Annotated in this window: 53 protein-coding genes and 2 pseudogenes (2 of these 55 running past the window's edge); 22 read left to right on the forward strand and 33 right to left on the reverse strand. The window is 33.7% G+C overall.

Annotated features, from left to right (window positions below; all coding sequences use genetic code 11):
* The 3 genes from GN157_RS13215 to GN157_RS13225 form a co-directional block, all read right to left on the reverse strand.
* A protein-coding gene (locus GN157_RS13215) for a phosphatidylinositol-specific phospholipase C domain-containing protein (RefSeq protein ID WP_157483992.1) crosses the window boundary here: on the reverse strand, nucleotides 1-95 show its 5' portion. Its footprint begins 1,270 nt before the window's first position; the window shows 95 of its 1,365 coding nt (coding positions 1-95); the start codon lies at nucleotides 93-95; the stop codon falls past the left edge of the window.
* Nucleotides 96-194: 99 nt separating this feature from the next.
* Nucleotides 195-845 carry a response regulator transcription factor gene (locus GN157_RS13220; RefSeq protein WP_129749652.1) on the reverse strand — a complete coding sequence of 217 codons (651 nt, stop codon included), beginning with the start codon at nucleotides 843-845 and terminating at the stop codon, nucleotides 195-197.
* Nucleotides 832-2,469, reverse strand: a complete 1,638-nt coding sequence (locus GN157_RS13225) for a sensor histidine kinase (protein WP_197429458.1) — start codon at nucleotides 2,467-2,469, stop codon at nucleotides 832-834. Before GN157_RS13225 ends, GN157_RS13220 begins: the two co-directional genes overlap by 14 nt.
* A gap of 551 nt (nucleotides 2,470-3,020) precedes the next feature.
* Here GN157_RS13225 and GN157_RS13230 point away from each other — a divergent pair.
* Both GN157_RS13230 and GN157_RS13235 read left to right on the forward strand, forming a co-directional pair.
* Nucleotides 3,021-3,308, forward strand: coding sequence for a helix-turn-helix domain-containing protein (locus tag GN157_RS13230; protein WP_129749650.1), 288 nt, complete (start codon nucleotides 3,021-3,023; stop codon nucleotides 3,306-3,308).
* A 3-nt stretch (nucleotides 3,309-3,311) separates the two neighbouring features.
* Nucleotides 3,312-4,541: a type II toxin-antitoxin system HipA family toxin gene (locus GN157_RS13235; RefSeq protein ID WP_157483994.1), complete on the forward strand. Its 1,230-nt coding sequence runs from the start codon at nucleotides 3,312-3,314 to the stop codon at nucleotides 4,539-4,541.
* Nucleotides 4,542-5,086: 545 nt separating this feature from the next.
* Here GN157_RS13235 and GN157_RS13240 read toward each other — a convergent pair.
* Nucleotides 5,087-7,345 (reverse strand): nitric-oxide reductase large subunit, encoded by a 2,259-nt coding sequence (locus tag GN157_RS13240; protein ID WP_157483995.1) that lies wholly within the window; start codon nucleotides 7,343-7,345, stop codon nucleotides 5,087-5,089.
* A 583-nt stretch (nucleotides 7,346-7,928) separates the two neighbouring features.
* Here GN157_RS13240 and GN157_RS13245 point away from each other — a divergent pair.
* The 4 genes from GN157_RS13245 (at nucleotide 7,929) to GN157_RS13260 (ending at nucleotide 11,365) form a co-directional block, all read left to right on the forward strand.
* Nucleotides 7,929-8,237, forward strand: a complete 309-nt coding sequence (locus tag GN157_RS13245; protein ID WP_157483996.1) for a cupin domain-containing protein — start codon at nucleotides 7,929-7,931, stop codon at nucleotides 8,235-8,237.
* 17 nt (nucleotides 8,238-8,254) lie between these two features.
* A complete protein-coding gene (locus tag GN157_RS13250) occupies nucleotides 8,255-8,692 on the forward strand; it encodes an RrF2 family transcriptional regulator (protein ID WP_157483997.1) in 438 nt (145 codons plus the stop codon).
* Nucleotides 8,693-8,749: 57 nt separating this feature from the next.
* Entirely contained in the window at nucleotides 8,750-9,958 is a 1,209-nt protein-coding gene (hmpA, locus tag GN157_RS13255; protein ID WP_157483998.1) for an NO-inducible flavohemoprotein, read from the forward strand.
* Between the two features lie 123 nt (nucleotides 9,959-10,081).
* Complete coding sequence (locus tag GN157_RS13260; RefSeq protein WP_157483999.1) at nucleotides 10,082-11,365, forward strand: chloride channel protein; 1,284 nt, start codon at nucleotides 10,082-10,084, stop codon at nucleotides 11,363-11,365.
* Nucleotides 11,366-11,507: 142 nt separating this feature from the next.
* Here the strand turns inward: GN157_RS13260 and GN157_RS13265 are convergent, their stop codons facing one another.
* Nucleotides 11,508-11,966 (reverse strand): hemerythrin domain-containing protein, encoded by a 459-nt coding sequence (locus GN157_RS13265; RefSeq protein WP_157484000.1) that lies wholly within the window; start codon nucleotides 11,964-11,966, stop codon nucleotides 11,508-11,510.
* Between the two features lie 28 nt (nucleotides 11,967-11,994).
* Complete coding sequence (locus GN157_RS13270) at nucleotides 11,995-12,735, reverse strand: helix-turn-helix transcriptional regulator (protein ID WP_231749139.1); 741 nt, start codon at nucleotides 12,733-12,735, stop codon at nucleotides 11,995-11,997.
* Nucleotides 12,736-13,018: 283 nt separating this feature from the next.
* Between GN157_RS13270 and GN157_RS13275 the strand changes: the two genes are divergently transcribed.
* The 6 genes and pseudogenes from GN157_RS13275 to GN157_RS13300 all read left to right on the forward strand — a co-directional run.
* Complete coding sequence (locus GN157_RS13275; protein WP_157484002.1) at nucleotides 13,019-14,353, forward strand: TolC family protein; 1,335 nt, start codon at nucleotides 13,019-13,021, stop codon at nucleotides 14,351-14,353.
* 2 nt (nucleotides 14,354-14,355) lie between these two features.
* Entirely contained in the window at nucleotides 14,356-15,417 is a 1,062-nt protein-coding gene (locus tag GN157_RS13280; RefSeq protein ID WP_157484003.1) for an HlyD family secretion protein, read from the forward strand.
* An 86-nt stretch (nucleotides 15,418-15,503) separates the two neighbouring features.
* Nucleotides 15,504-17,006 carry an efflux MFS transporter permease gene (locus tag GN157_RS13285; protein WP_157484004.1) on the forward strand — a complete coding sequence of 501 codons (1,503 nt, stop codon included), beginning with the start codon at nucleotides 15,504-15,506 and terminating at the stop codon, nucleotides 17,004-17,006.
* A 26-nt stretch (nucleotides 17,007-17,032) separates the two neighbouring features.
* A complete protein-coding gene (locus tag GN157_RS13290) occupies nucleotides 17,033-17,914 on the forward strand; it encodes a hypothetical protein (protein ID WP_157484005.1) in 882 nt (293 codons plus the stop codon).
* 44 nt (nucleotides 17,915-17,958) lie between these two features.
* On the forward strand, nucleotides 17,959-18,660 hold the full coding sequence (locus GN157_RS13295; RefSeq protein ID WP_157484006.1) for a hypothetical protein: 702 nt from the start codon (nucleotides 17,959-17,961) through the stop codon (nucleotides 18,658-18,660).
* A gap of 72 nt (nucleotides 18,661-18,732) precedes the next feature.
* Nucleotides 18,733-18,936 (forward strand): annotated as a pseudogene (locus tag GN157_RS13300) (IS3 family transposase); the annotation flags it as partial.
* A gap of 766 nt (nucleotides 18,937-19,702) precedes the next feature.
* Here GN157_RS13300 and GN157_RS13305 read toward each other — a convergent pair.
* A complete protein-coding gene (locus tag GN157_RS13305) occupies nucleotides 19,703-20,875 on the reverse strand; it encodes an FAD-dependent monooxygenase (protein WP_157484008.1) in 1,173 nt (390 codons plus the stop codon).
* 87 nt (nucleotides 20,876-20,962) lie between these two features.
* On the opposite strand from GN157_RS13305, the gene GN157_RS13310 reads away from it, so the two are divergent.
* Nucleotides 20,963-21,922 carry an AraC family transcriptional regulator gene (locus GN157_RS13310; protein ID WP_157484009.1) on the forward strand — a complete coding sequence of 320 codons (960 nt, stop codon included), beginning with the start codon at nucleotides 20,963-20,965 and terminating at the stop codon, nucleotides 21,920-21,922.
* Between the two features lie 698 nt (nucleotides 21,923-22,620).
* Here GN157_RS13310 and GN157_RS13315 read toward each other — a convergent pair.
* From GN157_RS13315 to GN157_RS13335, 5 genes are read right to left on the reverse strand one after another with little or no spacing between them, the layout of a single operon-like run.
* Nucleotides 22,621-23,559, reverse strand: a complete 939-nt coding sequence (locus tag GN157_RS13315; RefSeq protein WP_157484010.1) for a WD40 repeat domain-containing protein — start codon at nucleotides 23,557-23,559, stop codon at nucleotides 22,621-22,623.
* A 29-nt stretch (nucleotides 23,560-23,588) separates the two neighbouring features.
* Nucleotides 23,589-24,089, reverse strand: coding sequence for a hypothetical protein (locus GN157_RS13320; protein ID WP_157484011.1), 501 nt, complete (start codon nucleotides 24,087-24,089; stop codon nucleotides 23,589-23,591).
* Nucleotides 24,086-24,640 (reverse strand): hypothetical protein, encoded by a 555-nt coding sequence (locus tag GN157_RS13325; protein ID WP_157484012.1) that lies wholly within the window; start codon nucleotides 24,638-24,640, stop codon nucleotides 24,086-24,088. Before GN157_RS13325 ends, GN157_RS13320 begins: the two co-directional genes overlap by 4 nt.
* The gene (locus GN157_RS13330; protein WP_157484013.1) at nucleotides 24,633-25,112 is read right to left on the reverse strand and encodes an RNA polymerase sigma factor; all 480 of its coding nucleotides are present in this window, start codon (nucleotides 25,110-25,112) and stop codon (nucleotides 24,633-24,635) included. The genes GN157_RS13325 and GN157_RS13330 overlap by 8 nt, the downstream gene beginning before the upstream one ends.
* Nucleotides 25,105-25,944 carry an alpha/beta fold hydrolase gene (locus GN157_RS13335; protein ID WP_157484014.1) on the reverse strand — a complete coding sequence of 280 codons (840 nt, stop codon included), beginning with the start codon at nucleotides 25,942-25,944 and terminating at the stop codon, nucleotides 25,105-25,107. The genes GN157_RS13330 and GN157_RS13335 overlap by 8 nt, the downstream gene beginning before the upstream one ends.
* 387 nt (nucleotides 25,945-26,331) lie before the next feature.
* Between GN157_RS13335 and GN157_RS13340 the strand changes: the two genes are divergently transcribed.
* Nucleotides 26,332-26,748 carry a PAS domain-containing protein gene (locus GN157_RS13340; protein WP_157484015.1) on the forward strand — a complete coding sequence of 139 codons (417 nt, stop codon included), beginning with the start codon at nucleotides 26,332-26,334 and terminating at the stop codon, nucleotides 26,746-26,748.
* Nucleotides 26,749-26,805: 57 nt separating this feature from the next.
* Nucleotides 26,806-26,994, forward strand: coding sequence for a response regulator transcription factor (locus tag GN157_RS18085; RefSeq protein ID WP_394350077.1), 189 nt, complete (start codon nucleotides 26,806-26,808; stop codon nucleotides 26,992-26,994).
* A gap of 444 nt (nucleotides 26,995-27,438) precedes the next feature.
* Here GN157_RS18085 and GN157_RS18045 read toward each other — a convergent pair whose 3' ends face one another.
* From GN157_RS18045 to GN157_RS13380, 7 genes are all read right to left on the reverse strand, one after another.
* Nucleotides 27,439-28,233, reverse strand: a complete 795-nt coding sequence (locus tag GN157_RS18045; protein ID WP_317163544.1) for a helix-turn-helix domain-containing protein — start codon at nucleotides 28,231-28,233, stop codon at nucleotides 27,439-27,441.
* Between the two features lie 35 nt (nucleotides 28,234-28,268).
* Nucleotides 28,269-29,222, reverse strand: a complete 954-nt coding sequence (locus GN157_RS13355; RefSeq protein WP_157484016.1) for an SDR family oxidoreductase — start codon at nucleotides 29,220-29,222, stop codon at nucleotides 28,269-28,271.
* 12 nt (nucleotides 29,223-29,234) lie between these two features.
* Nucleotides 29,235-30,143, reverse strand: coding sequence for an oxidoreductase (locus tag GN157_RS13360; protein ID WP_157484017.1), 909 nt, complete (start codon nucleotides 30,141-30,143; stop codon nucleotides 29,235-29,237).
* 544 nt (nucleotides 30,144-30,687) lie between these two features.
* Nucleotides 30,688-31,131 carry a carboxymuconolactone decarboxylase family protein gene (locus tag GN157_RS13365; protein WP_157484018.1) on the reverse strand — a complete coding sequence of 148 codons (444 nt, stop codon included), beginning with the start codon at nucleotides 31,129-31,131 and terminating at the stop codon, nucleotides 30,688-30,690.
* Between the two features lie 66 nt (nucleotides 31,132-31,197).
* Nucleotides 31,198-31,773, reverse strand: coding sequence for a Crp/Fnr family transcriptional regulator (locus tag GN157_RS13370; RefSeq protein ID WP_157484019.1), 576 nt, complete (start codon nucleotides 31,771-31,773; stop codon nucleotides 31,198-31,200).
* Nucleotides 31,774-32,103: 330 nt separating this feature from the next.
* Nucleotides 32,104-32,697 (reverse strand): HPP family protein, encoded by a 594-nt coding sequence (locus tag GN157_RS13375; protein WP_157484020.1) that lies wholly within the window; start codon nucleotides 32,695-32,697, stop codon nucleotides 32,104-32,106.
* Nucleotides 32,687-33,961: a chloride channel protein gene (locus GN157_RS13380; protein ID WP_157484021.1), complete on the reverse strand. Its 1,275-nt coding sequence runs from the start codon at nucleotides 33,959-33,961 to the stop codon at nucleotides 32,687-32,689. The genes GN157_RS13375 and GN157_RS13380 overlap by 11 nt, the downstream gene beginning before the upstream one ends.
* A gap of 1,200 nt (nucleotides 33,962-35,161) precedes the next feature.
* Between GN157_RS13380 and GN157_RS13385 the strand changes: the two genes are divergently transcribed.
* Together GN157_RS13385 and GN157_RS13390 are read left to right on the forward strand one after the other, a co-directional pair.
* The gene (locus tag GN157_RS13385) at nucleotides 35,162-35,791 is read left to right on the forward strand and encodes a hypothetical protein (RefSeq protein WP_157484022.1); all 630 of its coding nucleotides are present in this window, start codon (nucleotides 35,162-35,164) and stop codon (nucleotides 35,789-35,791) included.
* A 376-nt stretch (nucleotides 35,792-36,167) separates the two neighbouring features.
* Nucleotides 36,168-36,848, forward strand: a complete 681-nt coding sequence (locus GN157_RS13390) for a hypothetical protein (RefSeq protein ID WP_157484023.1) — start codon at nucleotides 36,168-36,170, stop codon at nucleotides 36,846-36,848.
* Between the two features lie 83 nt (nucleotides 36,849-36,931).
* Here the strand turns inward: GN157_RS13390 and GN157_RS13395 are convergent, their stop codons facing one another.
* Both GN157_RS13395 and GN157_RS13400 read right to left on the reverse strand, forming a co-directional pair.
* Nucleotides 36,932-38,572 carry an FKBP-type peptidyl-prolyl cis-trans isomerase gene (locus tag GN157_RS13395; RefSeq protein WP_157484024.1) on the reverse strand — a complete coding sequence of 547 codons (1,641 nt, stop codon included), beginning with the start codon at nucleotides 38,570-38,572 and terminating at the stop codon, nucleotides 36,932-36,934.
* A 10-nt stretch (nucleotides 38,573-38,582) separates the two neighbouring features.
* The gene (locus tag GN157_RS13400; protein WP_157484025.1) at nucleotides 38,583-40,406 is read right to left on the reverse strand and encodes a hypothetical protein; all 1,824 of its coding nucleotides are present in this window, start codon (nucleotides 40,404-40,406) and stop codon (nucleotides 38,583-38,585) included.
* 164 nt (nucleotides 40,407-40,570) lie between these two features.
* On the opposite strand from GN157_RS13400, the gene GN157_RS13405 reads away from it, so the two are divergent.
* On the forward strand, nucleotides 40,571-42,454 hold the full coding sequence (locus tag GN157_RS13405) for a sensor histidine kinase (RefSeq protein WP_157484026.1): 1,884 nt from the start codon (nucleotides 40,571-40,573) through the stop codon (nucleotides 42,452-42,454).
* An 11-nt stretch (nucleotides 42,455-42,465) separates the two neighbouring features.
* Entirely contained in the window at nucleotides 42,466-43,092 is a 627-nt protein-coding gene (locus GN157_RS13410) for a response regulator transcription factor (RefSeq protein ID WP_157484027.1), read from the forward strand.
* Nucleotides 43,093-43,124: 32 nt separating this feature from the next.
* On the opposite strand, the gene GN157_RS13415 is transcribed toward GN157_RS13410, so the two are convergent.
* The 8 genes from GN157_RS13415 to GN157_RS13445 form a co-directional block, all read right to left on the reverse strand.
* Entirely contained in the window at nucleotides 43,125-44,807 is a 1,683-nt protein-coding gene (locus tag GN157_RS13415; RefSeq protein WP_231749141.1) for a CocE/NonD family hydrolase, read from the reverse strand.
* Between the two features lie 37 nt (nucleotides 44,808-44,844).
* Complete coding sequence (locus GN157_RS13420) at nucleotides 44,845-45,876, reverse strand: WD40 repeat domain-containing protein (protein ID WP_157484028.1); 1,032 nt, start codon at nucleotides 45,874-45,876, stop codon at nucleotides 44,845-44,847.
* Nucleotides 45,863-46,045 (reverse strand): hypothetical protein, encoded by a 183-nt coding sequence (locus tag GN157_RS17965; RefSeq protein WP_231749142.1) that lies wholly within the window; start codon nucleotides 46,043-46,045, stop codon nucleotides 45,863-45,865. The genes GN157_RS13420 and GN157_RS17965 overlap by 14 nt, the downstream gene beginning before the upstream one ends.
* 33 nt (nucleotides 46,046-46,078) lie before the next feature.
* Nucleotides 46,079-46,354 carry a hypothetical protein gene (locus GN157_RS17970; RefSeq protein ID WP_231749143.1) on the reverse strand — a complete coding sequence of 92 codons (276 nt, stop codon included), beginning with the start codon at nucleotides 46,352-46,354 and terminating at the stop codon, nucleotides 46,079-46,081.
* 19 nt (nucleotides 46,355-46,373) lie between these two features.
* Nucleotides 46,374-47,297, reverse strand: coding sequence for a hypothetical protein (locus tag GN157_RS13430; protein WP_157484029.1), 924 nt, complete (start codon nucleotides 47,295-47,297; stop codon nucleotides 46,374-46,376).
* 22 nt (nucleotides 47,298-47,319) lie between these two features.
* Nucleotides 47,320-48,339 carry an OmpA family protein gene (locus GN157_RS13435; protein ID WP_157484030.1) on the reverse strand — a complete coding sequence of 340 codons (1,020 nt, stop codon included), beginning with the start codon at nucleotides 48,337-48,339 and terminating at the stop codon, nucleotides 47,320-47,322.
* A 120-nt stretch (nucleotides 48,340-48,459) separates the two neighbouring features.
* Nucleotides 48,460-48,909 (reverse strand): MmpS family transport accessory protein, encoded by a 450-nt coding sequence (locus GN157_RS13440; protein WP_197429459.1) that lies wholly within the window; start codon nucleotides 48,907-48,909, stop codon nucleotides 48,460-48,462.
* 46 nt (nucleotides 48,910-48,955) lie between these two features.
* On the reverse strand, nucleotides 48,956-49,627 hold the full coding sequence (locus GN157_RS13445; protein WP_157484032.1) for a carboxypeptidase-like regulatory domain-containing protein: 672 nt from the start codon (nucleotides 49,625-49,627) through the stop codon (nucleotides 48,956-48,958).
* Between the two features lie 158 nt (nucleotides 49,628-49,785).
* Between GN157_RS13445 and GN157_RS13450 the strand changes: the two genes are divergently transcribed.
* Together GN157_RS13450 and GN157_RS13455 are read left to right on the forward strand one after the other, a co-directional pair.
* Nucleotides 49,786-51,777, forward strand: coding sequence for a tetratricopeptide repeat-containing sensor histidine kinase (locus tag GN157_RS13450; protein WP_157484033.1), 1,992 nt, complete (start codon nucleotides 49,786-49,788; stop codon nucleotides 51,775-51,777).
* The gene (locus GN157_RS13455; RefSeq protein ID WP_157484034.1) at nucleotides 51,767-52,402 is read left to right on the forward strand and encodes a response regulator; all 636 of its coding nucleotides are present in this window, start codon (nucleotides 51,767-51,769) and stop codon (nucleotides 52,400-52,402) included. Before GN157_RS13450 ends, GN157_RS13455 begins: the two co-directional genes overlap by 11 nt.
* Before the next feature lie 153 nt (nucleotides 52,403-52,555).
* On the opposite strand, the gene GN157_RS13460 is transcribed toward GN157_RS13455, so the two are convergent.
* Nucleotides 52,556-53,008, reverse strand: coding sequence for a DUF1569 domain-containing protein (locus GN157_RS13460; protein WP_157484035.1), 453 nt, complete (start codon nucleotides 53,006-53,008; stop codon nucleotides 52,556-52,558).
* Nucleotides 52,992-53,396 (reverse strand): nuclear transport factor 2-like protein, encoded by a 405-nt coding sequence (locus GN157_RS13465; protein WP_157484036.1) that lies wholly within the window; start codon nucleotides 53,394-53,396, stop codon nucleotides 52,992-52,994. Before GN157_RS13465 ends, GN157_RS13460 begins: the two co-directional genes overlap by 17 nt.
* A gap of 138 nt (nucleotides 53,397-53,534) precedes the next feature.
* On the opposite strand from GN157_RS13465, the pseudogene GN157_RS18090 reads away from it, so the two are divergent.
* Nucleotides 53,535-53,693: pseudogene (locus GN157_RS18090) on the forward strand (helix-turn-helix domain-containing protein); the annotation flags it as partial.
* A gap of 635 nt (nucleotides 53,694-54,328) precedes the next feature.
* Here GN157_RS18090 and GN157_RS13470 read toward each other — a convergent pair.
* Complete coding sequence (locus GN157_RS13470; RefSeq protein ID WP_157484037.1) at nucleotides 54,329-56,992, reverse strand: TonB-dependent receptor; 2,664 nt, start codon at nucleotides 56,990-56,992, stop codon at nucleotides 54,329-54,331.
* A protein-coding gene (locus GN157_RS13475; protein ID WP_157484038.1) for a GLPGLI family protein crosses the window boundary here: on the reverse strand, nucleotides 56,980-57,671 show its 3' portion. It continues 88 nt past the right edge of the window; 692 of the gene's 780 nt are visible here — the last part of the coding sequence; its start codon lies off the right edge, out of view; its stop codon occupies nucleotides 56,980-56,982. The genes GN157_RS13470 and GN157_RS13475 overlap by 13 nt, the downstream gene beginning before the upstream one ends.

The following is a 57,671-nucleotide window of genomic DNA, read 5'->3' on the forward strand; positions in this document are numbered from 1 at the left end:
TAAGTTCCACTATCATGCGTTCCTGGAATAGTAAATTCTGTAAGTTTTTTTCTACCTTCAAGATAGCTCATCCATTTTTTTGAAAAGTCATTCATATTGTAAGGCTAGTTTTATTTGTAGGTTTAAAACTATAACTTTACAATCCAAACTTTAAAAAAATGTTCTGAAACACTAATTTTTTGTTCTAAACAGGATCAAATTTTTTTTGAGATTTTAAAAACCTTATCTTCCAGGTATAACTTATCGTTAACAATTTTTGATATATGATAAGGGTTTATTGCCACACTACGGTTAATCCTCTTGAAATATTTGGATGGAAACACTTCTTGTAAATAGGTCATTGTTGTTCTCAGAATCTGATTTTTGCCCGACTTTAGATGTATTTCCACATAAACATGATCAGCTTCAGCAAAGAGAAAATCTTTTGCCTGAAAATAATAAATCTGCTTACCAATTTCAATTTTAAAAATGGCATCCTCATTAGCCAAAGCAAGTTTTATTGCGGTAATCAGGTTTACGCTGTCTACAGGTTTGGAGAGATAAGCAGATGGTCTCAAATTTGTAATTTTTTCAAGAGTAGCTTTATCAGTAAGTGCAGTTGTAAAAATAAATGGGATAGAGATATTAGTATTGATAAAATTTGCTAAATCTAGGCCTGTTTTATCTCCGGAGAGGGAAATATCGATAAGAACAAGATCGAATGACTTATGAGACAAAAGAAGTTTTGCTTCTTCATAATCATGGGCAATCTCGGATAGGAAAACGGTATCCAGCATTTTTTTTAATGAAAATGCAATTAAAACTTCATCCTCTACAATTAATATCCTGCTATTATGCTCTAACATTTGGAAATACTATTTTATAGTTTGATTTTTCTCTTGTACGCTCCCCTTTTAATTGTTTAACCATTCCCTCAATTATTAAAAGGCCCAGAGAGTTATTCTTCTTCTCAATATTGAAAACCGTTCCATTATCACGATAATTTAATTCAATTTTACTGTTGTCCGTTTTTCTGAGTTCTATTTGTAAAACAAGTAAATTATTACATGGTTTGGCATGTTTTATAGAATTTGTGACCAGCTCATTAATAAGTAATCCAAGAGATAGTATTTTGTCAACATTTAAATAAATCAGTTCACTATCATTTATATATTCAAATGTCCTTAAAGAACTCTTTTGATGAGATTCTATGATTTTATTGATATAATTCTGAACATCTATCAAATCATTGTCGTTATGATTCACACTATACGAATAAAACTCATGGGCTATAGTTATTGTCTTAATACGTTGATGCAGATCATCAAATACAGTTTTGTAATTTTTATTTTTTGCCTGATATTTTTGAAAATCGATCAGGCTTAAAATCACTGCCAGATTATTTTTAACGCGGTGATTCAATTCCTGGACCAAAAACTGTTTCTCTTCCACGTTAGCTTTTAGGGTAATATTATTTTGTAAAATTTTTTTCTTTTGACGCTCAATTTTTTTTTTATTTTTCTTAATCTGCCAGGTAAAAAAACCTAAAACAAGAATCAAAATAAAAAGTGTTGTATTCAGTATTTTTGTAGTTCTGATATCTTTCTCAAGCAACTGTTTTTCAGATTTCTCTTTTTCAAAGTCATATTCTATCTCAATCTCCCTGACTTTAAGGTCCCGTTGTTCGCTATTGTATTTTTTATACAAATCTGATGCAATTTTATAGTAGAACAATGCTGAATCCGGCTTGTTTTGTTTTTCTAAAATCTTGCTTTTCATCTTAAAAACATCAGCTTTATAATTCAATATATTTGATTTTGATGAAATTACGATAGCAGAATCAATATAAACATCAGCAATTTTATACTCATCTCTTGAAAAATAATAATAACTCAAATTGTTATACATTGAACTAATTGCCTCATAGTGATTTAATTTTTTGTATAAATAAAGTGCTCGATTATAGTGTCTTAGTTCTGAATCTGAATCTCTTTTTCGATTACCTAGCCCTAAGATAAGCTCAACAACCGGCATATTTACTTTATCGTTTACAGAGTCGGCATATTTTTTTGCCTGAAGTGCTACTGCATATGCTTTTTTTGAAAAACCATTCACTCTGTAATACGACGATTTCCTGATAAGAAAATTGGTGTAGTTTTTAAACTTGAATTCGGGATGCTTAAAAAATATCGTTTCAGCTTTGCCTAACTCCAGTAAACAGGATTCACTATTGTCATTAATTTCAAAAATAAGGGCTCTTTCTACGTGTATTTTTAGTTTTTGTTCCTCTGTAATTTTAGGATTAGTAATGAGATTCTGAGAAAGTTTAAAAGCTTCATCATAAAGACCAAATTCTGTTAGAATCTTTGTTTTCATGATGTCTAAATCGTTTCTTTCTACGCCAAAATAATTTTCCCTGTTTTCATTAATGATAGTCAAAGCTTTTTTGAAATCAGAATATATTATCTTCTGTTCAAGGTCTTCCTTCAAAAGTTTAAAAGAGCTTTGACCAGAACAAAAAAAAGTCAGAAGAATTAAAAAAAAACTGAAATAAACTCTTACCATTTAACAAAAATAAAATAAAAACCCATATTATGATTTAGCTAAGTTAATATGGTTTCTTAGATTCAAATATAGGACCTCTACCGAGTCTCTGAATTAAAAATGTTCTGAATCAGTATTTATTTGTTCTGAATGGGATGTCCGAAATAAATAATTCTTTTAATACTTGGTGAATATTGAAATTTTGAATTTTGGAAGAAAAGAAAGGAATTAGCGACAGTGGCCTCAGGGAAGCCTCTCGAATCCGGTTATAAACTTCTTTACTATATCATCGCCAGTAAGCAACAGGTGACACCGGCTGGTTAAGTGATAGTACACGTATCTGAAGTCCGAAACTTCCGGTCTTTTTCGCTTATCGCTACGGTCGTGTTAAATTCAAACTGATTGTTATTATAATCCTATCACAAAACTTGATTATATATAATATATTATCTATTATTACATATTTTCACTATATTTGTATAATATTTTATCCATTTATGTCAAAATACAGCGTTACAAAAACACCTGCGACCGTAATGAAGGAACTTGCTGCAAAGGCACAACAATTACGTAAAAAAAACGGTATTTCACAACTTGAACTATCGAAACGTTCGGGCGTGTCTTTCGGTAGCCTGAAACGTTTTGAAACATCAGGGCAAATCTCGCTGGAGTCGCTTTTGAAATTAGCTTATTTTTTTAATCGCCTTGAGGATTTTACCCCGGTATTTCAGATTGACGAAAGCCTGGAAAGAGTGGAAAAATTATTCAGCAATAAGACACGATAAAAAATGGTACCGATCCAAAAGATTACCGTTTCCATCGATTTTGGGAATGAAGAGCTTCAGGTAGGTGAACTGATACAACAAGGAAGGAGCATTTTCTTTAAATACTATACCGGTTTTATACAGTCCGGTATTGAAATATCGCCTTTCCACCTGCCATTGGGTGATAAAATTTTCGAAGCTCCCGCACAGCCCTTTGAAGGCCTATTCGGCGTTTTTTATGACTCCCTGCCTGATGGCTGGGGGCGTTTGCTTTTGGACAGGACCCTGACAGCGAAAGGCATGCTCCTACAGGATGTAACCGCATTACAACGCCTGGCTTACGTGGGCTTGAAAGGCATGGGCGCATTGACCTACCGCCCCCAGATCGAAACTTCAGCACAGGAAATAATGCAGGTCGAACTGGATGCCATATCCAAAGAGATGAATGCTGTATTGCAGGGATCAAGCTCATCGATTATTGACGAACTGTACGAAATGGGAGGATCATCGGGAGGTGCACGTCCTAAAATACTTGTCGGATACAATCCCAAAACAGACCATTTGATCCACGGCGTGGACACTTTGCCAGAATCCTACGAGCATTGGCTCATAAAGTTTCCTTCCTCGAATGACCGGCAGGATATTGCGCAAATAGAATATGCCTACCATAAAATGGCAGTGGCTGCCGGAATTTCGATGGCCGACTGCAGGCTATTCAGCTCCGCATCAGACCATAAGTTTTTCGGCACGAAAAGATTTGACCGCGAGGGCGACGGAAGATTTCATCTGCATTCCGCTGCCGCCATGCTCAACGACAACTTCAGGTACAGCAACATGGATTACGGCAATCTTATGGATGCCGCATTCAGGTTGGAACGCAATGTATCCGGACTTGAAAAGGTGCTGCGTATAGCAGCATTTAACGTGTTTTCACATAACCGTGATGACCATAGCAAGAACATCTCCTATCTGATGGATTCCAAAGGGAACTGGCAGCTTGCACCGGCTTATGACCTAACCTACTCCAATTCCTCCCACGGCATGCACAGTACCGCTATAGCCAATGAGAGTGCCAATCCAACAAGAAGGCACTTAAGGGAATTGGCCTCCGAGTTCGGCATGAGAAACGCAGCACCAATTGTGGAGCAGGTAGCTGATGCTGTATCGCAATGGAAATTTTTTGCCAAAGATGCAGGTGTTTCAAAGGAATCAACTGAACTTATTGACAAAAGAATCCAAAAACAGATTCTATAGGCTGGCTGTTTTGATTGCCAACTGTGCCACGTCATCAAAATTAAAATCATCCATAGTCTATGACTAATTTTGTTTTCCATAAGGTAATTAATTTGTACCTCACTAAATTAATTGATTTTAAGACCTGCCAAAAATTAGCAAATTAGCTCTTTTTCAATCAAAAATATTTACATTTGTGTTCTAACCAGCAGCCCTTCGCTGGTATGTCTTTGAAAGTCAAACAAATGGTTTGTTTGTGATATTTGTCGATATTTGGATAAAAACTGTATCCGTATTGTACCTCACCACTCTGAAATTTAGCAACATAAAGACTTGCTAATTTCTGTATCGGGAAATGATGTATTTTCTTATTAAAAAATGTTAATTAACTATTTTAAATAAAACTCTCAACATTGTTGAGAGTTTTATCTATTAAAAATAAGTAAATACAATTTATAGGGTTTGAAGAATAATCACTTTAGAATAGTAATCTACTTTTATTAAATTCTAAGGAAAAAAATTTCATTAATGGGACAGAATTACTCTACCCTAAAAGGTCTGTTGTTTTAAATATCTTTATTTTCAGAATTAGTATTTGGTTTTTTGAAACCAACAGTAAATACAAACCAGGCAAAAGTACCAAGTCCTACAGCAAAGACAGTATCACCTATGATACGAAACCACTTAATTTGATCCATACCTGGCCCTTTTAGAAATTCTGCAGATCGGGCATACCATAGTCCTTTCTCAGCACTAGCGATAGATTGTAGGACTCCCATTGGGAGTAAACTTAATACCAGCATTAGCATTAAACCGATGTTGATTGACCAAAATGAAAAACCTATAAGCTTATCATTCCATTTTTGACCTCGGTATAGACTTCTAAGTATAAATAACATTAATCCAATCCCTAGCATTCCATATACACCAAAGAGTGCACCATGGGCATGGGCAGAGGTTGTATTCAATCCCTGAATATAATACAGTGCAACCGGCGGATTTATAATAAAACCCAGAATACCGGCACCAAAGAAATTCCAGAAAGCAACAGCAACAAGACAATATATAGGCCATTTATAATCTTTAAGCCATTGCGTTTTTCTGCTTGCACGATAATTTTCATATGCTTCATATCCTATGAGTACCAAGGGCACTACTTCAAGGGCACTAAATGTTGCTCCAATTGCCATAACTGCCGTGGGTGTCCCGCTGAAATATAAATGATGGAATGTTCCTAAAATACCTCCTGACAAGAAAATAACAGTTGAAAGTAATACATTTAGCGTTGCTGTTTTTGTTCGAAGCAATCCCAATCTCACAAACAGAAATGCTGAAACTACGGTTGCAAATACTTCAAAAAATCCTTCAACCCATAGGTGAACAACCCACCAACGCCAGTACTCCGCTATGGCAAGATTGGTTTGTCGGCCCCACATTAATCCTGCTGTATAGAAAATTGCAATAGCTGTAGATGCAACAAGAAACATTGTTAGCAGGCCTTTCTCTGCAGTCTTGTTCCGTATCACAGGAATTAACGGACGGAACATTAATGCAAGCCATAGGAACAATCCTACGGTTAGAAAAATTTGCCAGAACCTTCCTAAGTCAACATATTCATATCCCTGATGACCAAACCAAAAGTTGGTTTCAAGTCCCAGTTTTTGCATTACGCCCAGCCATTGTCCAGCCATAGAACCTAAAACAATAACTAACAGACAGATAAAAAGAATATTAACACCAAAACGTTGAAATTTTGGATCTTTTCCAGCAACAGACGGTGCAATATAAAGACCTGTGGCTAGCCATGCAGTTGCAATCCATAAAATTCCAAGCTGTACATGCCAGGTACGCGATATTACATAAGGTAATGTATCTGCAAGATTAAATCCATAAAAGGCATCTCCTTCAACACCATAATGTGCAGTGACTACACCTGCCGTAATCTGGATTATTATCAGTATGCTAATAACCCATAAATATTTTTTAACTGCCAGCATGGACGGTGTAATTGTCTGACGCATTAATGGATCAACAGCAGGCATTTCCGGTTCATCTTCTTCACGTAAACGCGCATGATAAAATACCATAACTGCAACTCCAATCAGTAATAGTATAATACTGACACCTGTCCAGACCAATATGTCTCCCGATGGCTTATTCCCTACTAACGGCTCACTAGGCCAATTATGTGTATAAGTAATATTACTTTCTGGTCGCTCTGTTGTACATGCCCATGTTGCCCAAAAGAAAAAGCCCGTCATTTGACGCATTCTTTTAGTATCTTTTATCGCATTTTTGGGAATGGCATAATTATTTCGCAACTCATTTAGCTCCGGATTATCCATAAAAAGTCCCTCATAATAGCTATTCAGATATTCAATAGCTTCTGCCCGAACTGGTGTAATTATTATTTCGCCTGTTTCAGGATTATAAGTATTCTTACGAAGCTCTAATTGAAGCCTCCTCTCTAAACCAGCCTGCCTTTCACTTTTCAAAGTTTTGAATGCCGTTCCGTATTCTGACTTTGACCAGTAGTCTAAGATATAAATACCTTCACGATGTAGCCAATCTGCAGTCCAGTCTGGCGCAAGGTACGCACCATGACCCCAAATCGATCCAACCTCCTGGCCGCCGATGCTTTGCCATACATTCTGCCCATCTTTTATATCTCTTCCTTCAAAAATCACTTTACCAGTTGTGGTAATTATCCGCTCTGGCATAGGAGGTGATTTTTGATAAATTTCATGTCCAAAATACCCTAAGAATGCCAATGAAATAGTTGTAATTAAAATAAATGTAATCCAAAGTTTTCTTTCCTGAGTCATATGAATATTGGTTAAATTCGTAAAAAAATTCAGAGAGTACTTATTTTGATATAAAAACTTCTTTTATTTATGTTGACATCTGTACATCCCTAAATAGAGTTGACCGTTTAGGTTAATACTTCATTATCAAAAATAGTAAAACTTGGAATAAGTTTAAGTTGTTTATTCCACCATCTGTTTTCAAAATCAACATTGAATCGCTGTACAAGTGTTTTCATAAAAATAACATTTTTTCTTTAAAAAACACCTTAATACATTTTAAATCAAGGAATAGCAATAAGCCTTGATAAGCTGAATGTAACAAAAGCGTATCCCTGGCGAAAAAAAATATCATTCCTGTGAAGAGAGGTTGGAAATATAAAGATTAAATACTACAGGTATTTTATACAGCCCAATTGTCGTTGTGTTAAGCATGCGCAAAATCCAATTCAAGTCTTAAAAGATATTGTCCATAGAAATATCAAAGACAAAATACTCTTTTTAAAATAGTCTTTGTACAAAGGAGACATAAATCGCAAAATAAAAGATTTTGATATCTTTTATTTACATATCTTTGTCCTATTATTTCTTTAATTTTTTTACTATGGAAAAGATATCTATTTATGAAGATCTATCTTATGGTGAAACAGCGCCGAAGTTAAAAGTGCTGCTAAACACAAATTCAATAGAGGAAATACGGATTACATTTAAATCCGGGCAAATAATGAAAGAACATAAAGCAGCTCATCCAATAGTTGTAAACGTTATTGAAGGAGAAATTGAATTCAAAATAAATGAAGAAGTATTCATACTTCCTAAAGGAATGTTGATTAGTGTAGATACAAATATATTACACGAACTGAAAGCGACAGTAGATAGTATTCTAAGGCTATCTATTAATAAAGCAGGTTAAAGGTATAAGATAAGTAAATGGGCGTTTTTTCAAAAACTTGTGAATATGCAATGAGAGCGGTGTTTTACATCGCACAAAGGTCTTATGAAGGGCATAAATCAGGTATAAAAGAAATCGCAGAAAATATCAATTCACCGGAACCATTTTTAGCCAAAATTTTACAGAAACTAAGTAAAGAAGGACTTATTAGTTCTGCTAAAGGGCCTAATGGAGGTTTTTATTTTGATGGCAAAGATCTGAGCCGTCCATTAGCTGATATTGTTACAGCTATTGAAGGAGATGATATTTTTAAAGGCTGTGGAATGGGGCTAACTTACTGTTCTGAGTCAAATCCTTGCCCATTACATGAGGATTTTAAAAAAGTACGTAATCAGATTACCCATATGTTATACCAAACAACAATAGGAAAATTCAACATAGAACTGATTAAAGGACAAGTAACATTAAACAAGTAACATTTTTTTTAACAAAATAAAGGATGTTTTTGTCCTTTATTTAAATTCAAATAAATAATGACAGAGAATCAAAAAAACCTGGTAAAAGCAACTGTTCCGATACTAAAAGAGCATGGTGTTTTATTAACTACGCATTTTTACAAAAGAATGTTTGAACATAACCCCGAGTTGAAACACATGTTTAACATGGGCAATCAGCAAAATAAAAAACAACAAACAGCCTTGGCTATGGCTGTTTTGGCCTATGCAGAACACATTGAAGATCCAAGCGTACTATTACCTGTTGTTAACAGCATAGGGCATAAACATACCAGCTTAGATATACGCCCTGAGCACTATGCAATTGTTGGCAAACATTTAATCGCCTCTATTAAAGAAGTACTGGGTGATTCTGCGAGTAATGAGCTGTTAGAGGCCTGGACAATCGCTTACGAGCAACTAGCAGGTTTAATGACTGGACATGAACAAAGTATTTACCAACAACAAACAGAAAAAAAAGGTGGTTGGGCCGGTTGGAGACCATTTGTAGTAAAACAGAAAGTCAAAGAATCGGAAGAAATCACATCTTTTTACCTTTATCCTTCCGATGGTGGACCTATAGCAGATTATATACCGGGCCAATACATTAGTGTACGACTTTTTTTACCCGAATTGAATTTGTTACAGCCGAGACAATATAGTCTTTCCTGCGCTCCAAATGGTCAGTACTATCGTATCTCGGTAAAACGCGAGACAGGAAGTGAACACCCTGATGGAATGATTAGTAACCGTTTACACCAACACATTGAAGAAGGTAATGTTATAGACCTATCAGCTCCTGCTGGTACTTTTGTGTTAGATGCTCAAAAGAGCAATCCTAAAGTCTTTATAAGTGGTGGTGTAGGGCAAACACCGTTGATGGCAATGCTCGAGGAATTAATTGCTAAAAACAATACCGACAGTTTACCGATAACCTGGATACATGGCTGTAAAGGTACTACAGTACATGCATTCAAAGATCGACTGCAAGAACTACAAGAGTATTCAATCTCTTTAAAAAAACATATTTTTTATGATAGTAAAGACCAAATGGTAGCAAATACATATCAGGGATGGGTTGATCTATCTCTTATAAAGGATGATGTGCTACTACCAAACGCTGATTTTTATATTTGTGGTCCGGCGCCGTTCATTAGCAAACATTATAATTTTCTTGTTGAGAATGGCATTACTAAACAACAGATTTACTTTGAAGAGTTTGGCCCGGCATCTTTACAATTAAATTAGTAAAGAACTTAAATTATGCCCTATGCCAAAACATAGGGCATACTATTTTCGTTTTTCCGAGGAAAATAAATAGAATAACATCAATAATATAAAAATTTGCTTTGCTGAAATTTTATTAGAAAAATGTCAAAAAAGAATATAATTATTCGTAGCTATTTAACTTTAACTACCAGTGTAATAGTTATTAGTATAGTGTGTGTTTTATTAACTCAGCTCTTAAAAACCCTAACAAAACATTTTCAGGAGTTAATTTTTCATAATGCTGGCAATGTGAGCATTGTGCTGTATATTTTTTTACCCACTATTGGCATTACCGCCATTTACTTTTTAAGAAAACACATTTTTAAAAACAGGAAAAACAAAGGTATAACAGAGATTTACAAAAGTTTGGGCGATCGTAAAGATCATCTCCCATTTTTTAAAACGCCATCACACTATATAAATGGTTTTTTAACCGTAATATTTGGGGGGTCTACAGGCATTGAAGTTTCTACAGTTGTAGCAACCGCCGCTGTTGGAAACACCGTTTTTAAAAAAAACGAGGGCCCCAAGAAATATAAAACAGAATTTATTTGTGCAGGCGTTACTGCCGGTGTAGCTATATTATTTGCAAGCCCCTTGGCCGGGTTACTATTTGCTCTCGAAGTAATTGCCCGAAAAATAAGCGCTGCACTTGTTTGGAGCTGTTTAATAGCGGCGGCTATTTCGTGGGGATGGCTTCATTATTTTATTTCGCCAGACTTCTTTTCATTTACCGTAAATGACTGGGCATGGAAGGCTATTCCTTTCTATTTATTCCTGAGCTTAATTGGTGGCTCACTTTCGGTTTACTTTACATTTATTGTAATAAAAATAAAACAACAATTTTCGCAAATACAAAACAATTTTGTTCGGGTAAATTTGGGAGCATTGGCTGTAGGAATACTAATTTTTTTCTTTCCTGTTTTATATGGCGATAGTTATCATGGATTGAAGCATATAGTTAGTGACACTATACAAAGCAAAGAGCTGGTAATTGGTTTAGGATTTTTAGTATTTCTTGTAATCCTAAAGCCCTTGGCAGCTTCTCTTACCTTGGGTGCCGGAGGCGATGGGGGCGTTTTTGCACCAAGCATTGTTGCAGGAGCTTTCCTGGGCTTGCTATTTGCTTATTGTAGCAATACTTATCTGGGTACCAGCCTGGATTTGTTTAATTTTGTTTTAGCGGGTGCAGCAGCAACACTTTCGGCATCTATATTTGCGCCATTTACAACAATTGTTTTAGTTTGCAATTTAGCACCTGATGGAATAGAGTTATTGATTCCCATTGCATTATGCTGTTTTATGTCAAAATATTTTGCACAATTGCTCCTTCCCTACAATGTTTATACTTATGATTTTTATATGGCTTCTAAAGCCACTAAATAATTTCGTTATAAATGCTACTTGTACATCTCTTTGCATTATATATGCTGAGAAATTGCTTCTGGAAACCATCAGTTTCAACAGTACAGGTTTAAAGCTCTAAATAATAAAAGCTTCAAACATATAAATACACTAGAAAAACATTTTAAGTCAACCAAAAACAATCATCCCACTCTGTGGTATTAGGCTCTGGTTCTAACACTTGAAGTTCTTTACGTTGAGCAGCAGTCATTTTGTTTTTAACTTCATCAAAAAGATTCTTTTCTTCAAAACGCACAAGAAAATCAAGATCTTCTTCGATTCCGCTTAAACGTTTATCGATCAAAGCATTGTTAGTGAATAAACGTGTAAGCCTTCGTTGTGTGGATAGTGCTTTTTTAACCTGTACATTATCTTTCCCTAAAACAGGAAAAATATACTTTTGTTCAAATTCAAAATGCATAGCAAGATGATTTAAAAAGTACCATTCTGCATAACGCATAATACGAATTGGTTCTATTTGTAGCCTTATCCCCTCTCGAATTCTCTGACATAGAAGCTGTGCTTGTTTATGCTCTTGAGAAAGAGTTTGAAAAGCTGTTCTTTTAGGGTTTGAAACAATCATTTTAAGTAAAATTAATATTATTTTGTCTTTATCTATAATTCAAAAGATTCCTTTTAAAGTCTGAAGGCCTTATATGTGTCAATTGCCAAAAAGTATTACTAAACGATGAAAGGCTCTCGTATCCTACTTTATAAGCAATTTCACTAATAGAAAGATCTGTCATAAGCATTAACTCAATGGCATGTACCATTCGTAATAATTTGAGGTACTGAAGAAAAGAAGTTTTAAGCGTCATTTGAAATAGCCGCGAAAGGCTTCTCTCACTAAACCCAAACAATTCACTTAAACCTTCAAGGGTGTGATTTTCTGAAATGTTTTCTGAAATATAATTAAGTATTGGTGTTATTCTTTCGTTTTCCGTGAATGGAAGTGCTATTGGCGATTTTTTATTGCTAATGTTTGGTAAAATACCTTTAATAGCAGCCAGGAACAAATACCTTTCATCTTGTGGTTCAATACGCCCATCCCATGTTTCAGTATATTTCATCATTTCCATGAGCAATTCATTTATGGGATATATACCAACCTGGGAAAAATAAGGATGCTTAAAATCATCGTAAGTATAAAAAAATATTGATCTTAAGATGGTTCCTGAATGCCCTACTTTTAAAATATGGTCCAGTCCGGAAGGTACCCAAAAATAATGTCTGGCAGGAATTACATATTTATTATTATCCACTTCCAGGTAAGCTAGGCCACCTTCAACGTAAGAGAGTTGTCCTTTTTTATGACTATGAATCGGGATAAACTTTTCAGACCTCTCATGCATGACAAATACTGCCTTTGAGGACTTATCTATATCTGGCAAAGATGCAATAAGGCTCATAGTATTGCAAATTATTATAATGCCAATATAAAAGAGCTAAAAAGCATATTGGCGCTAAATTTAACGATACAAATATACGAAACACTGAGAATAATTCAATTGCAATTAAAAAAACAAAAAATGAATCATTACGAAAACTTGTCTGGATTCATCAAATTATAGGCTCGTTTGAGTAAGTTAGCTTGTTAATTTTGAATCTAAATTTGCCTTATCAAATTAAAAAATAATGATAGCCTTTATTAAAAAAATCACACTCCGATTTTTACCTATTCTAATTTCATTACCACTTTTTTCGCAGGAACTCCAGTATACCACTCCAATTTACCTTTCAATTGAAGATACATGGAACAAAGCAATCAATTATAGCAAAAAAATTGATCTTAGCCGTATGGAGGCTGCAATAAGTGAAGAGGAGATTGCAGAAAAAAAAATAGAACGTTTGCCTGAAATGGATCTTAAAGGAAATTATGAATATGCCACCAATATTCCTGTTTATGAAAATGGCCTTTTTAGCAAACCTACACAGCATGAGGTAATACACATTCTTTATAAAGTGAGCGCAGGTTACTATTTTAATATTTATAATGGTAATAAGCTCAATCTGGCAATTAAAAGTAAGGAGATTGGTGCTGAATTAGCTAACGAACAACGGGATCTAAGTATTTCTGAAATTAAGCTACAGGCAGCTGCATATTATCTTGATTTACAAAGAAGTTACATATTTAAAAAACTGGTAATAGACGATATATCAAATCAGGAAGAACAGTTAAGCGAAATTGTATCGCTTAGTAAAAACGGAGTTGTATTGGAAAGTGACGTGTTACGTGTAAAGTTAAAGCTTTCCAATCAAAAAATGATGTTGGTAAAAATCGATAATGATATAGCAATCACAAATCAAAAGCTCAACATTGTTATTGGTCTCCCTGACCACCAGTTAATTCAACCCGATTCTTTAAAGGATCCAGCTTTAATCTCATTAACAGATTATGAAGAGTGGCTTAAGATTGCCGAACATAACTCTTATGACTATAATATCTCAAGCAGCAAAACTGAATTATCCCGTATTGCCCTTAAAAGTGTAAAAGCAAATGTGAGGCCTAAAATAGGTTTATATGGCGAGTTTTATCTTGCCAATCCGCAAATATTTCTTTATCCCTACTCCCCAAGTAATTATACTCTTGGTGTTTTTGGAGTGCGTGCATCTTTTCCGCTTTCTGAGCTGTATCTAAATAAGCCTAAAGAAAGGGTAGCAAAACTCAATCTTGAAAGAGAAGAGCTTGAACATCATCATGTTGAAGATAAAATACGGGAAGATGTTTTCGCTGCATTCACCCGTTATAATGAAGCATTGGTGAGAATAAATGTTGCAAAAGATGATGTGGAACAATCTGAAGAAAATGCACGAATTATAAGTGAAAATTACTTCCATCAGAGCGCCTTAATCACCGATTTATTAGATGCAAATATTCAATTACTACAAAGTCAGTTTAATCTGGCATCGGCAAAAATAGCAGCACAAATACAGTATTATCAACTACAACATGTTACAGGAACACTATAAAAATGAAAAAGAATAATAAATACACCGTTACAGACAGGCTAATAACAAAAATTACCGCCTGGATTGCAGGCATAATATCATTAATTCTTCTTATTTGGGGAGTTTTTACCCTTGTAGACCTTTACAAAAATGAGAAAACCAATGATGCACAGGTACAGGAATACATTAATCCGGTAATATCAAGAGCCGGAGGGTTTATTACAGAAGTTAAATTTGAGGAAAATGAACCTGTAAAAAAAGGAGATACTATCGTGTTAATCGATAACAGGGAGTATGTCATTCAACAAAAACAAACAGAAGCTGCTTTAGTAAATGCAAAAGCAAAGTATAAAGTTTGGGAAAGTAAAATAACTACATTAACAAGAGCTTCAGAAATGAATAGCTCTAAAGAACAGGTTGCAAAGGCGGCATTATGGAAAGAAGATCTTGAATACAAAAGATATAAAAATCTGGTAGCTACAAAATCGGCTACGGCACAACAGCTTGAAGCCAAAGAAGCTGCGTTTAAAATGGCTTCTTCCGAACTTAAAGCTGCAAACGAAAATTATTTAACATCAGTTTCTGAAATATCTGACGCTAAGGCTCAACTTGCCGTTATTTCGGCTGAAATAACCAGACTTGAGGCACTTCTTGACCGCCATAAACTGGATGTATCCTATACAATAATTACAGCCTCGTATGACGGTGTTATGGGAAGAAGAACAATTGAGAAAGGGCAAATGATTGATGCCGGACAGGTTCTGGCCTACATTGTTAATGCCGAAACAGATAAATGGGTTGTAGCCAATTATAAAGAAACGCAAATTGGCTGTATGAAATTAGGTGACACTGCTACATTTACCAGTGATGCATATCCGAATAAAGTATTTAAAGGTGTTATAATATCAATGTCTCCTGCAACGGGATCAAGCTTCTCTTTACTTCCTCCTGATAATTCAACAGGAAATTATGTAAAAATAGTTCAGCGTGTACCGGTTAGGATACGGGTAACTGGGAATAAAAAATCTGTTGACTTACTTAAGGCCGGCATGAATGTAAATGTTTCAATTGCAAAAGAACAATAATGTTACCTAAAAGCTTTCTTTTTAAAGAATGGGTCCCGGAGTGGCTAATAAAAATTGTACTATTTATAGTATTGTTACCTAGCCTCGTGCTTTTTTTTCTGCCAATGACTAATGTGGCAGCTGCAGCTGGAAATACTGGTATAGAAACTTATGATGTTTTGTATGCTGTTGCTTTATTTTATGCAGGATATGTGAGCTTTTTTTCTCTTGAGCGACGATTTTATAATTACCTGGCCACAAAAGAGTATTTTATTATTATAACGATAGTTCAGATCCTTACATCTTATATCTGTTACAGTACAGATGAAGTAGCTATCTTATTTATTGTGAGATTCATACAGGGCATGGCTTTTACCATGACTGTTAATCTTTCACTTTCATTAATCTACTCCAGATTGAGAAGCTCGAGGGCCCGGGTAATTGGTTACTCTATATTTTTTGGAATGCTTGTCGCCATGATTCCATTCAACAATTTTGCTACAGCTGAGCTTGTTGACAGCTTTAATTTTAACTTTCTCTACAAGTGTGCTATGTTTTCATATCTGCCCAGCCTTTTGTTTATATACCTGTTTATGAACAATGTGCGCCTCGATGTAAAGTTCCCTTTATATCAGCTTGACTGGGCGAGTTTTTTTCTCTACGCCATTGCTTTATGCCTTTTTGGTTATATAATGGTGTACGGACAGCAGTACTACTGGTTTGAGGATCCCCGTATTTTTTGGAGTGTTGTATCTATAGTTTTACTTGTATTATTTTTTATCCTTCGTCAATGGAAAACAAAGCGTCCATATTTTAACCTGGAAGCTTTTAAGTATAGGAACTTTTGGTTTGGTGCAGCTATAATTTTAATTTTTTATATATGCCGGTTTGCAATGATGATAAACACCGGCTATTTCCAGGCAGTATTAAAACTGGATCCAATACACGTTGGGTATATTACTCTCATAAACATTGCAGGTATTGTAGTTGGGGTGATTTTATCAGCCGTTTTTGTTCTCCAGCAGCGTCCTATACGTTTACTCTGGATTTATGGTTTTTCATTACTGTTTATTTATTACAGCTGGATGATTTTTCTCTACACCACACAAGCTAATGAGAACAACTTTTATATTCCCTTATTCCTTCAGGGATTAGGTGTTGGGTTGTTAATGACCCCCTCAATCATTTTCATGGTAGCATCTGTACCAGAACGTTTAAGTGTTACATCTGCAGGAATGTGCCTATTAATGCGATGCTCCGGGTTCTATATAAGTTTAGGGTTAATGAACTATTTTGAACTGTTTTCAAAGAGCAAACACTTTAATACATTTCTTTCTCATACCGTCGCTAACAACCCAATTTCGCAGCAAATTTCAGAAAGAAACAGTACTATGCTTATTAGTCATGGAATGAGTGATACTATGGCTCAAAAAGCAGCAGATAAACTTACTGTTACTGCCGTGAATGCTCAAAATTATATACGTTATGCTATAGATTATTATGAGATAATAGCGCTCATGATTGTCGTTACAATATTATTTGTTGGATTATTTCCTTATATAAACCGTACCATACTGACATTAACAAAAAAACAGCCATCACCATTTTAATGTCAAATATGTAAAATAGAACGATTATGAAACCTACTTATATTATCGGAACTATTGTAGTAATCAGCATAATTCTTTATTACTTTTTCCGGATCAGGACATCACAACTCAGTTATCGATTCGCTACTTTATTAAAACTCTTTTTAGAAAGTGACAACAAAATAAAGATAGATATCAAAGAAAGAGACTTTATCATTCTTTCCCGATACAGTAAAAGAGGAGATTTAAATATATACCTGCTGCAGTCCAATAATATAATATCAATTGAGGTTGAATTTATTACTGCAAAAAAACACATTAAAGATTATGAATGGTTTTTTTGTAGCACAGAGAATCAGACACAAATATATGGAGAGATAATTTCGTATTTGAATACAAAACATCAGTATTATATTCTTAATAATAAACCTTTAGGAAAAGTAAATACCGATGACCATAAAATGCTCTTGAGTGACTACAATGCTGAAAACGTTTTTTGTAATGCCTTTAAAGCAATGAAGCTTTTTGATAAAGAAGAATATATAAGCTTCAGATCCAGGTTTGAAATCATATTCTTTAATAACGTTTTATTGTATTCATCACTTTCTAACAATAATTATTCTTCGCCAATACATAAAGAAGATATGTTTAGATTATTAATCCTATATCTTGAAAACCATGAATTATTAGATCAGGTTGATAATCTTGAAGATTTTTTAGAGAAACGTTTTGACTTATACTCAGAACAAGCACAAATGCTTAATATTAAAACTGACTATGACTTTAGTCTGCTTTACAATTCATTTTTTTTAAACCCACTCGAACCGCAGGCTAAATTTAATTCCAAAAGTATGGTCAAAAATAATTTCAGTCATCTAATGCTTAATATGATAAGTGGTTTGAGTGCATGTATTACTTCTTTCTTATGAAGATACTTCGAATCAAATCAATTGCATAAATAAAATCAAGCCTTATGGAAATATTCTTAAATGAAAAAATTAAAAATCTGGTTACCCATGATTATCGCATAGCCAGCCTGCTTAAGCGATATAATATAGATTTTTTGAGTTGGGGTGGTATGTCTTTAGAGGAAGTTTGTGAAAGCAAAAATATAGCTGTAATTAAACTTGAAAATAAAATTAAAGAGATTTTAAATACTGAAAATAATGAATTTGAAAATTTTAATTTATGGAGCATTGAGCAACTAACAGATTACATTATAAAAATTCGTCACTCAGCCATTAAAAGGAAAATACCATTGGTAAAAGAACAACTTTTAAAGACATGTAAAATTTGGGGCGATTCACATCCGGAATTAAATATGGTTCATGAACTTTTTATCTCGATTAAAACCGAAATAGTGCAACATATGGATATGACTAAAAAAATTATATTCCCTCATTTTATCAAATTTTCAGATACATATAATTCAAATATAACTGAAGCTTCAATTAAGTTGATAAAAGAAAATATTACTTCAACAAACTATGAGCATGAAAAAAAAGAGCAGTTACTACTTGACATAAATTATTTATGCCATCAATATTACATTCATCAGGAAAAACCATTCGATATTAATTATCTATATTACCTTCTCGAAGACTTTGAACAGGACTTACAAATGTTGCTTCATTTAGAAAGTAATATACTTTATCCAAAAATATATAGCAAATAAATTGGAGAAATAGTCAAATGCATAGCACCCATACAGCCCGTGAGAACACAAACCTAGCAATAAAACACTTAAGGAAATTGCCTTGATAATGCCATTATTGAGAACTTCTTTGGAACTTTGAAGTCCGAATTATTCTACCTTAAAGATTATAAGTCAATAGAAGAGCTGAAAAACGATATTAATGATTATATATCATATTACAATAATGATCGAATAAAACTGAATTTAAATGGAATGAGCCCGATAAAGTATCGAGCTCATTATTATCAAACTTAATTATAAATTTGTCTAACTTTTTGGGTGCAGTCCAACTTTACGCTTCAAAATTATATTTATAAATTAATCTTTCAACTAATATGATAATTTTTATTCATTGAAAATTTTACGAGAAATTAATTTGTACCTCACTAAATTAATTGATTTTAAGACCTACCAAAAATTAGCAAATTTGCGCTTTTTCATTCAAAAATATTTTACATTTGTGGTCTAACCAGCAACCCTTCGCCGGTATATCCTTGAAAATCAAACAAATGTCTTGTTTGTGATGTTTGTCGATATTTAGATAAAAACTGTATCCCTATTGTACCTCACTAACATGAAATTCAGCAATAGCAATGTTTGCTAATTTCTGCATCGGAAATTAAACGAAGTTTTCAAATATAGAGTTACCTTTTCCAATATTTTATACATCTCTATATAAAGAATAATTTTATACCTTTGTATATATAGAATTTAGTATTCTTGAATAGTCGGATAATTAGCTTTTACTACCATTATATAATCTGTGGCAAAATCGTGGTAATTTTATTTGCTGTATTTACGTTTACAGGAATGACGCATGTTTGAGCGATTAAGTTCGCATCCTGCTCTTTCAACATCACGATAACTTAATGTAAACCTAAGTTTGAAATATACCGCTTGCACAATAATAGATTTCGGATGGCAATGGCCTTTGATATTCATTTTTGATAGTTTTTAATCTCTAAAGATAACAAGTTAACCGTAGATGCGACAAAGCCAAATAATACCTCCTGTAGTTAAATTAGTTCAATAGGAAGTTTTCCTGATCTTTAGTTAAAACAATGGGGTCTGTCATTATTTTTTGAACAGCTTTATGGTCAGCTGCCCGGAAACCGTTTACAAATTTATCCAAATCTGCTTCGCTCTTAGGCAGGAAAGATGCCGCATTATTCTTTGCATTGGTCTGAAATTTTTCTATAATGGGTTGCATCAAACTATTGTAGCAGTCACAGGCAGTTAAGATATCATCAGGATGTTTTGCAATAAAATGTGCCAATGCCTTTGCACCATAAATAGACAGTGATGCTCCCATTCCTGATAAAGCAGTAGGACAATACCCGGCATCTCCCAACAAAACCATACGGCCATTAACAAGGTGTGTCGCATTAACCATACCCATTTTATCCATAAAAAACAACCCATTATCCAACAGATTATTCAATAACTGCTTCACTTCCGGATTATAATCCGCAAAAGTATTCTTAAGAATAGTCGGAGCATTATTTTTTATGGTACTTAAGTCTTCGGTGCTACGTAGATAACACTGAATAGCAATCTGATCCTCTGCTATGGGATAAATAGACAACATTTTGTTAACATCAATATAAATCTTAAAAATACCGACTTGCTTTGTATGGTATAGATTTAATTTTCCACCAACATAAAGCGTATTGAAATCTTCTAATTGGCAACCCCTAAAATACTTTTCTCTAGTGGCAGAGCGTAATCCTTCCGAAATAATTACTAAATCAACTTCTATCGTACTTCCATTCGACAGCGTAACTTTTGTCTTATCTGATTGTTCTTCCAATTGTGAAATCGTTGTGTTAAAAGAAGTATTAATATCCTCTTTAATCGCCTCATATAACACGTGATGTAAACCGCCGCGGGATATAAGAACGGAACGCTCTATATTCTCATTCATTTTATGATAAGCAATGCTCTGAATGATTTCTTCATTGGTTTCTACAAAATCAACCGTTTCAGAAGGTGATGATTCTTCCTGTAATTTTTTGGTAAGCCCTAGTTCGTCCATTATTTTTACACCAAAACTCTTAAGCGAAATAAGGAACCCTGCTTTTGTGAATGAAGGCGATCTGTCAATTACAGTAACCTTATGTCCTTGTTTTACCAAAAAATTTGCTACTGTTAAGCCCGCAATACCTGCTCCCGATATTAAAATGTGTTTTTTCATTTCCTATATTTTTAAATTGATATTGCAAATTTATTTATACTTTTAATGCTAAAATAGTCCATTATGAAACATAAATAGTCTTGTAAAATGAGTGACGTCAAAAAGAAACATGAGATGTACTATTGGGCGGAGCGTTTGGGAGTTTCGCTTAATTCATCTCAACCTGAATTGGAAATGCTCTATCTCAATGAGCTGAAAATTGTAGATTTAATGCCCGAGATGTTAGTTATGGTTCGCTCTGTTGTGGCAAAGCAAACATTTTGCATCCGGAGAAAACCTATTACAGCTTTTGAACATGGAATATCTATTTCTTTTCAAAATATCATCAATTCACGATTAAACACGTCTATATCGGACAAAAAAATATTACAACAAATGCAACCACACGTTCGCATCATGCCGCTGCATGTTGAAAGTGACGTCTGCTTTCCAAAAAATATTAATATTCAGCAGGTAACCATAATTATAAGTCTTGATTATTTAAAAAGCTTTATCGGAAAGGACAATACTAAATTCGAATATTTTTTTAATAATGAGAAAACACTTTGGATTGAGGAGTTCATGTCTCCGGAAATTGCAGAAGTAGTTAATGAGTTTTCACTTACAAAAACACAAGAGACGCTATCAGATGCCTATTACAGACTAAAATCGCTCGAGCTGCTATTTTATTTATTTAAAAATTTATCAACCAGAGCAAATATTACGCATCAGTACCTCTCAAAATATGAACTTGAATCAGTGTATCGTGTCCGGGACAGAATAGCAGTTTCAATTAACAAACCCTTTATACAGGACGAGTTAGTGAAATTAAGCGGTATGAATGTAATTAAACTCCGGAAAATCTTTATGCAAGTATTTGGTAAAGGCATGTATTCCTATTATCAGCATTTACGTATGCAAGAGGCTGCAAGACTTTTACGTGAAGAACATTTATCGGTATCAGAAACCGGATATCAGTTAGGGTTTAGTAATTTAAGCTATTTCGGAAGATTATTTGAAAGACATTTCAATATGAAACCAAAGAAATGGAGCCGGAATAAACAATAGTAATCGTAGAAATAGTACCGACTACTACATAACTAAACACTGTTAGACAATCATACTGAAGCTTATAAAATTTCAACGCGTACCCAAGGAATGTTTATCAGTACTATAATAGGACAATCTCGATGAATGTGTAGGTTGATAAATCAATTTTGTTAGAATATCCTTTAATTATACTATTTCGTAAATGTGCTACTATTGTTTCCTCTGCAAACTTTAAAAACACTTGTACTTAAACTAGAGATGATCTCCCGAAAACCCTTATTTACGATTAACCGCTTACCCATCACGATTGAGCAGGAAGGCAGTTGGATAGCTTGATACATAATGTTTTTGAAAAGATGATACATTTTATCCTCTCCGGCATTATAGCGAAGTACAATAAATTTATTAGACATAATATTTTGAAAGATAAGTTTATCCAACTTTTTAAAGGGAGCACACCAAGTGGTATAAAAATCATTTTTTTTTCTTAGCGATTTTTAACGCTTGTGCATAATCCTGTTCAATAACATCTAACCTTTGAGCAAGAATAAAATAAAGCAGTAGTAGCGATACAATTGGAAAGATTCTATTATGATAATATCTTTATTCTCAAAGACTGCTTTATTTTAAAGATCTTACACTTCATTAAAGCTAGTATCCATGATTACTACCGATATGTATGTGCCATCTATTACACAGTCTTGTCTTTATAAGCTTTACAGTTCCTTAAATTGAATATTTCCACCTAAATCTACAATAACTAACTGTCGTTTATCTTTAGCAATGTCCATTGCGCTGGGGGTGTTTTTCAATACTGTGTAGGTACTTATTAATTCACCAGATTTTTTGTCCCATTGGCGTAGCGACTTATCCAAACCGCAGGTATAAATAGTATTGGTAGTGATAATTCCTGAAATGATTTCTAAATGTAACGGAACCTTTACTGTAGTGTCCTTGTCTGCAACATAGATAGGCCAGTCCGGATGTTGCTGACTATACATTATACTATCTGCCTTTGTGTCAAAAAAACTGAATTCTTTCCCCCTGAGCATTAAATAATTATTCTGGTCGTCTACATCTATTAGGTGCCCGGATGTTTTGTTTTTTTGTATTATGATTTTAGTTTTATAGTTCCAAACTATAACTCCCTGTTTTCCATCAAAAAAGATATCTCCGTTATCCCTTATGTATCTGGGGCGTGTACCTTGTAATACTTTTGGAGTTTCAATGGCATTAAAATCTTCATTTGTATTCCACACATAATGAGAGCCCTTAAAGTCATAGGTAGCTAAAATCCCGTTATGTGAATTATAAGTAAGCTGTTTTGCCCAGGTATTTTTTAGATGTAACTGCTTTACAACACTACCATCTTTTGTATTGACAACTACTATTCCTGAATTTAAAGTCGCCGCATATAGCCTGCTTTTCCGCTTATCATAAGCCATTGCATATATTTCATCATCTATGGCTGCTATTTGTTGTTTTTTTGTCCCATCCTTAATTACTTCATATATTTTACCATCAAAACGGGAAACAAAAACGGTATCTCTGTCTGCTTTATAAATCACATCGGTATAAGAAACCGGATTGACTGCAGTAAATCTTCCTTTCTTAATTGAAACTTCCTGTTTACAACTCCATAATATAATTGACAAGCATAGTATTCCAGTTAAGCCGTATAAATTTATTTTCCTATTGTTGTAATACATTTTTCTTTTTTTCCATTTTCTGAAACATCCAACCACGATCCTTCATCGGAAGCCCCAAGATTAACTTCATTACCGTTTTTTCCCCACATTTTTAGTGTAGCCGCACCTTGGGGTTCTGCCATAAATAAAACACGCTGGGAAACTTTAGAATCAAGAGTAAAAAATATATTCCCATAAGAATCATCAGTCACATATCCTCCCCTCTCCTGTCCTTCGTGGTCATAAAGCATAACGCCGGAAACTCCGGAATTGTCTCCCCGGTAAAACCGGTGACCAAAGGATTGTGCCGGAGGAAGATGTGCACCTATTATGATTCGCTCTGTACCCGTAGAATCGGTAACCACTAAACCCTTTACTTTTAAAATCTCATTTGATAAGTCAAGTTCAACATGATGGCTATTAATGATATATATAAGCAACCCGAGAGTTACAAAAACGTTTGCTATTAATATAATTTGTAAAAATTTATTTTTCATTGTTTTAGTTTTTTTAAAACAGATAGTTCTCTTTTTATTTGTACACCAATAAGTACTGCCAGTACTGCAAATATAAAGATGGAAGACCAAAGGATATAGCTATACATCCCCGATGACAGGTTTTGCCTGAACAGTGGTAACAGCCAAACAAAACCTAGCACATAGCTTACAAAAAGAATAGGAGTAATATAATAATGAATCCGTCTTCTGGCACTGTAGTAGGCAATTAACTTTTCATTATAAGCTGCCATACTGCTACCAAGAGGCAGCTTTGCCTTTTTAATGGTGGTGCCATATTCTATTAGAACTCTTATAAGTAAACTTCCTATCATCACACCCAATCCCAGAAGTAACTGTATATGGCTATAGGCCGAAATATAAAAAAAGAATCCTATCAATACAGCGATTGTACAGCCCAGAACCATTTGGCTAATACGCTGTTTTTTTAAGATTAGTGCAAACTTTTTTATAATTTCTTCCACGCCCTTTTCAGGTGTGAGAGGAACATTCCGTTTGTCCCATTGATTTTTTATTTCATCATAACTATTCATTTCTTACACATTTTGAAAGTTGTTCTTTAATTCTATGAATACGTGTTCGTACTGCCTGGTGACTAATACCTGTAATTTCGGCAATTTCGGATTGAGGTACACCTTCCAGTTCTAATAAAATAATTGTTTTATTTTCTGGAGGAAGTCTGTCAATACAACGATACATTGTTGTAAATTGCTGTTCTTTTTCTTCAGAACTAATAGTCTGATCGACAGCTGTATCAATCTTAATATGAGTAACTTCCCTCCTACGTATCTCCTGTAAACATACATTAACAGTAATACGGTAAATCCAGGTACCTATAGAGGCATCACCCCGAAAACTTTCCAGGCTTTGCCATACTTTTAAAAATACTTCCTGAGCCAGATCTTTGGCCTGATCTTCCCTGCCCTCTGTATAACCAAGGCACAACCTGATTACCTTAGGGTAGTTTGTTTTGAAAATAGCGGTAAAGTCTTTCTTCTTATCCATTTGCCCCCAGTGCTATCCTGATTTGTTCCAATAACCATTTTGGTTTATCAAACATAATAAAATGGCCTGCTCCTTCTGCAAAAATAAGAGTATGCTTTTTTAGGTTTTTATATTGCTCGCTGTAAGTTGCTGTGACTACTTCTTTTCCGTAAGGTTCTGTAGCTGCAAATAAGGTGACCGGGGTGACAATTTTTTTCAGTTCATCCCTCAAATCTAATTTTAAAAGATCTGTATATCCGTATACAAAAGTTTTACGGTCGCTCGCTACCATCCAATCAACGATTTGTTGCTGCTTTTCCTTATCACTACACATTCCTAGGGCCATTTGTCCAGCCATCTCCCGGAAAGCAACATTGTCCATATGTAAAACATATTGATTAGAAGGAGTATCATATTGAATATTGTTACTGTCATACTCCGGAATCATTAAGACCCCCATAGCAGGCAGGGCATCAATTAAAATTAAGCGTTTAAATTGATGATTTTCTGTAGCAAGCCACAAGGCCAGTGTACCTCCCATACTGTGCCCCAAGACAATAGATTCCTCTAAATTATTTGTTTTAATATAATGCAGGACTTCCTCTTTTATTTTTGGCAACCAGGGAAAATCTATCGGTGGTACGCCCCCGAAACCTGCAAAAGTAAACGCATGAATTTCGTAGCTTTCTGATAGGGTATTAGTGATTTCTGAAAATACTTTAGGTGTACAGGCAAAACCGGGAAATACCAAAACAGGCTGCCCCTCTCCTTTTATTTCAACCTGAAAACTTTTTTGGGAATATAAACTGATGCTGATGAATAGGAAGACGAAGCAAATTAATATCTTTTTCATATCTAAAAGGTTTTGTTTATCCTTTAGATGCATTTGTTCAAAAATGTTACATAAATAAGCCGTTTATCTAAAAAAATCAATAACAAGACATCTAAAAGAACTTTCAATGCTTTTTATTTTCCACTGACATTGCTCTTACTTTCTACGCTGAGTCTTTTGCTTTTTCTCGTCTTTGTTTTTATCTGTTGCAAAGCACATTGAAGTTTCTGCTAAATGACTACCTTGCTTAATCATCAAACTATTATAAGGACAAGTGTTGTAACCGCAATCGTGTTTGGAAAATAAAATGGATAAATCTCTACTCAAAAAAGCTGGTGATATTTGGAAAGAAATCGGGCAGCACAAAAAACCCGAAGAATTACAGGTAGAAATTGAACTTTACAAAAAATGCTCAACTTGTTTCAGGTGGGTGATTATTCCTATTTTATTTTTAATTCACCCGAACTTCGTATGGAATATACCAATGATTCCATAACAAAACTGTTGGGCTATACACCAGAAGAGTTTGTTTTTGAAAAATTCTTAGCAATTATTCATCCAGATGACCTGCAAAATTATTTGAATTTTGAAGCCACTATAACTCAATTTTGGACAGACTTGGCACCCGAAAAAGTATTTAAATACAAAACACGATACGATTTCAGGATTATTTGCAAAGACGGTTCGACAAAAAGATTACTACAACAGGTCGCTGTAATCCAAAGTGATGACGATGGAGCGGTACTACGAACTTTTGTAATATTTACAGACATTACTGATTTGAAGCAAAGCAATAAAATGATATTGTCTATTATGGGATTATAAGGAGAGTCGTCTTTCATTGATATACAACCGGTAAAAACACTAACACCACACAGTGACATTTTAACCAAAAGAGAGAAAGAAATTTTCAATTTATTAGTAAATGAGTATCAAACAACAGAGATTGCAAAAAGATTAGATATAAGCCCACACACTGTTAGTTCTCATCGAAAAAATATTTTTCAGAAAACTGGCACCAATTCTGTTTTACAACTAATAAAACTCGGACTAGAAAAAGGCTGGGTGTAAATTGTTATACCTTAATTATTACTAAACAGTGAAGACTTTTTAGATAACAAATACATACAATGCAAAGATAACTAACATAAAAAGTCAGGCATTTTTTTAATATCTCAAATTCTATTTCCATTTCTCTACGGGCACTGTGCAATCTTTTAAACTTCTATACCCAACCCGTCTGCTTATTCCTTTATATTCTATAATTGATAACATCAACGAACTGTTTGCTCCTTTAATTCAAGACTTTAATATCATTTTTCTAAGATATTTTAACAAATAGTCTTAAAATTTATATCCAAGTAAAAGTAGCAACTCCATAAATTATCAAGCAAATTTTATGAAAAAAGAAGCTAATACGGCTTTGAATAATGTGATTAACTCAGGTCTCACATATAATATTCCCTTATTCCAATTACTTATAACTTCGAAAAACCAACAAGTATTAATAAATAATTATGCTATCTGTACCTCCCCAGGTGTTTTACCAAATTCCTTTTTAAAGACAAAAGAAAAATGAGAAAGATCTTCAAAACCAACCTCTAAATACACTTCACTAGGTTTGCGATTCTCTTTACTTAACAAAAAATAGGCCTCTTCCAGTCTCTTTTTCTTTAACCATGCACCAGGAGGTACCCCAAATACCTTTTTAAAATCACGCTTAAAAGCTGATAAACTACGTCCTGTTAGAAAAGCAAAACGCTCTAAAGACACATTAAACCGAAAGTTCTTTAACATAAATGCCTCCAGATTTAATTTTTCAGGAATTCCGAAATTGAATAAAATAGCTTGAAGCTCAGGAGCATTCTGCAATAAAATGAGTAACAGTTCTTCTCGTTTAATATCGGCAAAGGTGGCATTTAATGTTTCCTGCCCGTTATAATAAGGCGCCAACGACTGTATATAACTCTCAACCAATTGCTGTTTGGGCAAAAAGACAAAAGAATCTGTACTTCTAGGTATCGGAAGTAACTTCTCAAAAGGATGTCTTTCCAAAAATTGTTGTAAAAACGCAGCGTCAAAAGTTATAATGATTTTTTCAAATGCGCCATTGTCTTTGTATTTAGTATAGCGTACTAAATGATTTTTCCGGGCGATACAATAATCACCCGGTACCATTTGGTATTGTTTATTGCCATCATAGGCATTCATGGAACCTTTTAACAGATACAAGAAAAAATGTTCGGAAATGAATTGTTCTGGTGAAATCTCCGGACCTAAATGACATGATTGAATATTATGTACTCTCACAAACTATTTAATTTATTAGGTGAATTTACAAAAACTCACAAACTATCTACACTACTTAAAAGCGCTTCCTTAGTGCCACGCGGTTGCCATTGCAACACGGTAACTGCCTTTTGATTAGAAATGCCTTTATAAAATTGTCCTGGTGTAGGTTGCATATCCACTATGGAAGTTGATAGGCTTGGGCGTTCTTGCTTTATCAGTTGTGCTACATCATAAAAGCTTACAATCTCGTCTGTAGCAGCAATAAAACGTTCTCCTGTCGCTTCCGTTGCAAGCATTGCCTTTATATGTAAATCAGCTACATCTCTTACATCCACTACTCCCATGGTAAACGAAGGACTTTCTTTAATAGCTCCGTTTAAAATTCCTTTGATCACCACATCAATAGAAGCAGAACTAATCCCTCCAAGGGTAGGACCAAAAATTCCCACTGGATTGATAACCGTTAACTCCATTTCACAGCCCACAGTATGTATAAAATCCCAAGCCACTTTTTCTGCGATGGTTTTGGATTTGATATAAGCTTGCTTAGTATCCTCTGGATTGGTCCAATCCTTTTCGGTAAATATATGACCATCTGGCTTTGGGCTATATCCTACAGCTGCAAAAGATGAAGTAAGCACTACGCGTTTTACTCCTGCCTGCTCTGCTGCTTTTAGTACACGCAAAGCACCATCTCTGGCAGGTATGATCAACTCCATTTCATCTTCAGGATCTGAAGCAGGGAAAGGTGAAGCCACATGCAATACATAATCGCATCCACTTATAGCCTCTTTCCATCCTTTATCGGAAGTTAAATCAGCTTCGTAAAATGACAAGGTAGATATATCTGTAATTCCTCCCTCTTGTAACGCATGTATTACAGACTCTTTCTTGGTTAAAGATCGCACTGTGGTTCGTACCGTATACCCTAATTGTAATAATTGCAGAAGGGTATGTACCCCTAAAAATCCGGAACCTCCGGTAACTAAAACTGTTTCTTTTTTCATGAGCTGAATAGTTTAAAATGAATAGTAGATTCCTGTAGCTTTCTCTGCATAACTCCATAAGTCTGCAGCTAATTGTTGATCGGCCATTGCAGCCGTGTGATGCTTAGAAGGTGCCGGATAGCCTGTATATTCATGTTTTCCATCAGGACCATAAAACGTTCCACTTATTACTGCCGTATCAGTAGCTGCAAACAAGGTTGGTAATGCTCCTTGCCAAGGCTCCATTACTTCTTTAAACTCTGCTAACAATTGCTGCAATTCTGCTTCCGAAATATTGCGCTGTAAATCGGTTTTGGTAACCCCTGGGTGTGCCGCTACAGATAAAATAGTATTGTTGTTTTCCTTTAATTTTCGATGTAATTCAAAGGTGAAAAGCAAATCGGCTAATTTGCTAGTAGCATACTCCCGCCAGGCATCGTATGGTTTCTCTAATCGTAAATTATCAAAGTCAATTCCGGCAGCTCTTATGGCCGCACCGCTGGAAAGCGTGACTACCCGTGCATTTGTACTTTTTTTCAGTAAAGGAAATAAGTGTCCGGTAAGCGCAAAATGCCCTAAGAAATTTACACCAAACTGCAACTCAAAACCTTCTTCAGTTAACGAGGGAGGCGGAATCATTACTCCGGCATTATTGACCAGTATATCCAGCTGTGCCTGTTCCTTTTGAAATTGTGTTGCAAATTTCTCAACCTGACGAAGACTCGCCAAATCTAACACTGCTACATTCAGTATTCCCTTACCCCCTTCTTTTTCTATTTGTTCTTTAGCGGCTAGTCCTTTCACTTCATTCCGCACTGCCAAGGTCACCGAGGCTCCTGCCTTATATAGTGCTTTAGCCGTTTCAAAACCAATTCCTGTATTGGCCCCGGTTACCAATGCTATTTTACCCGTAAGATCGGGTATCTCTTTTATTGTCCACATACATATTGTTTTATTTATAGGACAAATTTCGGAATCGATAGCCTTAGTTCTTTTGTTAAGAAGTCCAATCTGCTTTTGTTGTGAAGTTCAAAAAACGACTGTTTTTTTACATCTTATCAACCGTATTTTTTTAGAACTTGATTCCGTTTGTTTATTATTAAAAGCCATACGAAACGAAATGTCATTAATAAGGTAGGCTACTACCATCCCATGGTATTTTCTGTGGACAACTTTTGTTGGTGTATATCCTCTATACCTATCATGCAAAATATATTATAAGAGAACCTTTGATTGACCACCCAAAACTTTTAAAAGATTTTGGGTGATCTTGGTTCCTTTTCCTATCAGTAGCCAGGTGAAAAATAAGTTCCTTTCCTGCAATGGCTTCTCTCACTCCGGTATTATGAATTAAATCCATAGAGTCGTTACTATCTTTTATAGTTCCTATAATGTAGGATGCCCTTTGGGAATCCAAAAGCTAACATAACTTTTTCCCAAGATACCGATCCCTCTGGTATTAAAATCTTTGTCATCAGTACCTCTTTTAATCCTCTACCGGCAAATGTGTGCTTAAGGCAATTCGGTTCCAACCATTGATTGTCACTATAATCATAATAAGTTGTGCAATTTCATTCTCTGTGAAATGCTTTAAGGCTTTCTGATAAGTTTCAGTACTTAATCCTTGGTGATGTATTAAAGTAATCTCTTCTGTCATTTCTAAAACAACCTGCTCCTGTAATGTATAAAGATTCGGAGCTTCTCTCCATGCACTCAATAGAAAAATACGTTGCTGAGTTTCTCCATTGGCCAATGCATCTTTGGTATGCATATTAATACAAAAGGCACAATTATTTATTTGCGAACTTCTAATTTTAATAAGCTCTTTAATAGTTTTAGAAATAGCCACTTTTGAAAGATAACCTTCCAGCCCTAACATAGCATTAAAAGCTTGAGGTTCTAATGTTTGAATGTTGATTCGTTTTTCCATGATTTCATTGTTTTAATTTAATGATACAAAGTTGACAAACAACGAAGAGAAAAAACTTAAACTGGTTTAAGAACGAAGTTTATTGCGAATCTCGCTAAGATATTCTGGAGTAAATCCCAAAAAGGAAGCTAATAAATATTGTGGAATCCTCTGAATAAATTGCGGGTAATTATTGGCAAAATGCAGGTATAATTCTTCTCTCGAAAACTCATATAAAAAACGAATTCTTCGTTCCGCTGCTGCATAAGCCCTTTGGTAAACCATTCTAAAATAATGTTCCATAAAAGGAAATTTCTTTAGCAAAGCTTCTCTGTTATCATGACTGATTCGAAGCACTACCGAACGCTCTACTGCCTGAATATAAAACGTAGATTGTTCTTGACGTTCAAAGGCAAAAGTATCGGTCATCCACCAATGTTCTAAGGCAAATTCGGTGGTCTGTTCTACACCTGTATCTTTCAAAAAAAACTTACGAATACAGCCTTGTTCTACAAAAAAATGAAAGTTACAAAATTCACCTTCCTCCATCAGATTTTCTTTTTTCTTAACTAATATAATTTCAAAAAAAGCAAACACTTCCTGATAGGTGACACCATCTATGCTTACAAACTTCTCAAGGTGTTTTTTAAAAATTACAGACATTTTTCTTTTGTATACCTACGAAGATACATGAAATAGAATAATATAAAAAAGGGATCAGATAAGTATAGATAATCCCTTGATAATTTGGTATATTGTTCCTATGATGATCTCTTTATTTTACCAAGGCATCTTTAATTACAATCCCGGCTTGTAGTAAAGCTATTTTAACTGCCGGTTCTTAGCTATCGGATTTAACAATCCATAATCGTGAATCAATCCATTAGCTCTGCACAATCTACTATTAGATATTTATATCCTGTAATGAATTTCTACTAAACTGGAAAAAACGGAAGCCTTTAGCTTATGAATTTTATAAAAACAAACTATTTACTAATCAAGATTTTTCCTTAATATTTTTTTGTATTTTTTTCTGGTTATCAATGAGGGATATTGTCTTTTTGAGGTTAGATTATTAAATATTAATGCAACAAACAGTAATATAAAACAACCTGTTAATACAGGTGAAAAAACAAACATATAACCTAAAGCTTTGATTTTTGGTGATGCAGTAGCAGCTATAAGAGCTGTAGCTCCTCCCGGAGGGTGTAATGTTTTAGTTATTTGCATTACCACAATAGAAAGCGAAACGGCGAGTGGAGCCGCTATCCATAACAAATCAGGAAACACTTTTTGAACCGACACTCCTATAATAGCAGAAACCACATGGCCGCCAACCAGATTTCTGGGTTGAGCTAAGGGGCTCTCTATAACTCCATATACCAAAACACAGGACGCTCCAAAAGAACCAATCAAAAATGCCAAATCCGTATCTGTTAAAAGCCCATACTGAAGATAAGCTATTATTCCTAGTCCAATAAAAGACCCTATAAATGCCCAAATATGTTCTCGGAAATCAACCAAGGTTTCCCTATAGAGAACATATCTCGTCTTTCTGTATGTTCTTTTTATTCTCTTAACCTGCATGTATTAACTTCTCCTTATAGGTATAAACATTATAGGAGCATATTCTTTTCGAAGTAATTTTCGCAATATAACAAACAATCAGAAGAGGTACAAACAGAGTGTAGTCACCTATAACTCCACAGACCAAAAATAGAGATGTAAGTGGCGCATGGATGCTAGCACTAAGCATTGCTGCCATACCTACAATCATAAAATTAAGGGGAATAACTGCTGCATTAAAAAAAGTATTCACTAGTAAAGCCACCAACAATCCTAAAAAAGCCCCAATAAAAATGCTTGGGGCAAAAACACCCCCATCACCTCCGGCTCCCAATGTAACAGAAGTTATTATAGGTTTGATTATAATAATAGCTATAATTACTGCTGTAATAGGCAAGGTAAGGGATAATGTATTTGCTGTCTCCAAATTTTCCTTTATGGCATGATATCCGTCGCCATAGAGCTGAGGTAAAAACAATAAAATAAGACTAAGCATAAATGCGCCTAATATAATTCTATGGGACTGTTTCTGAAGTTTAAAAAATTGCTTTTTGATTAGTAAAACACATTTGGTAAGATAAACTGAATTCAAACCCGCTATAATTCCCAAAACTATAAAGTAAGGTATAGCTGTCCATTTCCAAAAATTAATTGTAACATGAAATAGCGGTGGCTCATCCAGTACAAGTAATAATCCATAAGCTACCGATACTGAAAGTACCGTTGCAATGATAAATGATTTTGAAAGTCTTCTTGAAATAACTTCATAGGCAAATAGCAATCCAGCCAAAGGACTTGAAAATAATGCTGTAATACCAGCTGCAACTCCCGCACATATTAATTCGGTTTTATACTTTTTCAAAAACCGTTCCTTCTTGTAAGCTATATTTCCTATAGCGGCTGTCGACACAACGGTAGAGACTTCTATTCCTGTGGAACCTCCAAAACCTACGGTTATCAATCCGTTAACAAAATGAGAAGGTATCTTATATGATGGCAGGTTCTTACCTGATTCGACACTATCAAAAACCTCTTTTATTCCTTTATTCTCTTTACCTTTAAATAAATAGTGTCTTAAAAAATAAATAACTGTGAAACCGATTAGGGGAAAGATTAGAAGATATAGCTTATTGGGAACAATCCTTTCAAGAAGATTATCTTCGAAATGTTCTGTAATATGCTTAAGACTAATAGATAAAGTACACGATAAAAAACCAACAAGAAGAGATGTTACAATAAGCTTCAGCCAAACTGCCCCCTTATAATAACGCTTTATATTTTTCATAAGTAACAATTTTTTCAACTATTCGACCCTAAATACTATTACATTACATGCACTCAGAATTTGAAGTTTTAAGCAGTAGCTTGTATTTAGGAAAATCATAAGTTTATCACTATTATTCAAATTATTTTCACTTACCCAAGACAGACCAAAAGATATGTCGAGTAGGTTTACAAAAGTATAAATTTAATTTAAGCCATAAAGTAAAGATTCTTAATATAAAGTTACCCTGAGTCCTCAATAACTTTTATAAGGTACTAATATTAGCCACATAAAATTTGTTAAATTTTCAAAAACCACCTGCTATAAAGCATAAAAATATAGGCTTGAAAAAAGCTTTTTTAGGTTGCCGACGTCATAGAAATTATCAGTAAAATGGAAGGTTTGAAACAACTGATCATCTTTCTTTCCGAGAATTTTCAATACGGTCATCGATACACGATTGCTGTTTTTCTCTTTTCCATAAGCGCTCACGAAAAAAACAGGTTGATACTGGAAACTCAACGAAATGGGATAATCACCGATTTTCCCTTCAAGTTAGTAAGGATACAATAGGATTCAAACAAATTAATAATAAATTGGACCATTTGATTATCACTCTTCACGAAATAGAAAACTACCTGGATAAATACATAAAAAAAAGCTTGTCTGCTAATGATGGTATTGTCTTTGGCAAGGTTATAAAGCTATATAATTCAAAAGAAGAATAGATACATTTTATCATCTGTTATTTCACTATAACAAATAACTAACTAAAAATAAAACAAATTTATTTCACCTTAGAAAAAATGTAAAAATAACCGAAGTACTAAATGATAGAAATATATTTCTAAGTAGAATCAATATAAGTTTGATAATGGAGTTCTTCCCAAAAAATGGATACGAAATGAAAAACATCTCATCACTAATAATTTAAAATGTATCTTTAAAACGATAATTCAAGATTACCTCTAATTCCTCTCGCATATAGATTGTTTCAGAAAACATTCCCGACAAGGAATTCACTGTAAACAATAAAATCAGGTTTTGGTTTAATATCGATTACTATTGTATGATACATACTACCCAGTATTTAGTAATTAAGAATTTTTGGTTTTTTAAAACAAAAATCCGGATGACTTTTTTATTTTCTGTTACAGTTCCTAACGGCACTATATTTGTTTGTGAGATTTTACAGCTAATAAAAATAATTAAACCATAATTATGCGTTATATAAAACTGTTGCTCAGCGGCATGATGCTTACGACCGTAATATCATGTAACCTGTTCAGTCCGAAAAATATCTCGAATGATTTCAGGTGGAAAAATAAAAAATTTGACCAGCCCTACGGGATTAATCTTCAGTATATCCCGGAGGTGAAAACCGAGTTGCCTACAAGCCGCGAGCCTTGGTTTTATAATGCCACCGATAGCACCGATACCGATAAAAAATATAGAGTGGAAGAACTGCTTGAGAAAAAATTCCGAAAAAGGAATATAGTATATAGTCAAAGTGCCAAAGTAATACTTCGGATAGACAAATTGTTGTTTAAGGAATATGCAGAGCCAGTCCAAGTATACGATGGAGATATGGAATATATAGGAGATTCTACCCAGGACTTTTTTATCTTTGAGATTTCCGCCAGCCTGATTAAAAATGACTCGTTAATACAGCATATAAACCTGCAGCATCATTACAATAATGAGCCAAGGGAATCTTATGTATTTGATGGTGTGATTGTAATGGGCGGGGGCAATGCAAGCGCATCTAAAATGATTGAAAACAGCATTAGCGAATTCAGTTACCGGGTATATCAGGCCATTAGTGAGCAATCTGAAAATATGGGCAAGTAAGCTGTTTCATATTAATAACGTAACTGTATCCGGCTTTTCTAAAGCATGAATAATAAAGACAAAATGAAACTAATAAAAAGCCGATGAGCAAGATGCAATTCATACCAAAAAATGGACTTCTAACGAGACGATTACGGGTTTGAGAAAAAATAAAAGAATAAAATGAAATTCTAAGATTAAAGTACAAAAGGAACTAAAACTGCTAAAAAAGGAATTAGCCATAGTTAAATTGGAGCGAGATATCTTAATAAAGTGTAGTCAGTATTTATCAGTGCCAAAGAAGCTCAGATTTGAATTTATAAAACATAATGTAGCTGGTTTTAAGGTAAAAGATATGAATTGCTTGTAATAATATAAAAATACATTTAAAGGACAATTGAATCATAGATTTTACAACAAAAGCAATAGAGAAAAAAACAGCATTTTACTATTAGTAGCTGCTCTCACTCTTACAATTATAGGTTTTTCAATTATTATATCAATATATTCAGGAATATACCTGATTAGTATTTTAACTTTTGCTATAACCTTATCAATAGCCGCTCCTTTCTTCGATATACCTTCTTTAAAGAAAAGTGGAAGAATTATTTATTATTCCTCTTTATTCCTAACCGAAAAACCAAAAAACGGTGTGGTTAAAATTCACGGAGGAACCTTATTTGATTACTACTTTTTAATTGACAGAAAAATGAATGGTAAACAAAGGACAGATTTCATAATCCAGCAGTATTTAGAAGGTTTATTGTCTTTCATAGAAGAGCATAAAAACGATAACCAAATTAAAATTCACGGAACAAGCTACATTATAAATGAAAGAACAGCAGAAAAAATTGGCTTTAAAACTGTTGAGACTGATGTTTTACAAAAAGTGATTATAACTTACAATTACTTCAATCTTTTGATTTCAAATTCAATTGCTAAAAAAAAACTAGCATTTCCCAATTTGAGTAAAACTAAAACATTTGAGGCTGAAATCAGTCAGTTAATTGAAAGAAAAGAATATATAGAAAGATTAAATAAATCGTTGAAAAGAGATTCTTTAAGACTATACTTCTAAAAAACTAGTGTGAGGCTTCTCAAAATTAATATTATCAATATACATCTAAACTGTTTTGTTTAATAGTAAAAGGTACTTACATTTCATTTTACAAGAGAAAGCACTTCTATTTCAAAAACGAGAGTTTCATCCGGTGGTATAACACTATTACCTTTTGCACCATAAGCCAAATCAGGAGGGATAACAAAAGTTCCCTTTTCACCTGGCTTTAATAATTTAACCCCTTCGTAAAAACCCGGAATCAGGCTTCCTTTGGTTATTGTAAACAGGGGTGGCTCTCCCTTATAGGAATCATCAATAACTTTACCATCACTCAGTTTGCATGTATAATGTATAGCATATGTACTGTTTTCCTTAACGTTATCTCCAAAATTGACTTTTTTTGTCACTCTGTATTTTAAGCCCGTTTTAGTATGTATATATCCATCACTATCAGGTATTGATTCGGTTTCAGAATTATTCCCTAACATACTCCTCATATCAATATCCATCACCAAACGAAATTCTTTACTATCCTTCTCGGGGTTATACCCTCCTTCTTTAGGTGTGTACCTCCATAACTCTTCTATAAGATAGGTACGTCCATGTGCCATACCACGACCTACTATTGATTGCGATGAGGGCGGACAACCGTTATAAACCTTATCTGCTGTCATTTCTGACTGGGATACTCCCTTATCACTAGGGCTGCTTAACTTATAAAAAACCATACCCAGTTCGTTTGGTTCAGCAAACTGAACCCTGTCTTTATAAGTATATACATAGCGGTATTTAAATCCCTTTCGCTTATTTCCTCCTATAACATATTTTGTTTCCACCAGCCGTTGTTTTTGCCCACCACGCATAGCATATTCCCACTCATCGTCACTTGGTAAACGAAAACTTTTTCCTGTTACTGCATTGATTTTTTCTATAAATGCTTTCATCTTGAGGTAATTTACATTCAAATCACCAGGATAAGCCGGCTCCATGTTTTTAGTTAATGTGCCTAATACAGGGTGCCCGAACATGGGATCATTGTCCTCCTTATTTCTATACTCCGGCGATACCGTGACATAGGAAAAAACGGGAGTTTGGTATAATGCCCAGTATAACTCATTGGTTATAACACCTTTTGATATATAAAAATTATTAGCAACAGTAGTTTTTACAGGGCGATAATTAGTAGTATCCTTATATCCGTTTTTACGGTATACCAGTCCATGTGATTTTGCATTTTTATAAAAGCTGCCTTTTTCCACCAAAACAAAACTGTTAAGGAATTCCTGAATTATTTTATTCTTTTTAGATTTTTCTGCCGATTTTATTTCTGCAACTCTGGCATCCCATGCCGCTTGTGTTTGCGGAAATTTAGCCAGTTCTTTTTTAATAGTAAAAACTTCTTTATACTTATCTTCAAGCCCTTCAATATCATAATTATTTAAATAAAAATCACATTCACTATTTAATTTTTCCAACATTAAAAAACCAGACAGTATATAATCTATTCGGGATATACCTAAAACAAAACAGCTTCTTGCCATAATTCTCAAATGAAGCACTTTGGGGTTTTTAAATCCCTTATCTTCTAATACCTGAAGTTTTGTTACTGCATTTGCATAATCTCCTTTTAAATAACATTGTTCTGCTTCTTCATATTCCAGTTTAGCTAAAGTATTTTGGGCTTTAACACTTACTGTACAAAGGGTACAGAGTAAACAGATAATAATGACTATTTTATTCATAGCTTAGTATTTATTTGTTTTTAACCGGGTTGCCCCAATAATCCAGTTTTTGCTTTTTTGCAGGTGTACTTTGTTTTTTTACAGGCGTAGGGCTAGTTGTTTTTTTTACCGGATTACCCCAATAATCTACTTTTGTATCAGTATTTTGGGAAGTCACATCAGTATTTTTACCGGCATAGTATTTCTCGGATATTGGAACACCTTCTGTTTTAAACTTTATAACAAAAGCATTTCTTTCAGTAATAGCCTCCTGTTCAAAAGTGTAGTAACCTCTATATACACAATAAGGATTTATAAGGTTATTTAATTCACTTTTTATAGCGTTTTGTAAAGGCCAGGAACCATCGGGGTAACGCCCTATAACAAATACGTTGGTGATTTGAAGTTTTGCATCTTCTATACGGGTATGGCTTCCATGATCAGTATAATAGGCAAAATAATATAGTTTATCACTAGTGACATTAGTAGATGAATTGGGAAGACTGGCTCCGGAATAATGACCGTGCTCCTTTAAAAATAAATTGAGACTTTTCATTTTATTGTTAAAAACTTCCTCTTTACGTCTACGCTCCTCATTTTCCTTCTGTAATCTACGCTCTTCTGCTTCTTCCCTGTGTTTGCGCGCCTGCCATTCCCGTTCCTCACGGGATTCTTTTTCTGCATACTCTTTTTTAATACGCTCATTTTGAGCATCAAAATAAGCATTCACGCCACTTTTTTCCATATAATATCCGCCGGGGTTAGTAGCCTGTTGCAGCTTCTCTTTTTGCTGACGCTGATAAACCTCTCTTTCATATAGCATCTGCTCATAAGTTTTGGTACTTTCTTGCTTTCTGTTGGAATTGGGAGTGTTATTGGAACTTGAAGTGTTTTTTGAAGCTGTATTTTTATTGGATGAAGAAGTAGAAGCTGTAGTATTAGATTTTGTTGTTGTTTGTGTAACTGATGCTTTGGGTGAGGTTTTAGAAACATTATTTTGTGTGGTCTGTTTCTCTGCGGTTTCCTTTTGCAATCGTTCCTGCTCAGCTTTGTTAAGAATAACTTTGCCGGTATCTTCAACCAGAGCCAAAGTCTTTGGATCTTTATTTAAGGCATAAGCTTTTTGATACAACTCTTTTGCACCTTTATAATCTGCTATCCCATACTGTACATGCCCCTGACGTAAATACGAATCAGCCTGTGCTTTATTCTCGGCTTCTCTTTTTCCTGTTTCAAGCAGCTTGCCAATTTTATTATCTAACTCCTTAAAACCTCTAAAATTCCTGGATACTGCCTGTATAGAAGTAACCTGAACTTTAAACTTACTCAAAAAGGCTGCAAGAGGATCGGCCTCCTGAGTAATCTTCAATTTCCCTATAGCAGTTACTATTTCGGGGCCATAAGTAAAAAGTCCCCCGTTAATAGTACTGTTTCCTAATTGGGAAACATATTTCTTGTTTTTAAAAGTGTATTGTTTTCCTGTAATAGGGTCTGTATACTGTCCTTCAATTATAAAATCCATGCTCCCATTGAATACAACCTGAAAATCAGAAGGATTATATAGTATTTCACCTCCGCTTGAGTTATATCCTCTAATCTTAATGGGCTTATCAATTGAAAATTCAAAAGCTACCTTGACTTCCTGTAGCCCCGTAGATAATCTTTCAGGTAATATTCTTAACCGCCAGAAACCAAGATTTGCTTCAGGGTTTATATTTTTAAATCCGCTTTTAAATTCAAAACCGTTATCAGGTACAAGACTTACCAGTCCCTGCCCTGATCCGCCATTTACAATTTGTGAATTGACCGTAATACTACTTAATATGAATAGCAATACAATAGTTAATGTTCTCATACTATTCAAAATTTATATTCTTAATAATTAGCTCTCTATACACAAGATTTTAATTTCTGCCTAATCAAAAATAACCCGAACAGTATACACATAACAATACCAAGTTTTAGGTATTTTTATTTTGAATATATTAAGGCATATTTGTTTACACTTATTAAAAATAAATGAGGAAACAGTTTCTTTTCTTATTACTAAGCGTTTTATGGGGCTTTTCAGGTTACCTTACTCCCATTATGGCTCAGGATAAAGCTATTTATTCTGACACCCTGTTTGTTAATGGGCCTAACTCTGAACATCTTTCCAAATACCTCACATTTTGGATTGACAGTACAAAAACTCCTGATATAACTAATGCTGAGACAGCATTAAAAAACAATGAGTTTAAGCACTGGAACCCTGAAACAACCCTTAATCTTGGCTTAAACCCGCATCCGTTGTGGCTGCATCTTAATGTTAAAAGTACAGAGCCTGATTTAAAAAATTACTGGTGGAGCTTTTATACCCATGCCGATACTATAACATTTTATCAAAAATCTGTTGATGGTTGGATAAGTACAGATACCGTGGCTTATGGATTACAACTCTCAAAACGAAAAATAAAAACCCGGTTTTCTACCACTGAAATAACACTAAAAGGTTATGAGTACAAAGAATTATTAGTTAAAATTGAAAACTACAGGCATACTCAAAATGCCATAACCGACTTCACTACTCCGGAGAATAATTTATTTTGGGAAACAAACTTTTACTGGTCTATCGGCTTTTTTATAGGATGCTTTTTACTTATTAGTAGTATCAGTTTTTTTATCAGTGTTATACTTCGTGAAAAAAACTTTTTAAAATATGGAGTTTATCTGCTCTTAATCATTGTTATGACGCTGATGGAAGAATTAATGGTTCCTACTATTTCTAATCCGTTTCTCTTTTATATTTTAAAAAGGCTACATTCATTACCTATAGCTATAATAGCTTTGGCTATTCACTATCATATTATACTTTACATCATCAAACCTGAAAATACCAAAGGAAAACTGATTAAGTTTTTAACCCGGCTTAATAATATATTCCTTATCTATGGTATAGTATATTCGGTTTACTACTTTATCAATATGGAAAAACTGAATCATGGACAATGGTTCTATCCGTTAATGTGGTATATAGGAATTATATCTATATTCATTGTTATTCTCTTAACTGCAGTTATGATTATTCTAACAATGCATCGCAAGAAATTAATAGTACCCGGAATCATTTTGGCTTTTGTTCTTCTTTATTTTAATCCGGCAGGTTATTTTTTAAACTATGCGGGAATACTAAGCTATTACAAAGTAACCTATCCTAATTACTTTTATTGCATAGTATGCATAGAGTTTATAGGTATAGGCTGCATCTTAGCATGGCGTTACAAAAAAACCGTTCAAAATCATTATACGCTTTTACAGGAAAAAGCTTTACAGGATGAACTAACTCTTACAAGGGAAATTGAAATACAAGAGCAGGAACGGGAACAAATTGCCCGCGACCTTCACGATGATTTAGGTACTACTATAAGTGCAATAAAACTAATTATAACAAATAGCTACCTTAACGACAAAACCTTAGTTAAAATGATAACAAAGGCTAATAATGATTTGAGGTACTTTTTTAATAAGTTGACACTGCCACAACAGGGATTATTTGACATCCTTCAGGATAAAATAGATGAACTCAATAACATTGGTACAATACAATTTGTGTTTATAGCAACAGGTGAAGAAGATATAGTACCCGATGCTTTAAAATTACCTATAATACGAATTTGTTTTGAATTATTATCTAACGTGCTAAAACATTCTCAAGCCTCTGAGGCTACATTACAGTTATTTTCAGATTCATCACAAGTACAAATTATGATGGAAGATAACGGTAAAGGATTTGATCCTAAGCTGAAAAGTAATGGAATGGGTATCAATAATATACATGCCCGGGCTAAAAGGTGGAATGGAGAAATACATATATCAAGCGGAACTAAAGGAACTACAACTATTGTCACAATTCCTTTGAATTAAAAATCAATAATATGAAAGAGAACTATAAAGTAATCATAGTAGATGACCATCAACTATTTGCCGATGGTATGGTGCGCATTTTAGCAGACGAGGATGATTTTGAAGTGATTGGTATTTGTAATAACAGTACCGAGCTTTACCATATGCTCAATAACCATAAGCCAGATTTAATAATGCTTGACATACAAATGGGGGGTACTAACGGGCTTGAGCTTTGTTGTGATCTAAAAAAAACAATGCCTCAAATAAAAGTTATACTGATTTCCATGTTCGAATCTATAAATGTGGTTAATGAAGGGAAAAACTCTGGTGCTAATGGCTATATACCTAAAACTACTGATGCTGCACTGGTTAAAAAATCAATACGGGAAGTTATGGAAGGAAGAGATATTTTTGTAAAACCGATAAACTCCGAGACAAAAGTTGATTTGGAGGGAGGATCATATGCCTTTCTGCTCAGTAAACGTGAACGGGAAATTATTCTATATATTAAAAAAGGATTTACCTCAAAAGCAACTGCAGAAGAACTTAATATCAGTCAGTTTACGGTTGACACACACAGAAAGAATATTTTAAAAAAACTAAAACTAAATTCTCTTAAAGAACTTATCTCCTATGCTTATGAAAACAATCTGTAAATTAGTTTTTTTACTGGCAATACTCTCATCAATTACTTTTTCATAATTGGTATTTTTAAATAACTATCATTATACCATTTAATTTGCAGAGGTGTATTTGCATCATTTATTGTTTCCTCTGCAACAGATTTACCAGAACCATAATTTATAATTTCAAACGGATGTTTATTGATATTAAGTAGTATAACAAGCCTACTCCCTTTACTTATTTTTTTACTAACAAACCGGGTATTATCAAATGGAATGCCCGTCTTAGTATAGGGTTTTAAAAGTTCTCTGTAAGTATTATTGTTAGCATAGCTGGCTCTGCCAATATAGCGGGTAAGAAAAAAGTATTTACCATCTGGCATCTGTTCATACAACGCTAACGATATATCCATATCTTTTTTATTAATGGCAGCAAATAACTCCCCTGTAAATGATCCATTTATTGAGAAATTTTCCTCAAAAACTTTTGAAGTAAAAAACAATCCATTGCTGACATCTAAAGTTTCAAAAATAATTTCGGGCGTATAATAGTTGTTTTGATTTTTTCTGTCTTTAAAATCTAACGTTTGGTTTAGAACCCCCACTTTGTTAGGTTTATTAGTAACAAGTAAATTATTATCTAAATAAAGTGTAAGGGTATCGTTATTCATACTTTGTAAAGTAGAAACATGCCGCCATTGATTTTCTCCCATTACTTCAAAATTGACTTTATCTTTCAGTAATTTTGGTTTTGGCTTGTTCTTTAAAACATAATCCAACCACTGGTAGGCTAAATTCATCATATCAATATTAGCCACAGGATCAATTTCATAGCCCATTAAGCTTTTAGAAGGTTTACGTTGTGCTCCCCAATGATCATAAGGACCAATTACAAGGTAATGATTCGCATTTTTATTATACTTTGTATGCTGCTTAAAGTACTGTATGGCTCCTATTTGAGAACCATCATAATAACCGGTAGTTGTAAGGATAGGGATATCGATTTCAGCATACTCCTGAGGTGAAGGAATCATTGATTGCCAATAGCCATCATAGTCAGGATGAGATAGCCATTTTTGAAAAATAGGGTTTCTATAGCCCGCCAGGCTATCCATATCTTTAAAAGCTATACCTTTTTCAAACCATTCAAAAGGAAGCCCCCTGCTTAAAGGCTCTTTATTATAAATATTGTTATGGGACCAGTACAAACCCAAATTCATTTGTACATTGTTTTCCATAGGAGTATCATAGCCCGGCATTACCGCTACCTGTGGCACAATTGTTTTTAATGCTGGATGAATATTTTTAACTGCTGCCCATTGGGAATACCCGGTATAGCTCCCTCCATACATCCCTACTTTACCATTACACCATGATTGTTTACTTATCCAGTCAATAATACCATAAATATCTGTTGTTTCGTTTTCATAAGGAGCATAGTTTTTTAAGTCGGTTCTAATACCACGGGCATAAGCCACAATCCCTACATATCCTTTATCTGCTGATTTTTTTCCAAAAAAAGCATCGTTTACTCCCTGGTTATAAGTGGTGTAAAATAAAACTACAGGTAATGGTCTATTGCTATCCTTTTTTCTAACAACAATAGCCGATATATCAATCCCGCTTCTCGTGGGAATTAAAACACTATCCTGAATAAAATATCCATTTTCTTTTTCTGTCAATTGCTGTGCATATAACATTGTATAAGTTCCAAAAAAGAAAAGGACTGAAAATAAATATCTCATCATTTTTTATTAAAAAAATTAACCGGAAACATTTGTAAGTTTATTGAATATCCCAAAATCGTATTCCTCCTTTAAGATCTACAGATACCAATTGGGTTTTATCTCCACATACGTCAACCTGATTAACAGTTGCCTTATGTCCTGTTAAAGCATCTATAAGTTTCCCTGTATCCTTATCCCATATTCTTATTGAACGATCTGCTCCCGAAGTATAAATATTTTTCTTACCGAACCTTGCACAAGTAAGTGGAAGATGAAAACCCGGAATATCATAATATCCGTTTTCCTCTACTATACCAGCCTCTTTAAATTCATGAAAATCTTTTTCATTAAAATCTTCTTTGGGTCTTAACCATCCCGGATGTTGGTGACTATACTCTACTGAATCTTTTTTGGTATTAAACAAAGTAAATGTATCCCTGTTAATGGTAAGAATATTACCTTTTTCATCCATATCTTCAAAACTTCCTTCAAAGACAGGTATCTCTTTTACTAAACTGTTATTAATAATATCCCAGTATATAATTTTACCTGTACCTTTAATTTTAATAATGTTATTATCCATACCAACTATAAAACCTTTTGGGAGATTTTCAGGAAGAGTTTTTGATTCATAATTATCTTTAACCGACCATAAAAAACGATTCCCCTTTTGATCGTTTGCAAACAGATAATTAAAATCTTCAGAATATCCCATACTTAAAGACCATGTGTTTTGCAAAGGAAGTTTATATAGTTCTTTAGCATTTGTGGCATCTATTACTACAACTCCGAGTTCCATAGTACTTAAAGCAACATGTTTTTCTACAGGGGTATATTTTACTACATATATTTCATCATTCAATTGTGCCAGTACTTTTTCTTCACTATTATTTTTATAACGAAAAGCCACCCTGCCACTGTAAGTCGTAACCAAAACCGTATCCTTAACCCCAGCGTAAGTCACATCTGTGTAAGAAACAGTGTTAATACCTGTAAACTTATCTGTAAAAAGATCTTCAAAAGTTTTCGAGCTATTATTACAGGAAACCAGCATTAAAAAACTGATAAATAAAAAACTATTTTTCATCATTATAGAGTTTTACAGACTTATTATTTTTCATTAGTTCAATAAAGCCTTCGTCCTGCCCCGTAAAAAGCTGTACCCTGTTATCACCATCCCACAAAGCCATATAAGCTCCTCCCTGAGGTTCACTTAGCAATAAAAAGTGTTGTTTAACCTTTGAATCCAGAGTTAACATTGCATTTCCATATTCGTCATCGGTAACATAACCTCAACGCTCCTGCCCTTCATGATCGTAAATCATAACTCCGGATACTGAATTCCCTCTTGTATCTTTCCTGTAACCTTTTACTGATTGTGCGCCCGGTATATGAGCCCCTACAATAACCCTTTCCAGTCCAAGTGAATCTACTACAACCAGTCCTCTTACTTTAAGTATTTTATCTGAATAATCAGGTTGATTTTTTTGAGTCGAAAAAGAAAACAGATAAAAACAAAAGAAAAGTAAATTGGTTATACTTAGTATATATAGAAGTTTTGTTTTCATATTGATGATTTTTATAAGCTTAATTTTCAGCCCCAAACATAATTCCCATGAGTTTAGCTGCTATTGACTGAAGGTCTGTTTCAGCATTGTATAAAGGAGTACTTTGTTTTATACTCATGTCTGCACTTTCAACAGTTGTAGGAGTAACCTTTTTAAACTCATACACCAAACCCGGCTCTGACTCTAATTTAGGATATAAATCAATTTTCATTATTCCATAGTCCTCTTCAAGGTAATACGGATGTATAAAATTAAGAGACTGGGGCATTTGTTTGGAAGTCCAAACATCCAGCTTAACGATACTCATAGGAGAAGCATTTCCCTTTAAAGTATATATCATTTTTTTGCAAACATAACCGGCAATAGTTTTTGTTTCCTCAGTTTCTACCCTATCATATAGCTCACTATCTATTTTAGTTTGTAAAGTACTATTACCAAAAAATTCATCATCATAATTAAATGTTACAGCATTTTTAGGATTTGATTGTGATACTACGTATATCTTACCCGAATTATTAGCAGCATTAAGTGTATTTTCTAAATGATATGTTAGTCCGTCACACTTTGCAGTAACATCATCCCCTTTAACAAATATTCTGTTTTGTAACAATGGTGCCAGTATTACCTGCATTGCCATAATTGGATTATTTTGTACACTACTTTGAATACGTTGCTGTTGCTGGGCATCAACAGTACTTATTGCTTTTTCCATTTGCTGCTTTATATTCCCTTTTGACGGATCGGTTTTTTTTAGCAATTCACTAAGATCGTTTCCGGGAAAATAGATATCTAACTCTATAACACCTTCTTTAAAAGGCTCATTAGCCTTAATTTTTGTATCAACATTAGATGTCTCCTCACTTCTTACTTCACTATCCTTTTTATTTTGCGCACAGGAAATCAGCCCAACACATGTCAGGATTATAAATAAGTATTTTTTCATTGCTTGGTTGGTTTTAAGAATGTTACTTTTTAATCAGTTCTACTCTTCTGTTTTTTGCCCTTCCTTCTTCGGTACTATTATCAGCTACAGGATTTTGCGAACCAAATCCTTTTGAAGAAAGTCTGGACTTATCAATACCGAGAGAAGTCAATGTATTAAGTACGGTTGAAGCCCTGTTTTCTGAAAGTTTTTGGTTATGTTCATCACTTCCAGAATTATCTGTATACCCCTGTATATCTATTTTTAACTGATTATTATCTTTAAGTGCTTTGGCTATTTCATCTACAGCCTGTTTTCCGTTAGGCTGAAGAGTAGCCTTATCCAAATCGAAATTAACATACAGTACTACCTTTCCTTTCTCTTCAAGATCTTTTAATATTTTATCTGATTTTATAATGGATATGGTTTGTTTAAAAGGTTCCTGCTGAAGAACATTAAGATTACCAGCAGCCGAATCACCACAAAACTGGATAAAAATATTACCGCCATCTGCACGGTGTATCGCATATACTTTTATTTTTTGCCCCATATAACCTATAGAACCGTCTTCCCCTAAATATTCAGCATCATCATGATATCTTTCATACTCTTCATAAGTAATCTCACCATCAAATATTTTAACTCCTCCTACTTTTGAAATGGCATCCTCATAACTTTTAATAAAATAATGAAGTGACCATTCTTCCGAATTATCTTTTACAGATACATAGGTTTTCCATACTTTACCTTCAAGTGGTGTCATTACCCCGTCTATAGGAAAATAGAGCATATCAATTTTTTTCTGAACCGGTTTGTTTGTAGAGGTAAGACCTTCAGGAAAACTGAAAAAAGGAAAATCCCCCAAATCTTTGTCAGACACAGGGAGATTTTCAATATTAAAACTTTTGGTATTTTCTTCTGTGTTTACAGGGTCGCGATTTTCTTCAACAACATCTCTAACATTAGTTTCAACCGTTGAAGGCACTTCTTCGGCAGATTCCTTTTTTTCTTTACAGCCCGATAATAACAATAATGAGAATAAAGAGATTGCAAGCTTTTTCATAGTATTTGTATTTCTGTTTAATATAAATAATTGGTCGATTGGTTTTAGGTCTTATTACTCATATTGGTATTTATGGGGGCATGTAAATATACTTAAATTAATAAGTTAGGTATGTTAAAACTAGTCTTCAGAACCAAAAACATAAGTTGCAGAACACGAAATATAACCTTCGTTAGAGCTACAGTTACTAATGTCTTTACTAACTCCATCCACTAATACCTCTGCTCTCATATCGAGATTAGTGTTATCGAGTCCAATTACAGAACCACTAATTAAAAAACCGTCAAACTGATTTACTGTAACAGTCATTGTTTTTGTAAAAGGCAACGGTTCATTACCCAGTTGAGTTTCACCTCCTTCTTCATTAAGATAATAAATATCGGCAGCCTGTGAAGCAGATGAGGTTACTTTATAAGTAATTGTTACTTCTCTAGGGTAGCCCTGGTTATTACCATTGTTTCCTCCGTTATCATCATCATTACTACAGGATATTGATAGTAAGCTAAAAATCAAAGTGGCTAAAATCAAAATTTTGCCAGTAGGTTTAAAAATGTTTTTCTGTGTTTTCATAGTAATTTTATATTTAAATAATTAGTATACAGTTTGGTTATACGCACTACCTGAGTTTCACTTCCTTTACAGTGCCATCCTGGTCTATTTCAACAAATTTCTCAATGCGTTCACTTTGATTATTGTAATAGGTTTTATACTCATATTCGTGTGCAACGGCACCATAACTGCCATATACACTGCGTCCGGTATAATATTGTCCTGTATGAGCAAATGATGTGTTTAACATTGCCTGTAAAAAGTATTTACCTGGCTTAAGCTGTTCAAAAGTAAATCGGCCATATTCATCGGTTTTAGTTTCAAGTCGGTACCTAAAAGCCTCATTACTCATATAAACCAAAGTCTTTTTATTTTCTTTTTTCTTTCGCAATTCATACCATGAATCAAAGTAATTTGTTACAGGTAAAAGTGTTACAATGGTATTAGCAGCATATTGTTTTTCTCCTAATACCGGCTTTATACCCCATCCGTTTTTCTCTTTTGTAAATAGTACTCCCTTAATTTTTGAATTCCCTAGCTGAAGTGCTTTTTTAGCCTGAAGAGAATCAAAAACAACTTCAGGATATAAAGTGGTAACCTTATTCTTTTCTGCCTTTCTATCAGCCTCTTTCAAAGGATTACAGGAAATAAAGGTTATACATCCCATTAAAAGGACAGTATAGATTTTTGGACTAAAAAGCGAAAATTTTGGCTTTGTCATTACATTAAATAATTTCATTTTTTGACTGGTTTGATTATCAAACGATTTCGTACTTCAAAATTATTTTATGTTAACCAGTACAACAATACCAGTTAATTAGGCTTTTTTTCTACTGGTTTTCAGGTATTTTAAAGGCCTGCACAAACAAGCGTTGATTTTATTTTTATCTTGCGTGTATGATTAGGTCAATACTTACATTTATTTGCTTAACAGGCATAATTATTACAGGTGAAGCTCAAACCCCTTCACTGGATATGAAGGCTTATGCTGATAGTCTTCAGATAGTTTTACAAAAAGAAAAAAACGACAGTGTAAAAGCTGCCATAAACCTTCAACTAATAAACTATTGGTTATATAAGGATACCCTGCAGGCACGAAAGCACTTAGAACAGGGAAAAAAATTAAGCCGTAAATACCCTTACCTTCACGGAATGTCCTACTATTCTGAAGGACTTTATTATTTTAATACCAATATTGAAAAAAGTATAAGTGCCTACCTAAAGGCTGACACTATTTTAAGCAAACTAAAAACTGCCGATGCCTATAAGGTCCGTTCTAACCTTTGGAATAACATTGCAGTACATAAACAGCGGGATGATGATGACAGGGCTCACGTAGATATTTTAATGAATAAGGCAATACCGCTGGCAGAAAAAGCAAAAGACACCGCTACTATGGGGTTTGAATATGGCGCCGTTGGTATTTCATTCATGAATATGTCTCAGTATGAAAAGGCAATACCTTATTTTAATAAAGCTATAAATGTATTAAAGGGGAAAACAGCACAACAGTCACGCCTGGTATCGGCTTATGGAAGAGCTGCCGAAAACTACATTATGCTTGACAGATACCCTGAAGCACGTAATGTATTAGATGAGCTTAAAACAGTATTAGATCCTTATCCCGATTCAGAACATCATGCTCTTTATTATATGGCAGAGGGCCTTTATTATCACAAGCTTAAATCTTACGACAAAGCCCTTACTTATTTTGATAAAGGAATACAGTCGGCTAACGGTCCTTTAAAAGATTACAGGATTCAGGAAATCAATTTTCAAAAAGCTAAAAGCCTTGTTGCTGCCCACAAATATCAAGAAGCCAAACAACTGCTCACACAGTTTCTTAATGATGATGAGGTGATGGATTTTTATGGTAATCGCATAGACACTTATTCCGGGCTTGCTAAAACCTATGCGGGTCTTGGTGATATGGGACAGGCATATCACTGGCAAAAAGAGTATAGCAGACTTAACGATAGTATAAACGATAGCCGATTAAGACATGACATTAATGCTCTCGAAGAAAAATATGACAGCTCGCAAAAAGAAAAAAAGATAGCGCAATTAGAAGCTGAAAACGAAATAAGTAAACTTTCTGCCGAAAACAATAAACTTATAAACTGGATTTTAATTGTTGTGAGTTTAGCTTTCCTTGTAATTATACTATTTTCTTTCAGCTATTATAAAAAGGATAAAAAACTTGCCATTGAGAAAGAAAGTAATTATCAAATCCAGTTAGGTAAATTAAAACAGGAACAACAGTTAATGGCAACACAGGCTATGCTTGAGGGTGAAGAAAGCGAACGAAAACGTATGGCTCGCGACTTACATGACGGACTAGGCGGTATTCTGGCCGGTGTACGAATGAACCTCTCTGAAGTGGAATCCAGACTTACACTAACGTTTCAAAATGAAATGGAACGTATTATATCAAACGTAGATAAATCCCTTACTGAATTAAGAAGAATTGCTCACAATCTTATGCCCGAATCATTATTACGCCTGGGGCTAGATGGCGCTCTTGACGACCTTTGTAAATCATACCAGTCATCAGATTTACAGGTAAATTACCAGTCTTTTGATATAGAAACGAATATTACAAACACCAACCAGCTTACTATATACCGAATTGTACAGGAACTTCTTAACAATGCCTTACGCCACAGTAATGCAACCGAAGTGATGGTACAATGCAGTCAAAATGAAAACAACTTCTTTATCACCGTTGAAGATAATGGCAAAGGTTTTGACTCTCAAAATCCTGAAAACAAAAAAGGATTAGGGTTAACAAACCTTCAGCACCGTGTAGGCTCCATGAACGGAAGCATAGAAATAAACTCTGGTGAAAACGAAGGGACAATAATAAATATAGAGCTTTATGTTGGATAGGAAAATATCGGTCATTATAATTGATGATCACCCTATTGTTATAGAAGGACTTAAGTCCCTTCTAAACGGGAATCCTGAAATAGATATCACTGGTACCTTTACTACCGGTAAAGAAGCCGTTTTATTGCTAAAAAAGGAATACCCGGATATTATTTTACTTGATATTAACCTGCCTGATGTAAATGGCATTGATTTGTGCAGGGAAATAAAAACTTTGGTTCCCGAAGCTAAAATACTGGCATTAAGTAACCATACCGAACGTAACATTATTTTACAGATGCTAAGCAATGGCGCCAATGGTTATCTGCTTAAAAATATTTCCCGACAGGAGCTACTAAAAGCTATCAATGCTGTCAGAAATGGAGAGATATACTTTAGTAGTGAAATCAACGAAATAATAGCTAAACCTACACGATATGAATTGCAGGGCATACCTAAGTTAACAAAAAGAGAGCAACAGGTGCTTGACCTGATTGCAGAAGGTAAAACTACTCAGGAAATGGGAGACCAACTCAATGTTAGCCCACTTACTATTGAGACCCACCGCAGGAATCTTCATTATAAGTTCAAGGTTAAAAATGCTGCCGAATTGATAATGGCTGCTACACGATGTAAATTATTATAATAACCAATAATGTTAATATTTTATTCAAAATAAAATTAAAATACAGTTAAGGATAGTTAAAAGTACACCAACAAAAGAAAGCTTGGTTGTACATTTATATCTATTTTTTTTTGATTGGATTTCTTAGTTAGCTTAAACAGATGACTTATCGTTCTATAATCCAAACTGTCTTAAATGATGATCGGTGTGTTTATAAACTAAAACACCAATTTGCTCCTTTGTCATCTTCCCAAAGAAATCATGAACAAATTTTAGGTTATCATAATTCTTATATGAATTTATTAAGTCAATCCATTTATTCTTTTCAAACTCAAAATCTCCTTCAAGTTCTTTTACTTTGAACTCTTCTGAAGTTGGAATATTTTTATCAAAAGGTTTTTCATTCTTTATCATACTTTTCAAAGCGATTTTTCCAAATATTTTTCCCATAAAAGTTTGTTTATAATTATGAGCTTCTGTACCAAGAATCCATCCATTCCAATAGGAATTATGTTTAAGCATTTGAAAAACGTTCATTTTTCCCCATTTCGCTTTATGATCTTCACTGATCTGCTCAATTCGGTTTATTAGCTCTTCTCTGGTATTTTGATTAAAAATTGTTTTCATTTGATATTTGTTTAATCTCAATACAATAAGTGGTTATCGTTTTTATTTTTTCGCCTTTAGCACTTTGAAATACATAAAATTCTGAAAAAGCATATTTTTTTACGTTATGTAATTTTATTAACCCACTAACGGCACCTTCTTTTCCATGAGATAAAATATGGTCAATAATTAACTCATCAGCTTCTTCATGTCTTATTTTTTTCAATTCTTCTATAAATCGTTCTTTACCCTCAATTTCTCTATGACCAATAATATTCCAAACAATGTCATCTGTTATCTTTTCAATTAAAAATTTAATATTTCCTTTAGCAAAAGCAATATTAAATTCCATTAGGAAATTCATTTTTGGTGAGTTTCCACAATTTGCACTCGATATAATTTTTGTCATTAAGAAGCTGATTTTAATATACGTCTCAATTTTCGGTTTCGATTGAAATTCCTACGTAATATCCAATTGAAACTTAAAAGTACCTTAAAATGAAAAGAATAACAAAAAATAACCGTAGAATAATTCTTAAAAAACAATGCGACTAAAGCTGTAAAGCTAACCGAACTTTCTTATGAAAACGGTTTTGCAGACCAATCTCATTTTATAAGGGAAATTAAAATTTTTACCGGTACTAGTCCAAAAGATTTTTTAAAGGGAAAAGATAAGTTTATCAGTAATCTTTTTGATTTAAAATAAATTATAAATTTATTCTAAATCAAATCCTCTATTAAAAAGTTCGACATTAATCCTGTTTACTCAACTTGCAAGAATAAAAGTAACTGCGTTGATTTGAGATAAACTAACTAATGTAGTAGGAGACCATCTAAATTAATTTAGTCCTTCACAACGATTTATACCTCCTCCTATTTTATCGTTTTTTAAACACCTCCATAAATTAGCAAATTAGCTCTTTTTCAATCAAAAATATTTTATATTTGTAGTCTAACCAGCAACCCTTCGCCGGTATATCTTTGAAAATCAAACAAATGGTTTGTTTGTGATGTTTGTCGATATTTGGATAAAAACTGTACCCTATTTGTACCTCCTTTAATTCTTTGGATAAAGTGGAACTCAAAGATAATGATAAGTCAAACAAAAGCATAGTATAAACCCTCAATTTGACGATCTAAATAGTCCTATTACATTTCTAAATCACATTAAGGGATTAACTGAAATAAAGGGTAAATCTAAGCTTAAAATATGCTGCCTGAAGAATGTTCGATTTTGGATAGCAGTGACCTTTTGTATTCATCAAATAAAGATTTTAAAAACTAAAGGTAAGACATATATGGAAATGCGACAGAACCGGAAAAGGTGGTAAAAGAAAAATGTTAGAATCTAAATTTAACTGTTAACAATACATACCTAGGCAATAACCTATAAGAATTTGTTGAATATCCAATATCACTAATGTTATAACTGGTAAAAGTATTAGTATTAAACAAATTACGACCGTCTAATCCTATTGATGTATTTTTGTTATCAAAACTATATAGAGCGCTTAGATCAGTAAAAAAATAATTGCTGTAACTATCAAGTCCTCCAAAATTATAATGCTCAGATTTAAGTTTAATATTTAAATTTTCATTTATTACATATTTTAAATCCAGATAACTATACTTAGATGTATTACGAAATATATTATCTGATTTTACTTGTGAAAAATTCCATTGTGTTGAAAAATGAAAATTGAATGAAGACTTGAAATTACTTGTCCAACCTAATGTAAAAGTTTGAATATATAAGATGTTTTTTCTCAAATCAGACTCATTAAATTGATTATAATACAATAACCTTCCAAGATTTCCTCCAAACCTTACTGTTCCTTTTAATTTTCTCACAATGTAATGCGAACTAAATTTTGCAGAAATTCTATTCCCTCCCTGCATTAAAAAAGCATTGGATAAAGAACTATTTTGTTCAAGCTGACTACTATAAGATATAACATCGTTTTGTTTAGAATAATCTAATCCGACAGAAAACTGATAACGATTAAGATAATGTTTTGTAGTATAATCAATACCGGCGTTACTTTCATCCAATTGATTAAAATAACCTAACCCTTTATTAAAACTATGTGAGGATCTAAATAGATAAGAATTATTAACCTGTAACAGGCTATTGTTATTAATGTTATGACTATAAGAAGCACTAAGCACATCATTAGGAGCTACTTGCCATGAAGCACTAACTGCAGGATTAACAATAAAAGGAGTTTGTGTGGTTGAAAGTTTATTATCCGTGTAATAATTTTCAAACTTATTGAAAATCTGATGTACATTTACTGATCCATTTATTGAAAAATTATTGAATTTTAGAGTATAGCCATTAAGAAGATATAAATCGCCGACCCTATAAAATATATCTGATTGAAAATCCTGTGGATTTATAGTACTCGTATCTGTAAATAAACTAAACCGGGTCATAAGATTATCTTCATTATGATCATATCCTATAACAAAACTAATCAAATCGTTATTTTTTTGCTTTGATCTAAAATCTATCTGAAACCCTCCGTACATTCTGCTACTTTTTATGTCATTTCCTACACTGTTAACGTTTTCATAAAGAAAGAGGTCACCTAATAAATAATCATTTATACCATAATTTTGAGGTAATCTATCGGTAAGAAAATGGGCTTTAAATAATGCTACATTGCGATCATTCCATTTATAGGTATAAGTAGTTTTTTGATCAAAATAGGTATTTCTGGTTTCAAGATTTTCTTTAGTACTACGATTGTTAAAAGTATAGTCGTTTACGTACTTTGTTTTCCCTGCATTTAAAGTAGTAGATGATTTTAGCATTTGCTTTTCTGAAATATCATACGTAAGTAATGCATTTAAGTAACTCCTTTGTAATTTATTTGAAGAATTATTTATCTCATTATTTTCAAAATAAGTCCCTTCAAAATCAGTAACTGAAATTGATTGTTGAAAAAACGATTGTTCATCAAATCCCAAAAAACCAATTAGTTTTAATCTTAATTTATCACTAAGTGGAAAAATTGTGCTCAATGTTGCTGTTTCGGCATTATTAAAACGTATACGGTCTTCTCCTAATTGAGAAGAGCCAATATTTAAGTTCATTACTTTAACAGCACGATATTCTTGCCCTATACTTTCAAGGTCTACATTGTTTGAAACCATAGCATCTACTTTGCCCGCTTTATCTAAACCAGCATTATTAAATGATGTGGTTAAAAATGTTTTATATTTCTTAGCAAAATGCATAAGATTTGCTTCAGCAATATACCGGTCCTTATTACCATAACCTACTTCAACATTACCAAACCATAAATGTTTATATTCGTCCTGTAATGTAAGATTGAGTGCAATACCATCACTATCTTCTATACCTTTAAGCAACCTGTTATTAGAATAATTTTTTAATACCTGTACTTTGTCTAGCGGCTTATTAGGCATGTTTTTAGTAAGAATAGAGTAACCTTTATTGAAAAGATCATCACCATCTATCATCACTTTTTCTATAGGTCTATTGTTGTAATTAATCGTACCGTCATTCAATACGGTTATACCTGGAATATTTCTAAGAAGATCTTCAACCACCACTTCTGTCCCATTGCTAAATGCTTTAGCGTCAAAAGATAATGTATCACCACGCAATGCTATAGGCTTTTCATGTTCTATAACAATTTCCTTTAGCTCATTACTACTTAGCTCCAGTTTAAAGTTTTGTAATTGTTTTTTGCCATTAATAAGTACTACTTCACAACTTTTTTTTTTATACCCAAGATAATTGGCTTCAAGGATATAATTTCCCGCTTCAGTTTTTATAATATAATATCCTTTAACATCTGTAGTAGCATAAGTAATTATTTTACCATCAGTATTCTTGAGAACAACAGAAGCACCAGGTAATATCACGTTGGTTGTATCGCTAATACTACCCTCAATATAAGCCTGAGATAAAGCAAAAAGCGGGAAAAAAAAAATAATTATAATAAAAATATGCTGTAATCTTATTCTTCCCATTCGTATTTTAGTTCAGGACCAGAACGTGGTATTTTTACATCCTCAAATGTAGCTCCCGAATTTTCACTATTTAATTCTTTAGATAAATTTTCAAAAGCTTCTGTTCTTATTTCTAAAAAGTGCTTGTATGTAATAGGTTTTTTATTTCTGGTTTTTACGAGTTTATCAAAATCTTCAGATAAAAGAGCATTTTCTGCATTAATAATTTTTACAGCCTTATAGCTAACTTGGTGCTTCTCATCAACAGCTTCAATTATAAGGCCTGGCAGTCCGTGAAGCTTCCAAGGACCAAATGGCAAAGGTATATCTGGTGTAAACCAAACTTTCCAGTTCCTTCCCCTATATTTTGTTGTTGCCATTATGCAGTTATAACCTTCAATTATTTTATTTTCATTACTTATATCCCATTTAAAATCATGATAAATATCTTCAACTAAAAAATTATTTTTCATAATAAAATCAAAAAATAACATTTGTTTTTTTAGGGTATTTATCATTAAATATTTCCCTGAAAACTTTTTAACTTTATTTGGGTCTGATGCTTTAAAGTCCTTATTATCCAAAGGCCTATCATAGAATTCAACATCATCATACACTTTATTTACCGCAACATTACTATTTGCATACAATGTAGTATAGGATGATGTATACTCTTTCAAGTCAGGTATTTCCTGGAGTT

This window comes from Flavobacterium rakeshii, from assembly GCF_009741375.1.
GTDB classification, from domain to species: domain Bacteria; phylum Bacteroidota; class Bacteroidia; order Flavobacteriales; family Flavobacteriaceae; genus Flavobacterium; species Flavobacterium rakeshii.

Bases quoted from the DNA above. Each gene is read 5' to 3' on its own strand.
- GN157_RS13220 (WP_129749652.1), bottom strand. From the start codon at position 845: ATGTTAGAGCATAATAGCAGGATATTAATTGTAGAGGATGAAGTTTTA.
- GN157_RS13230 (WP_129749650.1), top strand. From the start codon at position 3,021: ATGTCAAAATACAGCGTTACAAAAACACCTGCGACCGTAATGAAGGAA.
- GN157_RS13235 (WP_157483994.1), top strand. From the start codon at position 3,312: ATGGTACCGATCCAAAAGATTACCGTTTCCATCGATTTTGGGAATGAA.
- GN157_RS13240 (WP_157483995.1), bottom strand. From the start codon at position 7,345: ATGACTCAGGAAAGAAAACTTTGGATTACATTTATTTTAATTACAACT.
- GN157_RS13245 (WP_157483996.1), top strand. From the start codon at position 7,929: ATGGAAAAGATATCTATTTATGAAGATCTATCTTATGGTGAAACAGCG.
- GN157_RS13250 (WP_157483997.1), top strand. From the start codon at position 8,255: ATGGGCGTTTTTTCAAAAACTTGTGAATATGCAATGAGAGCGGTGTTT.
- hmpA (WP_157483998.1), top strand. From the start codon at position 8,750: ATGACAGAGAATCAAAAAAACCTGGTAAAAGCAACTGTTCCGATACTA.
- GN157_RS13260 (WP_157483999.1), top strand. From the start codon at position 10,082: ATGTCAAAAAAGAATATAATTATTCGTAGCTATTTAACTTTAACTACC.
- GN157_RS13265 (WP_157484000.1), bottom strand. From the start codon at position 11,966: ATGATTGTTTCAAACCCTAAAAGAACAGCTTTTCAAACTCTTTCTCAA.
- GN157_RS13270 (WP_231749139.1), bottom strand. From the start codon at position 12,735: ATGCATGAGAGGTCTGAAAAGTTTATCCCGATTCATAGTCATAAAAAA.
- GN157_RS13275 (WP_157484002.1), top strand. From the start codon at position 13,019: ATGATAGCCTTTATTAAAAAAATCACACTCCGATTTTTACCTATTCTA.
- GN157_RS13280 (WP_157484003.1), top strand. From the start codon at position 14,356: ATGAAAAAGAATAATAAATACACCGTTACAGACAGGCTAATAACAAAA.
- GN157_RS13290 (WP_157484005.1), top strand. From the start codon at position 17,033: ATGAAACCTACTTATATTATCGGAACTATTGTAGTAATCAGCATAATT.
- GN157_RS13295 (WP_157484006.1), top strand. From the start codon at position 17,959: ATGGAAATATTCTTAAATGAAAAAATTAAAAATCTGGTTACCCATGAT.
- GN157_RS13305 (WP_157484008.1), bottom strand. From the start codon at position 20,875: ATGAAAAAACACATTTTAATATCGGGAGCAGGTATTGCGGGCTTAACA.
- GN157_RS13310 (WP_157484009.1), top strand. From the start codon at position 20,963: ATGAGTGACGTCAAAAAGAAACATGAGATGTACTATTGGGCGGAGCGT.
- GN157_RS13320 (WP_157484011.1), bottom strand. From the start codon at position 24,089: ATGAAAAATAAATTTTTACAAATTATATTAATAGCAAACGTTTTTGTA.
- GN157_RS13325 (WP_157484012.1), bottom strand. From the start codon at position 24,640: ATGAATAGTTATGATGAAATAAAAAATCAATGGGACAAACGGAATGTT.
- GN157_RS13330 (WP_157484013.1), bottom strand. From the start codon at position 25,112: ATGGATAAGAAGAAAGACTTTACCGCTATTTTCAAAACAAACTACCCT.
- GN157_RS13335 (WP_157484014.1), bottom strand. From the start codon at position 25,944: ATGAAAAAGATATTAATTTGCTTCGTCTTCCTATTCATCAGCATCAGT.
- GN157_RS13340 (WP_157484015.1), top strand. From the start codon at position 26,332: ATGCTCAACTTGTTTCAGGTGGGTGATTATTCCTATTTTATTTTTAAT.
- GN157_RS13355 (WP_157484016.1), bottom strand. From the start codon at position 29,222: ATGAAAAAAGAAACAGTTTTAGTTACCGGAGGTTCCGGATTTTTAGGG.
- GN157_RS13360 (WP_157484017.1), bottom strand. From the start codon at position 30,143: ATGTGGACAATAAAAGAGATACCCGATCTTACGGGTAAAATAGCATTG.
- GN157_RS13365 (WP_157484018.1), bottom strand. From the start codon at position 31,131: ATGGAAAAACGAATCAACATTCAAACATTAGAACCTCAAGCTTTTAAT.
- GN157_RS13370 (WP_157484019.1), bottom strand. From the start codon at position 31,773: ATGTCTGTAATTTTTAAAAAACACCTTGAGAAGTTTGTAAGCATAGAT.
- GN157_RS13375 (WP_157484020.1), bottom strand. From the start codon at position 32,697: ATGCAGGTTAAGAGAATAAAAAGAACATACAGAAAGACGAGATATGTT.
- GN157_RS13380 (WP_157484021.1), bottom strand. From the start codon at position 33,961: ATGAAAAATATAAAGCGTTATTATAAGGGGGCAGTTTGGCTGAAGCTT.
- GN157_RS13385 (WP_157484022.1), top strand. From the start codon at position 35,162: ATGCGTTATATAAAACTGTTGCTCAGCGGCATGATGCTTACGACCGTA.
- GN157_RS13395 (WP_157484024.1), bottom strand. From the start codon at position 38,572: ATGAATAAAATAGTCATTATTATCTGTTTACTCTGTACCCTTTGTACA.
- GN157_RS13400 (WP_157484025.1), bottom strand. From the start codon at position 40,406: ATGAGAACATTAACTATTGTATTGCTATTCATATTAAGTAGTATTACG.
- GN157_RS13405 (WP_157484026.1), top strand. From the start codon at position 40,571: ATGAGGAAACAGTTTCTTTTCTTATTACTAAGCGTTTTATGGGGCTTT.
- GN157_RS13410 (WP_157484027.1), top strand. From the start codon at position 42,466: ATGAAAGAGAACTATAAAGTAATCATAGTAGATGACCATCAACTATTT.
- GN157_RS13415 (WP_231749141.1), bottom strand. From the start codon at position 44,807: ATGATGAGATATTTATTTTCAGTCCTTTTCTTTTTTGGAACTTATACA.
- GN157_RS13420 (WP_157484028.1), bottom strand. From the start codon at position 45,876: ATGATGAAAAATAGTTTTTTATTTATCAGTTTTTTAATGCTGGTTTCC.
- GN157_RS17965 (WP_231749142.1), bottom strand. From the start codon at position 46,045: ATGTTAACTCTGGATTCAAAGGTTAAACAACACTTTTTATTGCTAAGT.
- GN157_RS17970 (WP_231749143.1), bottom strand. From the start codon at position 46,354: ATGAAAACAAAACTTCTATATATACTAAGTATAACCAATTTACTTTTC.
- GN157_RS13430 (WP_157484029.1), bottom strand. From the start codon at position 47,297: ATGAAAAAATACTTATTTATAATCCTGACATGTGTTGGGCTGATTTCC.
- GN157_RS13435 (WP_157484030.1), bottom strand. From the start codon at position 48,339: ATGAAAAAGCTTGCAATCTCTTTATTCTCATTATTGTTATTATCGGGC.
- GN157_RS13440 (WP_197429459.1), bottom strand. From the start codon at position 48,909: ATGAAAACACAGAAAAACATTTTTAAACCTACTGGCAAAATTTTGATT.
- GN157_RS13445 (WP_157484032.1), bottom strand. From the start codon at position 49,627: ATGAAATTATTTAATGTAATGACAAAGCCAAAATTTTCGCTTTTTAGT.
- GN157_RS13450 (WP_157484033.1), top strand. From the start codon at position 49,786: ATGATTAGGTCAATACTTACATTTATTTGCTTAACAGGCATAATTATT.
- GN157_RS13455 (WP_157484034.1), top strand. From the start codon at position 51,767: ATGTTGGATAGGAAAATATCGGTCATTATAATTGATGATCACCCTATT.
- GN157_RS13460 (WP_157484035.1), bottom strand. From the start codon at position 53,008: ATGAAAACAATTTTTAATCAAAATACCAGAGAAGAGCTAATAAACCGA.
- GN157_RS13465 (WP_157484036.1), bottom strand. From the start codon at position 53,396: ATGACAAAAATTATATCGAGTGCAAATTGTGGAAACTCACCAAAAATG.
- GN157_RS13470 (WP_157484037.1), bottom strand. From the start codon at position 56,992: ATGGGAAGAATAAGATTACAGCATATTTTTATTATAATTATTTTTTTT.